Source organism: Campylobacter sp. IFREMER_LSEM_CL1097, assembly GCF_025772225.1.
In the GTDB taxonomy this organism is placed as follows: domain Bacteria; phylum Campylobacterota; class Campylobacteria; order Campylobacterales; family Campylobacteraceae; genus Campylobacter_D; species Campylobacter_D lari_D.
In genome coordinates this window covers 57,672-115,342 of the sequence record NZ_JAKMRT010000006.1, presented here as the reverse complement: position 1 = coordinate 115,342, position 57,671 = coordinate 57,672, and the positions used below count along the sequence as shown (strand labels likewise).

The following is a 57,671-nucleotide window of genomic DNA, read 5'->3' as shown; positions in this document are numbered from 1 at the left end:
AGTATTAATTTTCTTTTGATATTGTTTTTAAAAATATTAAAGGAAGACAATGTCAGTTTATAATAATATCTTAGATTGTATAGGTAATACCCCGATTATTTCTTTAAAAGAATTTGCTCCAAATCTTTATGCTAAATGCGAGTATTTTAATCCAAGTCATTCTATAAAAGATAGAGCGGCTGTGGAGATGATAAAACAAGCTTTAAATGAAGGTAAAATCAATCAAGAAACAACCATTATAGAAGCTACAAGTGGAAATACCGGCATAGCTTTAGCAATGATTTGTGCAAGCTTAAAGCTTAAACTTATCATAGCTATGCCTGAGTCTATGAGTATTGAGCGTAGAAAAATGATGAGTTTTTTTGGTGCAAAGCTAGAACTTACTCAAGCAAGTAAAGGCATGCAAGGAGCGCTTGATAGAGCTAATGAGCTTTTGAGTGAAATTCCAAATTCATTTATGGTAAGTCAATTTGAAAATATCAACAACAAAAACGCACATAAAAAAAATACTGCTTTAGAAATTTTAAAAGCTTTACCTGATCTTGATATTTTTTTAGCAGGTTTTGGTACAGGTGGGACTATTAGCGGGGTAGGAGAAATTTTAAAAGAACACAATCCTAATGTCAAAATCATAGCCTTAGAACCCGCATCTTCGCCACTTTTGAGTCAAAATACTGCTGCAAGCCATAAAATTCAAGGTATAGGTGCAAATTTTATCCCTAAAATTTTAAATCAAAAAATCATAGATGAGATAGTTTGTGTAAGTAATGAAGATGCTATAAATACAGCCTTAGAGCTTGGTAAAAACGGCATAATGGCAGGAATTTCAAGCGGAGCAAATGTATATATGGCTAGAAAAATTGCTTTAGAAAACCCTGATAAAAAAGTCTTGACTATGTTAAATGATACAGCCGAGCGATATTTGTCAACTGATTTATTTGCAAATTTATAATTAGGGGTGTGTATGAGTCAAAATAATGAGCATTTTGATTTAGATCTTGAAAGGGCGATTTTAAGTTCTTGTATATATAGTGAAGATTCTTTTTTTAGTGTTTCTTCGGATATTGAAATTAATGATTTTTCGCTCAAAGCTCATCAAGATATTTATAAAGCTATTTTAGCTTGTGTGAATGCAGGCGAGCCTATAAGTGCAAGTTTTATAAGAAAACATAAAAAAGTAGATGAGCAAATTTTAGCTGAAGTTTTAGCTACTACTTCCATAGCAGATGTGAGTAAATACGCTTATGAATTAAGAGAAAAATCCATTAGACGCCAGCTTTTAAATTTTGCTTATACTATACCTACAAGGGTAAATGAAGATAAAAGCATTTCTCAAATCTCAGATGAAATAGGCAAAGAAATTTTTAATCTTACAAACCGTGTAAATAGTAATAGTATTAAGGATATGACTATGGTGATGTCTGAGCTTATGGATGAGTTTAAAAAGCAAAAAGAAGCTGAAAACAAAGATATTTTAGGACTTGATACAGGCTTTAGTGAGCTTAATAAAATGACAAAAGGCTTTAAACCTGGCGATCTTGTAATCATCGCAGCACGCCCTGGCATGGGAAAAACTACAATTTGTTTAAATTTTATAGAAAAAACACTAAGGCAAAATAAAGGTGTTGTAATGTTTTCACTAGAAATGCCTGCTACGCAAATCATGCAAAGATTAATCAGTGCAAAAACTTCCATTCCTTTGCAAAAAATTCTAATCGCAGATTTAAACGATGATGAGTGGAGTAGGGTAGGTGATGCTTGTAATGAATATGCGCAAAAAAATCTTTATATTTATGATAGTGGTTATGCTAGCATAGCAGACATTCGTTCAATTTTACGCAAAATCAAGGCTCAAGATGAGAGTATTGAGCTTTGCGTAGTTGATTACATCGGTCTTATGATGAGTAACTCAGCTTTTAATGATAGGCATTTGCAGGTGAGTGAAATTTCAAGAGGTTTAAAGCTTTTAGCAAGAGAATTAAATATGCCAGTAGTGGCACTTTCGCAATTAAATCGTTCATTAGAAAGTAGAGCAAATAAACGACCTATGCTTAGTGATTTAAGAGAAAGTGGCGCTATAGAGCAAGATGCAGATACGATTTTATTTGTATATAGAGATGAGGTTTATAGAGAGCAAGAAGAAAAAGAAAGAGAAAATAAAGCTAAAAATGAAGGCAAAACTTATGAGAGAAAATTTATGCCAAATCCTGTGCAAGAAAAAGCTGAGCTTATTATAGGTAAAAATAGAAATGGTCCTGTAGGGCATGTGGATTTGCTTTTCTTAAAAGAAAAATCGTGCTTTATTGAAGCTCCAAAAGAAGATTTTATAGTTACCAATTTTGAAGGTTAATTTAAAGAATAGCGATAATCGTTTTGTATAAAAAGCTCTAAATCTTTAAAATCAATTTTTCCCATCAGCTCTTTTACGAGCTGTTTGTATATTATTTTTTCATCTTTAACTATAAAAGCTGATCTTGCCAATAATCCTGCAAATATGCTATCATGTATTAATACTCCATAATTAGTGCCAAAATCTTTAAAGGCAAAATCACTTGCAACTATGATATTATCAATTCCTTCAGTCGCACAAAAACGATCCATAGCAAAAGGTAAGTCCATGCTAATAACAATCACTTCAATATTTTTTATAGATGCCAATCTTTTGTTAGTTTCTTTAGCTTGTTTGGAACATACTTGAGTGTCTAAGCTAGGAAAAGTTAGTAAAATTTGAGTTTTTCCAGGTGGTGCTATTTCTACTGAGGCAAGATTTTTAGTTTTTAAAGTCACTTTTGGAGCATTATCGCCAATTTGTAGTTGATTTCCTGTGAGTTTTATGTTTTGTTTTTTATATATAATGCTTGACACAATTTTCCTTTTTATAATAAAATCATCTTAGCTAAAAGTAAAAAGCTGAAAAAACCCAAACCATCAGTAATTGCAGTAATCACAACACTTGAACCTACCGCAGGATCAATTTTAAATTTTTTCAAAGTTAATGGCACAAAAGAGCCTACAAAACCGGCTAAGGCTAGATTGATTAGCATTGACAAAGCTATAACAAGTCCTAAAAGGGCTGTTTTAAACCATATAAAAGCTATAATGCTCATAACGCTAGCAAATATAAGCCCATTTAATAAAGAAATTCCACTCTCTCTTAATATAACTTTTTTAGCATCTTTGAATTCTACTTCATTGAGTGAGAGTTTTCTAACTGTTACCGCTAAGGCTTGTGAGCCTGTGTTACCTCCCATGGAAGCTACAATAGGCATAAGTACTGCTAGAGCTACAAGTTGTTCTATTTCACCTGAAAAAAGACTGATGATATTAGCTGAAATTAATGAAGTTGTAAGATTAATCATGAGCCAAAAAGCTCTTGCTTTAGCTGCTTTAAAAGCACTTTCTTCTTCAACATCTGCATCAACTCCGGCTAAATTATAAATTTGCTCTGTTGCATTTTCTTGGATTAAATCATGAATATCATCATAAGTAATTCTACCCAAAAGCACTCCATCGTCATTTATAACAGCCAAAACACTTAAATCATAATCTTCTACTATATCAATAGCCTTTTGTATATCTTCATGATCTTTAATGCTATAACATTTATATTTTTCATTGTTGTTTTTAATAATATCTGCAAAACTTAGTTTAAAATCCCAAAGCAAGAGATCGCTTAGGTTGATAGCATTGCAAAGTTTTCCTTGTTTATCTATGATATAAACTTGAAAAATTTGATCTACTTGTCCTGAATGCTTTAAAATTCTATATCTTTTAATGGCCTTTTCTATACTTTCATTAATAGAGGCTGTGAAAATTTCTGTTTGCATATAAGCACCAGCAGTATTTTCATCATAATTTTTAAGGCGTAAAATTTCTTCTTTGTCTTCTGAACTTAAGCGGTTTAAAATAGCTAAAGTTTTTTGTGGATTTAGCTCTTCAAAACGCTTAATTAAGTCTGTTGCATCATCACTTTCAAGCTCTTCTACTGCTTTTGCAATCTTTATAATGCTTAAGTTTTCTAAAATATCTTCTAAGATATGTTCAGGCGTTATAGTAGCTACATTTGCAAGTGTGTAAGTATCAAAAGATTTAAGAGTTTTTAAATAAAGCTCTTCATCATGCCTTTTGATAGTTTTTAAGGCTTCATTGATTTCATAGGTACTTTGATCTTTGAAAGTATTTTTTAAAAGTTCTTGTGCTTCTAAAAAATCATTCATCATCTCAAAGCTCCATAGAATTTTCTATATTTTGTTCTTTTGGTGGATTTTTATAATTTTCATCAATGCTTTGCAAGCGGTTTTCATACTCTTTTGCCATTTTTAAAAATTCTTCTTTGTTTTTTCCACTTAAGCTTGATTTTGGAATTTTAACTATAGTTTCAGGATTAATTGCTTTATTATTTAGATAAAGTCCAAAATGCAAATGTGGTCCAGTGCTCATACCAGTAGAGCCTACATAAGCAATCACTTGTCCTTGCTTAACTTTTTGTCCGCGTTTGATTTTTGCAAAGCGACTAAGATGAGCATATAAAGTCATATAGCCTGACATGTGTTTTACTTGTACAACCTTACCATAACCACCTTTTGTCCCAACAAAGCTAATCGTTCCATCTCCTGCACTTTTAACTGGAGTACCCGTTGGAGCTGCATAGTCAATACCTAGGTGTGCTCTATAGCGTTTTAATATAGGATGGTATCTTGCTCTAGTAAAACGATCTGAAATCCTTGTATATTTGACAGGTTTAGTTAAAAAGAAATTTTCAAGCTCTTTTCCTTGAGCATTATAATAAGAATCTTTATATAAAAATACAGAATATTCCTTACCTCTAATATTAGCTAAAGCTGCTTGGATATTAATATCGCCAAAAAGTCTTCCTAGTCTTCTTTTTTGCTCATAAATTAATACTACACTATCGCCTTTTCTAACATTTTTAAAATTAACACTATTTTTAAAAGCTCTTACCATAGCTCTTGCTAAGGTTACGCTACCACTTTCATCATAAACATCTTGATAAGCTGAGTTGTTAATAGCTACGCGAATAGTTCTTTTTTCTTTGGTATAAGAAATTGGAGTAAAACTTAATACGAATTTATTTTCAGTGTTTTTGTAAATATGAATTTGTAAATCATCACTGATTGGGATTAAAACCTGTTCTAATTCTCCTTGATCATCTTTTAACATTTGGTATTTAATACCACTTGCAATTTCTGCACTTAGTTCTTTATCTTCAGCATCAAGATTATAGTATAAATTTAAAGGTATGGAGTGATCTTGTAAAAAATCAAGTAAAGTTTTGCCATTCTCCCAAGAAAGTTCTTCAACACTTGAAATAGCAAAAAGTTTTATCGATATAAGTAAAGATATGAAAATTTTTTTCATGGTATTTTAAAGCCTTCTAAAATTTAAACATAAATTTGTATTTTACTTAATTTTTCTTACAATTTTGTAAGGAAAATACAATATAATTTAATTTTTACACTTTTTTAAGGAGTATCAGTTGTCAAGAATTATTTTAATACTTTGTTGTTTTTTAGCATTTTTGCAAGCTAAAAATTTTGATTTAATACAAACAAAACTTGAAAAAGTAGATGATATTTATGGTTATATAAAAGATGATCCTAGAATTTTATTGCACTCAAGTGGTATAGTTGTGCATGAAATTGATACACAAAAATCAATTATTGCAAGAGCTAGTGTGATAGGGCGTGAAAATGGCTTAGTTAAATTACAATTTAAAGTTTTTGATATGCTAGCTCAAGATGCTATGCCTTTACCAAATGTATTGCCACAAGTAGGCGATAAAATAGTTTTAAATTATTTATATGATAGAGCCTTGATTATAGCTCCTGATAAAAATGTGTATGATTTTATAGCTCAAAAATTAAATGGACTTTATTTTTTACACCCTGATTTATTTGGTGCTCATATGATACAAGAATACCGCCAAACTCCAAGAAGATCAGATTTTAGATCTTTTTGTTCAAAAAATGCTGTTGGGCTTTTAGTGGTAGCTTTAGAAAATAAAGCTGAGATAGTTGATTGTCAAGATTTTGGCAAGATAGAAGAATTTAACATACCTCAAGCTCAAAGTTTGCAAATTCCATTTTATTCAAGAATTACAGGTTATAAAAGCGATATTTTTAGCTTAAATGATGAAGCAATTGGAAATTATTATGTATATTATGAAAAATTAATTAGCTTAACTAGAGAAAAATAATGCAAGAAATCCATCAAAAATTTTTTCAAGATCTTTTAGAGGTTGAAAATGCTCATTTTGATCCTATCCACAAAAGAGCGTATAGTTATGATGCTACTAAAAAGCATTATTTACCTGATGGAGTGCTTTTTCCAAGAGATGAAAATGATATTAGTCAAATTTTAAAATATTGTAATGAAAATAAAATCATCGTTATTCCTAGGGGCTCAGGTAGTGGATTTACCGGTGGAAGCTTAGCTATTAATGGTGGAGTAGTGTTAAGCTTTGAAAAACATATGAATAAAATTTTAGAAATTGATCTTGAAAATTTAGTTGCAGTAGTGCAGCCTGGTGTGATAAATATGGCTTTACAAGAAAAAGCAAAAGAATATGGTTTATTTTATCCACCTGATCCTGCTAGTATGGAGTATTCTTCTTTAGGGGGGAATGTAAGCGAAAATGCAGGAGGTATGAGAGCTGCTAAGTATGGTATAACTAAAGATTATGTAATGGCTTTAAGAGCTGTTTTACCTAATGGAGAAATCATTAGAGCAGGTAAAAAAACTATAAAAGATGTAGCGGGTTATAATCTAGCTGGAATTTTAATAGCAAGTGAGGGATCTTTGGCTGTGCTTAGTGAGATTACTTTAAAACTAGTAGCTTTGCCAAAGTTTAAAAAGACAGCTATGGGGATTTTTAACAGCATTGATGAAGCAATGAATGCAGTTTATAAAACTTTAGCTAAAGGTGTGACTCCTGTATCTATGGAATTTTTAGATCAATTAAGTATACAAGCATTAGAACAAAAATTCCAAAAAGGCTTACCTATGGATGCGGGTGCGATTTTAATCGCTGATGTAGATGGCAATATAGAAGAGGCTATTGAAGCAGATTTAAAAATTTTGCAAGAGAGTTTTTATGAATCTGGCGTAAGAGAGTTTAAAATAGCAAAAGATGAGCAAGAAGCAGCCAATATTTGGTTTGCTAGAAGAAACTGCTCTCAAAGTATAGCAATGTATGGAAATTTAAAGCTTAATGAAGATATTACAGTGCCGCGTTCAAAACTGCCTGATCTTTTAAAAGGCATAGCTGAAATTTCTAAAAAATATGGTTTTAAAATCCCTTGTTTTGGTCATACTGGCGATGGTAATGTGCATACTAATGTAATGGTAAGTGATAAAAATAATCCTGAGTTGGTTAAAAAAGGTTATGAAGCTGTGGAAGAGGTGTTTAAGCTTACAGTCTCTTTAGGTGGGACTTTAAGTGGAGAGCATGGTATAGGTATCTCAAAAGCTCCTTTTATGAAGCTTGCTTTTAGCGAAGCTGAAATGGACTTGATGAGAAATATCAAAAAAGCATTTGATCCAAATAATATACTTAATCCTTTTAAAATGGGACTTTGATGAATTTTAAAAACTTCATAAAAATTCTTTTAAGCATAAGAGATAAAGAAATTTTAAATTATGCTGCAGCTTTGAGTTTTTATACTATTTTATCTTTAATACCGCTTTTATTTTTATGTTTTTGGGTTTTTACTCAAATTCCAAGTTTTGAAATGTATCAAGAAAGAATTAAAAATTTAATTTTTACTTTTTTAATCCCAACTCAACAAGAATTAATAACACAATATATTAACACTTTTTTAAAAAATAGTGTCAATCTTGGTTTAATTGGTCTTTTAGCTATGGCTTTGACTTCTTTAGCATTTTTTTCAGGTTATGATTATGTTATTAATAAGCTTTTAGAAGAAGACTCTAAAAGTCTTTGGCATAGTATAAGTTCTTATTGGACTTTGGCAACATTAACTCCACTTGGACTTGGAGTGAGTTTTTACATTTCAGGTTTTATACAAAAAACCTTAGATGATTTTAATATTGCTTTGAATTTTTTTGAGATTTTACCTTATGTGATTATATGGGCTTTGTTTTTTACATCTTATTCAAGTTCAGTGAGTAAAAAAGGTGATTTAAAAACTTTGCTTATTAGTTCTTTTGGTGCTTCTGTGATTTGGTATATTTCTAAGATGATTTTTGTATATTATGCTGTATATAATAAAACTTATTTAAATGTATATGGTTCTTTTTCTGTGATATTGTTTTTCTTTTTGTGGATTTATATTTCTTGGATTATTTATCTTTTGGGTTTAAGAGTTTATTTGATTTTAAATCAAGAAAATAAAGGGAATAAAACCAAGAGAAATTACAAAAAGAGCTAAATAACGATGAAAAATAGCCATGAAGGATAAAAATATATAAATAAGATAAATTTCTAATGGTATGTGTAACAATATACTATTTAATTTAAAATCAAATAATGCTAATAATATTTCATCTAATACATCTCCATAAGATAATAAATGCAGTAATAAACTTATAGGGTAAAATAAAGCAAATAATATGCTTAGAGGTATACCTAAAAATTGTTGAAAACTAATAAGTGGAAAAAAATATAATACAGGAATCATCATTGCTAAAAAAGTCCAAAAATTTATAAAAATAATATGAATATAATTTTTTGAAAAATTATCTTTAAAATGATGTAAATATAAATAAATATAAAATACTCCTAAACTTGAAAACAAAAAGCCAACGCTAAATAATAAATTTGGAAATAAGCTTATACATAAAATTACACTTAAGAATAAAAATTTAAAACTCAAAATTTTAATATTTTTACTAAATAGATAAAAAGCAAAAATACTCATACATAAAGCTCTTATATAAGAAGGGCTAAAGTCTATTAAAAATATATACAAAATTAAAAGCAAGAAAGCAAAAATACTAATATCAAGTTTTAAACTTCTATAAGGAAAATATCGTTTGTGAAAAAAGGTATATAAAGGAGCAAAAATCAAAAAGCAAAAGCTAAATAACAAGCCCAAATGATATCCACTAATAGCAATTAAATGCGCGATATTGTAAAAATTTACATCATTTCTAAGCTCACTTGATACATTTTTTGCAAAAAATAAAGCCCCGTAAAATTCTTTGATTTTTTCATTTTGATGTTGATTTAAAAAATACTCCACTAAGATATTTTCTTTTTGAGTATTGGTTTTATGAAAATCATAACTTGGCACAAAAAAATTTTTACTAAGATAATCTTTAAAGTTAATATTTTTAGTAATAATCCTAAGATTTATAATATCATTTTTACTTAAATTTAGATCTTTAAAACTAGTAGTGTAAAAAACAAAATCAGAATTTTTAATTTTAAAAACTTGGTATTTTTTACCTTTTTTATTAGTTTTTTGATAGCTAGATATAATGATATTATTTTTAAGCAATAAATGTTTTGTGAGTTTAAAATTTTGGTATTTTTTATACTCATAAATGAGATTTAGGCTAAAAATTGCTAAAAAACATAATAATAAAATTAAAAATTCTCTATAAGAATCTTTTATAGAGAATTTTAAATTCATTTTTTCTTAGAAAAGCGTGATAAGTATAACCATATAATAAAAATTAAAGTGATTATAAAGGCAGGTGCTATATAAGGATGATTTGAAAAAATTTCAAAAGCCTCCTTTAAGGTGTTTCCAAAAATAAATCCAGCATAACCAAGTATTATAGCCCAAATTAAACTAGCTAGGGTATTGATGATAAAAAATCTTACAAAGCTAAATTTGCAAAGGCCTGCTGCTATAGGAATGATAGTTTTTACCCCGTAAATAAATTTTTGCACTACTAAAAGTAAATCTCCATATTTTTTGATTTTTATCATAGCAAGCGCGATTTTTCTTCTATGATTTTTAAAATAAGGCATTATGTCTTTTTTATAATATTTTCCTAGAATAAATAATAGGGTTGAACCTATGGTATTAGCCAAAAAGGCTAAAAATATACACAAATGCAAATCAAGTTTAGTTGAACTTGCACAAAGTACCCCGGCAGCAAGTATGGCCACCATTCCTCCACCAAAAGAATAAAAAAATAAAATCAAATAACCATAAGTGCTAAGATTATCAATCATTTCTTGCATGAAAAACCTTATCTTGCAAAATCAACAGCTCTAAGCTCTCTGATGACATTAACTTTTATTTCACCAGGGTATTGAACTTTTTCTTGAATTTCTTCAGCTATTTCTTTAGCTAAAAGCACAGATTCATCATCGTTGACTAATTTTGCATTAACAATAACTCTAATTTCTCTACCAGCATTAATAGCATAAGCTTTTTTAACCCCTTCTTTACTTTTTGCTATATCTTCAAGTTCGCTAACTCGTTTCAAGAAGGCCTCAAGCACCTCACGCCTTGCTCCAGGGCGTGCAGCGCTTAGTGTATCTGCTGTACAAACTGCAGCTGATTCTATACTTGTAGCCTCTTCATGTCCATGGTGCGCATAAATTGCATTAATCACTATAGGATGTTCTTTGTATCTTTTGCAAAGTTCAGCTCCTAAATCTACATGAGAACCTTCAAATTCATGCGTTAAAGCCTTGCCTATATCGTGTAAAATTCCAGCTCTTCTTGCTAGTTTTTCATCGCCACCACACTCAGCTGCTATGATTCCAGCTAAATGCGCTACTTCCAAAGAGTGTGCTAGAGCATTTTGTCCATAACTTGCTCTATATCTTAATTTTCCTATTAATTTAACAATTTCAGGATGGATATTATTAAGTCCTAAATCCATTACTATAGTTTGACCTTCTTCTAAGATATTATCCTCAAATTCTTTGCAAACTTTTTCATGAATTTCTTCTATTTTTGCAGGTTGTATTCTACCGTCTTCAACTAAAAGTTCAATCACCTTTGTAGCAATGGCGCGTCTATAAAGATTAAAACAACTTACTATAATTGCTCCAGGCGTATCATCTATGATAATATCAACACCCAAAACCATTTCTAAGGTTTTAACATTTCTTCCTTCTTTGCCTATAATGCGTCCTTTTAACTCATCATTTTTGATATTTACTACATTGATCAACCTTTCAGCAGCGAATTCTCCTGCAAATCTTGAAGTAGCTTGTGCTAAGATAAAATTAGCCTTTCTTTTGGCTTCATTTCTAGCTTCTTCTTCGTATTTTCTAACAATATGAGCAATTTCAGCTCTTGAGGCTTCTTCTACTTTTTGTAAGACTATACTTTTTGCCTCTTCTTGTGTGAGACCAGCTGAATGTTCAAGAATTTTTAAAACATCATTTAACTTTGTTTCGTAGCTTTGTTTTAAATTTTCATTCTCCTCATGTAAAGCTTTTATAGTTTGCTGCTCTTTTGCTAATTTGTTTTTGTTTTCTTCATGAAGCTTTTCTTGATAATGAAGGTTTTGTTCTTTTTTGTTGAGTTCTTCTAGCTTAATAGAATGCTCTTTTTGTAGTTTTTGAATTTTTTCATCAAATTTTTTCTTTGCTGCAAATTCAGCCTCAGCAACTGAATTTTTAGCATCTTTAAGTGTTAGCTCAGCTTCATATTCAATGGCTTTTGCTTTTGCTTTTGCTTGCTCTAAAAAGATATTGAAATTTGCATCATTAATCTTTTTGGCGACTATATATCCAATCCCTCCGCCTATGAAAACGGCTATTAATGCGACTAATATTTCTATCATTGTTTTTAACTTTCCTAAAATATTTTTTATAAGGGTTTATATAAAAATTTCCTTTTATATCATGGTCTTGACTAAAAATTTGATGAGATTTTGCATCCATCATTTGTGTGAAAATAACTAAAGGTTTTTTATAAGAAATATTTTCAAAAAACCTATCGTAAAATCCTTGGCCATGACCAACTCTTCCTAATTTTGCATCTACTCCTATAACAGGGATGATTGCAACATCTATACGAGTTTGCAAAAAAGAATCTTTTGGTTCATATACCCCAAAACTCTTTTTATCAAGAGTTAACCTTAATTTTACTACCTTTAAACTTTTATCTTGCATAAATGGAACAAAAATTCGGTATTTTTTTGTTAAAAAATGTCTGAATTTATAAAGATTAATTTCATATTTTAAAGGAATATATATAAGGATATTTTTGTAATTTTTACAAGATTTTAAAATTTTATTTACTTCTTGAAAAACTAAAAAATCTCTTTTGTATTGAAATTTTAGTTTTAATTTCATTTTAAATTTCTGTTTTATTCTAAAGTCATTTTTTATCAAAGCTTTCCTTGGTTTTTTAACTTTTTATGTTATACTTTTAAGCTTAAAAAATCATAAGGATATGACTTGAAATTTAAAATTTTTTTAGCAATTTTTGCTATGATTTTTTTTACTTCATGCTCAAGTGATAAAGAAAATTCTAGTAATGAAAATACTGATAATGCAAGTTTAAGTCAAAGTGAAAATACTGATTTTACTTTGAAATTTTTAGATGGTAGAAAAATGTATGTGAAATATCATGAACAAGAATTTAATTTTGATGATACAGCAAAAGCTAAGTTGTTTGTATTTTTTACAAGTTGGTGTGAGCCATGTAAAGCTGAAATTCCACATTTAAATAATTTAAATAAAAAATATCAAGATAGATTTGAAGTCATAGCGCTTTTTTTAGAAGAAGATAAAAAACAAGAATTATTAGAGTTTATACAAAAAGAAAAGATGAATTTTTCTTCGGTTTTAGGAGAGAATAGTTTTATTTTTTCTAAAGTTTTAAATATCAGCTCTATTCCAACAATGGTGTTGTTTAATGCAAAAGGCGAAAAGATTAAAGAGTATTTAGGTTTAATTCCTGAAGAAATGTTAGATATAGATATACAAAAAGCGATAATGTAATGTTTGGATTTTTAAAGAATGGTTTAAAAAAGACTTTAGAAAGCATCCATTTAGTTAAGGCTTCAAATAAAATCATTACTAAAGATTTGCTTGAAGAAATGCTTTTAGAAGCTGATGTGGCATATGAGATAGTTGAAGAGATTATTTATTATCTTCCTCCAAATGATGAGGTTAAAAAGGCTGATTTAGAGCGTGTTATGGGGACTTATTTTATTTATGATAAGCCTGAACTTGCTAATGCTAAGCCTTTTGTGGATTTGATTTTAGGTGTAAATGGGGTAGGTAAGACTACAAGCATTGCTAAAATGGCACATTTGCATAAAGAAAATGGTGAAAAAGTTATACTTGGAGCTTGTGATACTTTTAGAGCAGGAGCTATAGAGCAGTTAAAATTATGGGCACAAAAATTAAATATAGATATCATAGCTACTTCACAAGGACATGATCCTTCGGCAGTTGCTTATGATGCTATTTCTAAAGCTTTGGCAAAAAACTATGATAGGGTTATTTTAGATACAGCAGGACGCTTGCAAAATCAAAAAAATCTTGCAAATGAGCTTGAAAAAATTGTCCGCATAAGTGATAAAGCTATGCAAGGAGCTCCTCATAGAAAAATCCTTGTACTTGATGGCACTCAAGGTGTAGCAGGAATTTTGCAGGCAAAAGCTTTTAATGATTTAGTAAAACTTGATGGAGTGATTATTACAAAACTTGATGGAACTGCCAAAGGTGGAGCTTTATTTAGCATAGCAAGAGAGCTTGAACTTCCTATTTTATATGTAGGAGTAGGGGAAAAAATGCAAGATTTATGTGAATTTAGTATTAAAGACTATTTAGAAGCTATATTGGAACCGATGTATAAATGAGCTTTTTGTTAAAAAATTTATCCGCACTAAATAATCCTTACTTGATGGAAAAATTAAAGCAAAAACACAGTAGCACTTGGGCGATGGATAATAGGGGGGGGGGTAGATCAACTAAATTGGATAAATCAAAATGGAGAATATTTATATAAAAACCCAAAAAAATATTTAGAAGAAACCATTGCTTTATATCAAAATAAATATCTACTATATCCTGTTTTATATTTTTATGGTTTTGGTAGCGGTGTTTTGTATAAATGCCTACTGAATAATCCAAATTTAAAGCATATAGTTGTTTTTGAAGATGATTTAGAATTGTTATATAGTGTGTTTAGTGTTTTAGATTTTTCGAATGAATTAAAAGAGCGAAAAATAATCATTTTAAATAGTGAAATTTCAAATCAAGATTTAGAGTATTTACTTTATATGAAACCTTTTTACAATTTTTTAAGAATATATGATATGCACATACATAATGAATACTATGAAAAATTTGAAAATAACATTCTCAAATTAAACAAAAAAATTTCAGAAATTTTAAAAATTATTATTTTGCATCAAGGTAATGATATTAAAGATTCTTTGCAAGGTTTGGTGCAATATATTTATAATTTACCAAATATGATAAAAAATCCTCCCTTGAAAAATTTATGGCTTATGCGAAATAAAAAAGTTAAATCAGCTATTATAGTTTCTACTGGCCCATCTTTAAACAAGCAACTTCCTTTACTAAAACAATATCAAGATAAATTTAGTATATTTTGTGTTGATAGTTCTTATTCTATTTTGGCAAAAAATAATATTAAACCCGATTTTGTTTTAATGAGTGAAAGAACTCATTTTAGTGCTGATTTGTTAAAGCAAAATTATGAAAATATAGATAATAATATAGTATTTATTTTATTAACCTTAGTACACCCTTTAGTGATTAAATACTTAAAAAACACTAATAGAGACTTTTTACTAATTCCATATCCAACCATATTTTTTAATAAAATTGATTTATTTGGTTTTGGAAAATCTCCATCGGGCGGAACAGTAGCTTATAATGCTTTACAATTAGCGTGTGATTTTAATCATGAAAATATTATTTTTATAGGTCAAGATTTATCATATGGAGAAGATGGAAAAACTCATGCCAGTGGATATTATTATGAAGATGAAGAGTTAAATGATGTTGAGGAAAAAGCTATAGCTTATGGGGGAATTGGCGAAGTTTTTACTCATAGTACTTGGAATACATTCAGATTTACTATACAAAATTATATAGCTAATAAAAAAGGTTTTAAATTTTATAATGCCACAGAAGGTGGAGCTAGGATAGAAGGCACTATAGAAAAACCATTTAAAGAGTGTTGTGAAGAATTTTTAGATGAAAATTTAACAAAGCCTTTTGAAAAACCATCGCCAATAGATAAGAATGCTCAAGATGATTTGTTATTGCAAAGTTATAAAGTAATTAATGATAATTTAGAGTTTTGCGATAGATTTGTTAAAGAATTTGAACTTTATTTTGAAAATTTGATTCAAATAGAAAATAAAATTCAATCTTTGGAGGTATTTGAAGATAAGAAGAGTTTGATTATCCAAAGTATAAAAAATTTAGATTTTTATAAAACTAAGCTTGATGAGTATTGTAAAACTTTTTTATATGAATTTATTAGACCTTTTTTGCAGCAATTTGAATTTAATTTAGCAAGAATTTATGTGATTAATCCAAGGACTAATGAAGAATGGTTTGATAAGAATATAGCTTGGGTAAAAGATCATATATTTTTATTTGAAATTTTAATAGCAAATATAAAAATGGCAAAAGATGAGATAAATAAACATTTAGATCCGTTAAAAGATGAGATTCGAAAAAGACAACTAGATAATATTTAAAAATAAAATATATAATCTTTTTAAAAATTTAGGTAATATTTATGGCTAAAAAACACATTTTATTTGAATGTCAAGCTTGTGGAAATCAACAAAGTAAATGGCTAGGCAAATGTCCTGAATGTGGTTCTTGGGATAGTTTTGTTGAGCTAAAGCAAGAACAAATTAAGGTTTTAAAAGAGTTAAATTCACTCTCAAACACCCCAAGTTCTGCAGTATGTATAAATGATGTTATAGCAGAAAATTTCACACGCATTAGCACTGATGATAATGAGCTTGATTTAGTTTTAGGTGGTGGGCTTGTTGTGGGTTCTTTGGTGTTAATTGGGGGTTCACCTGGGGTTGGAAAATCCACACTTTTATTAAAAATTGCTTCGAATTTGGCTAAAAGTGGTAAAAAAGTACTTTATGTAAGTGGCGAGGAGAGTAAATCTCAAATCAAACTGCGTGCAGATCGTTTAAATGCAAATTGTGAGAATTTATTTTTACTTACTGAGCTTTGCTTGGAAGATATTTTAAGCGAGCTTTCTAAAAAAGATTATGAAATTTTAATTATTGATTCTATTCAAACTTTATATTCTAATAAAATTACTTCAGCAGCAGGTAGTATCACTCAAGTTAGAGAAATTACTTTTGAGTTGATGCGCTATTCTAAAGCCAATAATATTAGCACTTTTATCATAGGACATATCACTAAAGATGGGGCTATAGCTGGACCTAGAATTTTAGAGCATATGGTAGATGTAGTGCTTTATTTTGAAGGCGATGCCAATAAAGAAATAAGAATTTTAAGAGGCTTTAAAAATCGTTTTGGAAATATTTCCGAAGTTGGTATTTTTGAAATGACTTCCAAAGGCTTGATTAGTGCTAAAGATATAGCTAATAGATTTTTTACGCGTGGTAAGGCAGTAAGTGGTAGTGCTTTGAGTGTAGTGATGGAAGGAAGCAGAGCTTTAGTGCTAGAAATTCAAGCCTTAGTTTGTGAGAGTGCTTATCCAAAGCGTAGTGCAACAGGCTATGAAAAAAATCGTTTAGATATGCTCATAGCTTTACTAGAGAGAAAGCTTGAAATTCCCTTGGGGCATTATGATGTTTTTATTAATGTAAGTGGTGGGGTAAAAATTAGTGAAACTGCAGCAGATTTAGCGGTGGTTGCAGCAATTATTTCAAGTTTTAAAAACCGCCCTTTAAGCAAAGATAGTGTTTTTGTGGGTGAGCTTAGTTTAAATGGTGAAATCAAAGAAGTATTTTCACTTGATGTGCGTTTAAAAGAAGCTAAAATGCAAAAATTTAAAAATGCCATAGTACCTGTAAAACCTATGGAGGAACTTGGCTTAAAATGTTTTGTAGCTAAAGAATTGCGTGAGGTTTTAGAATGGATGTAAAATTTGATGTAATCATTATAGGTTCAGGTCTTGGAGGCTTAAGTGCAGGCGCTTTTTTAGCTAAAAATGGAAAAAGGGTTTTAGTTTTAGAACAGCATTCTTTAATTGGTGGTTGTGCTACTTGTTTTAAAAGAAAAGGCGCTTTGATTGATGCGGGACTTCATGAGATGGACCTAGGTGAAGCAAAAACTGATATGAAGCATTTGGTTTTTGATAAGCTTGGTATAAAGAATAAAATTCAAATTTTACCTTTACCAAGTGCATGGAGTATTAAAAGTAAAAATTATAATCTAACTTTACCTCATGGTATAGAAAAAGTAAAAGAAGTTTTGAAAAAAGAATTTCCGCAAGAGTGCAAAGGTATAGATAAATATTTTAAAGCTATAAAAACGCAAGCTTATGCTATTCGAAGATTTCCTTGGGATTTAAAATTAAGTGAGTTATTGTTGTTTCCTTTTGACACTGCTTGGATATTTATTAAAAATAGATTGTTTAATAAAAAAGTTTATGATGTTTTAAATGCTTATATTAAAAATGATAAGCTAAAAAAGATTTTAAATGCAAATATGAGTTATTATCATCATGATAGTAAAGAATTTATTTTCAGTTTTCATGGCATTGCTCAAAAGCATTATTATGATGGTGGAGTGTATATTAAAGGTGGCTCGCAAGCTTTAAGTGATGCTTTGGCTGAGGTTATCAAAGAAAATCAAGGGCAGGTTTTAGCTAAGGCTGAAGTTGTTAAAATACTCACAAAAGAACAAAAAGCTTATGGAGTAGAATACATTCAAAATAATCAAAAACATACCATCCATGCGCAAAATATCATCGCAAATTGCGATCCTTTAATCGTATATAAAGACTTGCTTAAAGAGTTAAATTTAACCCAAGAAATCAAAGCAATAGAATCTAAAAAGCGTGCTTGTTCTTTAGTAAGCGCTTATTTTATTTATGATAAAGATATTTCTAAAATTTATGAAAATATGGATTATTGTAATTTTATATTTGAAGATGATTTTTTAAATAGTTCATATGAAAACACTAATATTTTAAAACTAGATATTAAACAAAGGCCTATGGCTTTTGTGAATTATTCTAAGGTTGATAGTGGCTTAGCTAGTGATAAATACATAGGTGTTGTAGCTTTTAGTTCAAATTATCAAGAGTGGGATTTAAATAAGCAAGATTATAAAGTTAAAAAAGAAGAAGTATTAAAAGCCATAGTGCAAAGACTAGATGAGATTTTTCCAAATTTAAGTTCACACTTAATCCATCAAGAATTAGCCACGCCAAAAACTATACAAAGATATACTAAAGCTTATGAGGGTACAATTTATGGATTTTCTCAAGATCAAGAAGGGGTTAAATATAGATTGCATTATAAAAGTAAAAGTATAGAAAATTTATATTTTGCTAATGCTTTTATATTTCCTGGAGGTGGTTTTACAGGTGCGATTTTGGGTGGATATTTTTGTGCTAATAAAATGAATTTTCATTAAAATATAAGCAATTTTTTTATAATATTAGCTTTGAAATATTTATTCTGCTAAGGATTTTTAATGAAAGATTTATTTTTATTTAGTTCTTTTATAGATTCTAGCCACACTTTTGCATACTTTTTTCATTTGGGTATAGTGGTTGTGATTTCTTTGATTTTAGCAAAACTTGCTACAAGATCTATGCAAATTGTCCCAAGAGGTAGTCAGAATTTGGCTGAAGCTTATATGGAAGGCATTTTAAGCATGGGTAGGGATACTATGGGTAGCGATGAAGCTGCTAGAAAATATTTACCTTTAGTTGCAACTATAGGTTTTATGGTGTTTTTTAGTAATATCATAGGAATCATCCCTGGTTTTGAAGCTCCAACAGCAAGTTTAAATTTTAGTGCTTCTTTGGCTATTATAGTATTTGTGTATTATCATTTTGAAGGTATTAGAACTCAAGGATTTTTTAAGTATTTTGCACATTTCATGGGACCTGTGAAAATTCTAGCACCTTTGATGTTTCCTATAGAAGTGGTTTCTCATTTTTCAAGAGTTATTTCTTTATCTTTCCGTTTATTTGGTAATATCAAGGGAGATGATTTATTCTTAGCAGTTATTTTAGCTCTTGTGCCTTGGGTTGCGCCATTGCCTGCTTATATGCTTTTAACTTTTATGGCATTTTTACAATCTTTTATTTTTATGATTTTAACTTATGTTTATTTAGCAGGTGCAACTGTAGTTGATGAGCATCATTAATTTTTAAAAAGCAAAAAATATTTTTTGCTTTTTTCTTTTTTAATCTTCTTCTTTTATTCTTTTTTAAACTCTTTTTGAAATAAAAAACGCTAGAATAAACAAAAAATTCTAAGGAAAATTTTAATGTTTGAAGTTGTTATAGGACTTGAAGTTCATGCACAATTAAATACAAAAACAAAAATCTTTTGTTCATGTGCGACTTCTTTTGGAGAAAAATCAAATACTAATGTATGCCCAACATGTTTAGCTTTACCAGGTGCTTTACCTGTATTAAATCAAGAAGCGGTAAAAAAAGCTATAGCATTTGGAAAAGCAGTTAATGCAACTATAAATAAAAAAAGTATTTTTAATAGAAAAAATTATTTTTATCCTGATTTACCAAAAGCTTATCAAATTTCGCAATTTGATATTCCTATAGTGGAAAATGGTGAGTTATTTATCAATGTAAATGGAGAAAATAAACGCATAGGTATCACTAGGGCTCATTTAGAAGAAGATGCAGGAAAAAATATACATGAGAGTAATTTTTCAAAAGTAGATTTAAATAGAGCAGGCACGCCTTTGCTTGAAATTGTCAGTGAACCTGAACTTAGAAGTTCCGATGAAGCAGTAGCTTATTTGAAAAAATTACATTCTATTATAAGATTTTTAGACATTTCAGATGCAAATATGCAAGAAGGTAGTTTTAGATGTGATGCTAATGTTAGTATTCGTCCTAAAGGTGATGATAAGCTTTATACTAGAGTGGAGATTAAAAATTTAAATTCATTCCGTTTTATTCAAAAGGCGATTGAGTATGAAGTAAAACGCCAAAGTGAAGCTTGGGAAGATGGAAAATACGATCAAGAAGTTGTGCAAGAAACAAGATTATTTGATACGGTTAATTTAGTTACTAGAAGTATGAGAGGTAAGGAAGATTCTGCTGAATATAGATATTTCCCTGATCCTGATCTTTTACCTGTAATTTTAGATGATGAAATGCTAAATCAAGATATACCTGAACTTCCTGATGAGAAAAAAGCTAGATTTGTGAGTGAATTGGGCATTAAAGAAAGTGATAGTGAAGTGATTGTTTCTTCATTAGAGCTTTGTAGATATTTTGAGTATCTAATTAATCAAAAATTAAATCCAAAACTTTGTGTTACTTGGCTTACGACAGAGTTAATGGGGCTTTTAAAAGGCGAATTGACTATAGAAAACTCACCTATAAAACAAGAAAAATTAGCTGTTTTGATCAAACGTATAGAAGAAGGTGTTATTAGCGCTAAAGCAGGTAAGGATATTTTAGCTTATGTATTTGAAAATACAGAAGTTGAAATTGATGATGCTATTGAAAAACTTGGTTTAAAACAAGTAAGTGATGATGGTGCTATTGAAAAGATTATTGATGAAATTTTAGCAAACAATGAAGATAAAGTAGTTGAATATAAAAGTGGTAAAGATAAACTTTTTGGTTTCTTTGTCGGTCAAGCAATGAAAGCAGGTAAGGGTGCATTTAATCCTGCTAAGGTAAATGAAATTTTAAAAGCGAAACTTGGTTAAATATGAAAATAGCAGTTGTTGGTGCAGGAAAATGGGGAAGTGCTTTATATGATGCATTGAGCGTTAAAAATGAATGCGTAATAACTTCTTTTCACGAAAAAGATCTTTCTTATTTTGTTAGTACCAAAGAAGCTTTAGAATACGAATATTTAGTTTTTGCTTTATATGCTCAAGGAATGCATGAATGGCTTGCAAATAATTTTAAAGATTTAAATCAAAAAATTCTTGTAGCTTCTAAGGGTATTGATTGTAAAAGTTTAAAATTTATGGATGAGGTTTTTAGTGAGTTCATAAGTAGTGATAGACTTTGTTTTTTAAGTGGTCCTTCTTTTGCAAGTGAAGTTTTAGAAAAAAAACCTTGTGCTTTGGTTGTTAGTGGTAAAAATCAAGAGCTTTGTAATCAATTTGCAAGTTTTTTTCCAAATTATATTAAAACCTATACAAGTTCTGATGTTAAAGGCGCTGAAATTTGTGGTGCATATAAGAATGTTTTAGCAATTGCAAGTGGAGTTTGCGATGGTTTAAATTTAGGCAATAATGCAAGAGCTTCTTTAGTTTCAAGAGGTTTAGTGGAAATGCACCGCTTTGGACAATTTTTTAATGCTAAAGAAGAAACATTTTTAGGGCTTAGTGGGGCTGGAGATTTATTTTTAACAGCTTCAAGTAACTTATCAAGAAATTATAGAGTAGGTTTGAGTTTGGCTAGTGACAAAAATATAAAAGATATTTTAATGGAACTTGGCGAGGTAGCTGAAGGAGTGCAAACTGCTTATGCTATACATTCTTTATCGAAACAATTTCAAATTTATACCCCGATTGTTAACGAAGTAGTCTTAATGCTAGAGGGTAAGAATGCTTGGGAATCTTTGAAAGATTTGATGTCATCAAAGGAGGAAATATCATGATCATCAAAAATGCAAAAATTTATGGCGAACAAAAGCTTGATCTTAAAATAGAAGATGGGAAAATTACTCAAATTGCTAATGATTTAATTGATGATGGGTATATTGTTGATATAGAAGGCAAAACTTTACTTCCTTCGTTTATTGATTTAAATGTTAGTTTGCTTGATAATGAATTTAGTATAGATAAATTATATGATCTTGAAAAAGCATGCTTAAAAGGTGGGGTAGGGACTATTGTTTTAAAAGATAGTTTAGAAGCTAATACTCAAGGTTATGCGCTTTATTTTGATAAATTAAAATCTTTAGATATTAATGTTTTACCTACTATTAATGTATTAGATAAAACAGAAAAATTAAAAAATATTGCTACCTTAATTGATATGGGCGCAAAAGGCTTAGAGCTTTCAAGTACTTTAGGAGCAAATTATTTAAGACAATGTATGCAATATGCCAATATGAAATCAACCCCTGTATTTTTAAAGTGTTTTGATGAGAGTTTTGACGATCATGGAGTAATGAATGATGGACAAATAAGCTTTGAATTAGGACTTATAGGAATTAGTGATATAGCTGAAACTAGTGAAGTGGCAAAAATGAAAGAATTAGTGGAATTTTATAAAAACAAAGCTTGTTTTAGCTCTTTAGCAATTGCAAGATCGTTTGAATTATTGCATGATCAATATAGTGAAATTTCAATCCATCATTTAATCAAAGATGAAAGTACTTGTGAAAATTTTAACACTCAAGCAAAAATTTTACCTCCATTAAGAACAAAAGATGAGGCAACAAATCTTAAAAAGTTGCTTCAAGATAAGAAAATTACTTTCTTAAGTTCTTTGCATACTCCTAACACTAAAAAAGATTTGGCTTTTGATGAAGCAGATTTTGGAGTTAATGCCATAGCTATATATATGAGTTTATGTTTTACATATTTAGTAAAAGAAGGTATCTTAACTTGGAAAGAATTATGTGATTTTACAAGCTATAATCAAGCGCAATTTTTAGGATTAAATAAAGGTAAAATAGAACTTGGTTTTGATGCTGATTTAGTTATATTTGATGAAAAACTTTCTTTTAATGGAGAAGGTTTATATGCAAATGATATCTTGCAAGGTAAGGTAGAAAAAAGTTTTATAGCAGGAAAAGTTTTTAGCCTTTAAGCTAAAAACTTTTATTTATCTTGCATAGCTTGAGCTACTTGAGCTGAACTATTTCTAATTTTTTCCATACATTCTCTAGCTTCTTTGGCTAAATCCACGCTTTGATTTACGCCACTTAAGCCATCTTTAATGCTTTGTACAACTTCAGCTGTTACATTTCTGATAGAATTAATGGTAGTAGTGATTTCATTTACTGAATGTCCAGTTCTTTCAGCTAGATTTCTAACTTCATCAGCAACAACAGCAAAACCTCTACCATGCTCACCTGCACGCGCTGCCTCAATAGCCGCATTTAGAGCTAAAAGATTGGTTTGATCGGCTATATCGCTAATGGTTTGAATAATATTTTTAATTTCTTCTGATTGTTCATTTAATGATGATACGAGATTGCTACTATTGTTCATCATATCAGCAATGCCTTGAATATTTTGAACCGTATTTTCTATAACACTATCGCCCTCTTGAGTGAGATTGTCATTTTGTTCAGCTAATTCACTAATGAGCTTTAATTTTTCCTCATCTCTTACAACTTGTTCGGTAATATCTGTTGCAAATTTAATAACTTTGTAAATTTCTCCATCATCATTTTTGATAGGATTATAACTTGCTTCTAAATGGATTAGTTTGTTGTTTTTACCAAAGCGTATGAATTTTCCTGATTGAAATTTACCACTTCTTAGCTCTTCCCAAAAAATTGTATATTCTTTGGAATTCCTAAATTTTTCCTCGCAGAACATACTATGGTGTTTTCCTTTGATTTCACTTAGTGAATAACCCATGGTTTGAGTGAAGTTTTCATTAGCATTTAAAATCTCTCCATAAGGATTAAATTCAATAATAGCCATAGAACGATTAGCAGCATCTATGGTGTTTTTTAGATCAAGCATTTCATAGTTTCTTTGAGTAATGTCATTTGCAAATTTAATAACCTTATACACTTCATTGTTTTGGTTTAAAATAGGAAGATAATTGGCTTCAAGATAAATATCTTTCCCGCCTTTTGCAATGCGTCTAAAAAGTCCATTTCTTGATATACCGCTTTTTAAATCTCTCCAAAAATCAACATAGCGTTGCGACTTTACAACCTCTGGTAAACAAAACATACTATGGTGTTTACCTTTGATTTCATTTAAAGAGTAATTCATAGTTTTTAGAAAATTTTCATTAGCATTAATAATAGTTCCATCTGTTTGAAATTCTATCATGGCCATAGTTTTGCTAATAGCATTAAGTATATCTTGAAAAGTTTGATTAGATTGCTCTAATTGAGTAATTTGTTCATTAATTTTTTTCTTGTTGATAAACATAAAACCCCTTTATAAAATAATTCGGAATTATATAGTGCTTTTTAAAATAAATAATTTGTTTATATTAGCTTTTTGTTAAATTATAAAATTTTTCTTGGAGAGAATTTCTTATTTCATCGTTAATTTTCTCATTGTCATTTAGATATTGTTTGTTAAGTTCTTCAAGCTCTTTTAAAAATCCAAAAAGTGTTTCTTCCCATAAAGCATTATTTCTTTTACTTAAATTCATTGTTTGGATATGATTAAGTTTTCTACTCATATTGCTTAAATTCTCTAAAAATTCATCTTTATAATTTTCATCTTGGAGTGTAAAGGTATTTTGTAAAAGATTATTTTTTATATTTCTTATCTCTTCGTTAATTAGATCACAAAATTCAGGATAAATATCATTTTTAATAGGTTCAAGTAAGGCTTGTTCATCTAGTTTTAGAGTATATTTTTTTATGGCAAAAAAAAGAATTAAAAAAGTTATTGCACTGACTAAAATATAGAAAGTCATTTTGTTTTGATAATCCTTAAAAAATAAAAATGGTGCGGTTAGCGAGATTTGAACTCGCACACGCTGAGCGCACCACCCCCTCAAGATGGCGTGTCTACCAATTCCACCATAACCGCATAAGCCCCACAAGAGGGCTTTGAAAATTTTAAGCTGCTACTAATGCTTGGAATGGATTAGCATAAAGAGCGATAAGAGCAATAACAAGCGCATAAATAACTTGAGCTTCAATCATCGCTAAAGCAATAAACATAGTAGTCATTAATTTACCACCAAGACCAGGGTTTCTAGCAGTACCCGCTATAGTTGCTGCTGCAGTATTACCCATACCGATAGCTCCACCTAAAGCTGCAACACCAAGTCCTAAACCTGCTGCTAAGATAGAAAAAGAAGCTAACCATTGATTCATAGAGCCTTCAGCTGCAAATGCAAAACCGCTTAAAGCTAGCATTAAAAATACGATTTTTTTCATAGTTTTTCCTTGTAAAAATTTAAATCCTTTCGGCTTGCGTATCCCTACTCGTGATTTATGAAAGCGAAATTATATACAAATATAACTTTAAAATTATTGAAATTTAAATTAATATTATATATTTTAAAATAAATTAAAGTTTTTTTTAGCTACATTAAAAATTTTTATAGTTTTATAAATTTAAGGTTATCTTTATGAATGAAAAATTTTCTAAAATAGGCTTTGTATTAGCGGTAGCAGGTTCAGCTGTTGGACTTGGAAATGCTTGGAAATTTCCAACTTTGGTAGGACAAAATGGAGGTTCAGCTTTTGTACTTTTATATTTGCTTTTGACTTTGGGGGTAGGTTTTGTGATATTTTTGGCTGAACTTAGCATAGGAAAACTTAGTGAAAAAGATCCTGTAAATGCTTATTATACTTTAGCTCCAAAACATAAAAGAGCTTGGTCTATAGTTGGTTTTTCTTTAATAGGTGCTATTTTGATTGTTTCTTTTTATAGCGTGATAATAGGATGGATTGTTAAATATGCTTATTTTGGGTTTTTTCCTTTACCAAAAAGCATAGAAGAAAGTGGTGCTATTTTTGGAAATTTACTTTCTAATGATGTTTTATCTCAGTTTATATGTTTTACTTTTGTGTTTATAGTAATTTTTTATGTAGTATCAAAAGGTGTTAAAAGTGGTATAGAAAAACTCAATGTTTGGATGATGCCAAGCTTATTTATACTACTTATTTTAATGCTTGGATATTCTTTTAGTATGGATGGTTTTTCTAAAGCAAGTGAGTTTTTGTTTTCTCCAGACTTTTCTAAGCTTAGTGTAGGAGCATTTTTAAGTGCATTAGGGCTTGCTTGTTTTTCTTTATCTATTGGAGTGGGTTCAATTATAACTTATTCTGCAAGTTTATCTGATAAAACAAATTTTATTACAAGCACTATTAACATTATCATTATTAATATTATTATTGGTATTATGATGGGACTTATTGTATTTACTTTCATATTTGAATTTAATGGAGATCCAGCTCAACAAGGTCCAGGTTTGATTTTTGTATCTTTGATGAGTTTGTTTTCAAATATTGACCCAATTGGCTTTTTACCTTTGGGAAATATTTTAGCTGTGGCTTTTTTTATAGCTTTGTTTTTTGCAGGGATTACTTCAGCAGTTTCCATGATAGAACCTTTAACCTTTTATTTAATCAATTCTTATAATTTTACAAGAAAAAAAGCTTTGATTTTTATAGCTTTCATTGTGTATTTTTTGGGAAGTTTGTGTATTTTATCAGGAATTGAGTGGAGTAAAGATTCTTTAGAATTTTTTGGAAAAAGTTTTTTTGATATATTAGATTTTATTGCTTCAAATTTAATGATGCCTTTAGGTGGATTATTTGGTGCAATCTTTGTAGGTTTTGTGCTTAAAAAAGAAGCTTTACAAACTTTATTTTATCCTTATATGAGGGGTAAATACTTTGAGTGTTGGTATTTTTTTGTAAGATATATCTCGCCTTTAGCTGTGATTTTAATCATGGCAAAACAATTATTTTTTTAAGGTTAAAAGATGAATGAAAAATTTTCTAAAATAGGCTTTGTATTAGCGGTAGCAGGTTCAGCTGTTGGACTTGGAAATGCTTGGAAATTTCCAACTTTAGTGGGTAACAATGGTGGTTCAGCTTTTGTGGTGGTATATTTACTTTTAACCTTGGGTGTGGCTTTTGTGATATTTTTGGCTGAACTTAGCATAGGAAAACTTAGTGAAAAAGATCCTGTAAATGCTTATTATACTTTAGCGCCAAAAAATAAAAAGGCATGGTCATTTGCGGGATTTTTTATGCTTGGTGCTATTATTTTAGTGTCTTTTTATAGTGTTGTTATAGGTTGGATAGCAAAATATGCTTATTTTGGGTTTTTTGAATTACCTAAAGATACAAAAGAAGCAGGCGCTATTTTTGGAAATTTACTTTCTAATGATGTTTTATCTCAATTTATATGTTTTACTTTTGTGTTTATAGTAATTTTTTATGTAGTATCAAAAGGTGTTAAAAGTGGTATAGAAAAACTCAATGTTTGGATGATGCCAAGCTTATTTATACTGCTTATTTTAATGCTTGGATATTCTTTTAGTATGGATGGTTTTTCTAAAGCAAGTGAGTTTTTATTTGTACCTGATTTTTCAAAATTAAGTGTTAATTCTATATTAGATGCACTAGGGCTTGCATTTTTTAGTATGTCTTTGGGTGTATGTGTGATTTTAACTTATGCAGCAAGTTTGCCCGATAAAACAAATTTTATAAGCAGTGCTTTAAATATTATCATTATTAATACTATCATTGGTTTGATGATGGGACTTATTGTATTTACTTTTATATTTGAATTCGGAGCCGATCCTACTCAACAAGGTCCAGGACTTATATTTATATCATTAACTACACTTTTTGCAAAGTTAGGATTTTTGGGAAATGTTTTAGCCATAGCCTTTTTTATAGCTTTATTTTTTGCAGGGATTACTTCGGCTATTTCTATGATAGAACCTTTTACTTTTTATCTTATAAATCGTTATCAAATTTCAAGAAAAAAAGCTTTGGTTTTTGTGGGTATGATTGTTTATTTTCTTGGAAGTTTATCTATACTTTCTTTTTATCATGCAAGCGCACCAAGTTTAAATTTCTTTGGGAAAAGTTTTTTTGATATTTTAGACTTTTTCATACAAAATTTGCTAATGCCAATTTCTGCTTTAATTACAGCATTTTTTGTGGGTTTTGTGCTTAAAAAAGAAGCTTTACAAACTTTATTTTACCCATTTATGCGTGGGATATATTTTGAAATTTGGTATATCTTTTTAAGATACATTTCTCCATTAGCGGTTATTTTAATCATGGCTAGACAGCTTTTTTTCTAAGGTATTAAAATGAATGATAAATTTTCTAAAATAGGTTTTGTATTAGCAGTAGCAGGTGGAGCTATAGGGCTTGGAAATGCTTGGAAATTTCCAACCTTAGTAGGCCAAAATGGTGGTTTTGCTTTTGTGCTTTTGTATTTACTTTTGACTATTAGTATAGGATTTTGTGTATTTTTGGCTGAAATTGCTATGGGAAGATTAAGTCAGAGTGATCCTGTAAATGCTTATAAAAGCTTAGCAACTAAATATGCTCAAAAATGGAAATTTGCTGGATTTTTTATGCTCGGTGGAATTTTTGTATTATCTTTTTATCTTGTTATTATGGGTTGGGTTTTAAAATATATGATAACTTCGATTTATTATCTACCTAGTAATACTCAAGAAGCAGGAGCTTTATTTGGAAATTTAATACAAAATAGTATTTTAGAAAGTAGTTTGTATTTTTTAATTGCTTTTTTTCTTACCTTGTTTGTTGTTTCAAGAGGGGTTAAAAGCGGTATAGAAAAACTTAATGTTTGGATTATGCCAAGTTTGTTTATTATGCTTGTTTTAATGCTAGTATATTGTTTTTTTCAAGATGGTTTTAAGGAAGCTTTTGTTTATTTGTTTTATCCTGATTTTACCAAGCTTAGTTTAAACTCTGTTTTAACAGCTTTAGGTCTTGCTTTTTTTACTTTATGTTTAGGTATAGGTTGTATTACCACTTATGCAGCCTCTTTAAAAGACGATACAAATTTAATTACAAGTTCGGCCATAATTGTGCTTTTAAATATCAGTATAGGTTTGATGATGGGACTTATTGTATTTACTTTTATATTTAAATTTAATGCTAATCCTGCAGAAGGAGCTGGGCTTGTATTTATATCTTTAACAACTTTATTTTCTAATTTAGGTGCTATCTTTGGACATTTTTTAGCTTTTTGTTTTTTCTTAGCTTTATTTTTTGCAGGGATTACTTCAGCAGTTTCTATGATAGAACCTTTTACTTTTTATCTTGTAAATGAATATAAAATTTCAAGAAAAAAAGCTTTGGTTTTTATAGGCTTTGTAGTCTTTCTTTTGGGAATGAGTTGTATTTTATCTTTTAGTGCTAATTATGGGGCTAGCTTTAGTTTTTTTGGTTTAAGTTTTTTTGATATTTTAGATAAATTAACTTCTAATTTTATGCTCCCACTTGGAGCTATTGCAAGTGCTATTTTCGTAGGATTTTTTGTGGAAAAAATAAAAATTTACAATTTATTTTCTAAGTTTATGAGTAGAAGTATTTTTGAAGTATGGTATTTTTTACTTAGATTTGTTGCACCTATTGCGATTATTATCATTATGTTAAATCAAATTTTATAAATTTATTTTTTAAGAAAGTAGAGTTATAATTGCAAAGATGTAAAAATAAGGAAAAATTATGGCTAAAAAGTTAATTGATGTGATGGATACCACATTTAGGGATGGTTTTCAATCTGTTTATGGTGCTAGAGTTTTAATGAATGATTTTTTTCCTGCCCTAGAAGCAGCTAAAGAAGCAGATATTAAGCATTTTGAATTTGGTGGTGGAGCTAGATTCCAAAGTTTATTTTTTTATTTGAACGAAAATGCTTTTGAAATGATGGACAAATTTAGAGCCATCGTTGGAAAAGATGCAAATTTACAAACTCTTGCAAGAGGGGTTAATACCGTAGCACTTGATACAGGTAGTAAAGAAATTATCAATTTGCATGCAAAAATGTTTGCAAAACACGGTGCAACTACAATAAGAAATTTTGATGCATTAAATGATGTAAATAATTTAAAATTTAGTGGAGAATGTATAGTTAAACATGGCTTAAAACATGAAATTACCATTACTTTAATGGATTTACCTCCAAAATGTAAAGGTGCGCATGATGTGCCATTTTATGAAAGAATTTTAAAAGAAATCCTACAAGCTCAAATTCCTTTTGATAGTATTTGTTTTAAAGATGCAAGCGGAACTTCAAATCCAAATAAAATTTATGAAGTTATTAAAATGGCTAGAAAAAACCTGCCTGAAAATATGCATATAAGATTACATACGCATGAAACCGCAGGGGTAAGCATAGCATGCTATTTAGCGGCTTTAGAAGCAGGTGTTGATGGTATAGATTTAGCTGCAGCTCCTGTTAGTGGCGGTACTTCTCAACCTGATATTTTAACAATGCTTCATGCTCTAAAAGGAAGCAATTTTGATCTTGGTTTAGATGAAGAAAAAATTTTAAAATACGAAGAAGTGTTAAAAGATTGTTTAAAAGATTATTTTCTACCACCTGAAGCAACAGCGGTGAATCCTTTAATACCTTTTTCACCTATGCCGGGTGGAGCACTAACTGCTAATACACAAATGATGAGAGATAATAATATTTTAGATAAATTTCCTCAAGTTATAAAAGCTATGCAAGAAGTAGTAGAAAAAGGTGGTTATGGTACTTCTGTTACTCCTGTATCGCAGTTTTATTTCCAGCAAGCTTTTAATAATGTAATGTTTGGTCCTTGGAAAAAAATTGCAGATGGATATGGAAAAATGGTTTTAGGATATTTTGGAAAAACTCCCGTTGCTCCAGATCCTGAAGTAATTAAGCTTGCAAGCGAGCAATTAAAATTAGAACCAACTACAAAATTAGCCACAGATATTGCTGATGCTGATGAGAGCAAAAGTACAGCTTATATTAAAAACTTATTAGAAAAAGAAAATTTAGAAACAAGTGAAGAAAATATTTTTATCGTTGCAGCTTGTAAAGAAAAAGGCATAGCTTTCTTAAAAGGTGAAGCTAAGGTTAATGTTAGAAAAAATAGCAAATTAAAATCAAGTCTTATCGATGAAAATCAATTTACCGTTTCAGTTAATGGTAACAAATACCATGTAGAAGTAAGTGCAGGGTTTGATAGAGATGTTAATGTTAAAAGTGCTGTAAAAGTAAGTGCAGATAATGCAAAAGTTGCAAAAACTCAAGTAAGTGATAATGCTATTGTTGCAAGTATGAATGCAAATGTATTTAAAATTTTAGTTAAAGAAAATGATAGTGTAAAGGCAGGTCAAGTTGTAGCTGTACTTGAAGCTATGAAAATGGAAATTGAGATTAGTGCAAGTAAAGATGGAGAAATTGCAGAACTTTTAATAAATACTGGTGAGAGTGTAAGTGAAGGTCAAGCTTTAATGACTTATAAATAAGGAGGTAAAGATGAAAGGTTTAGAAAATTTAGGCTTAGAAAATATCGGACAAGTTTTTCACAATCTTAGTTATGATGAGCTTTTAAAGCACGAAAAAAACAATAATGAAGGTGTATGTACTAAAAATGGTACCTTTAGTGTAGATACAGGAATTTTTACTGGAAGAAGTCCTAAAGATAAATATTTTGTAAAACAAGATCCTTCGCAAAAATACATTGCTTGGGGTAAGATTAATCAGCCTATTAGTGAGGAATTATTTGAAAAGCTTTTAGCAAAAGCTAAAAAACAACTTAGTAATAGTGATATTTATATCCAAGATGCATATTGTGGAGCTTCGTTAAAAAGTCGTAAAGCTGTGCGTTTTGTAACTCAAATTGCATGGCAAGCACATTTTGTAAAAAATATGTTCATTCGTCCAAAAGAAGAAGAACTTAGTGAGTTTAAACCTGATTTTGTGGTGTATAATGCTTGCAAATGTATTAATGAAGATTATAAAAAAGATGGTTTAAATTCAGAGGTTTTTGTCATTTTTAACATAGAAAAAAATATAGCAGTAATTGGTGGAACTTGGTATGGTGGAGAGATGAAAAAAGGAATTTTTTCTATGATGAATTATTGGCTTCCACTAGAAAATAAACTTTCTATGCATTGTAGTGCTAATGTTGGAGAAAAAGGTGATGTAGCGCTTTTCTTTGGGCTTAGTGGTACGGGTAAAACTACTCTTTCAACTGATCCAAAAAGAAAATTAATAGGCGATGATGAGCATGGTTGGGATGATGAGGGTGTGTTTAATTTTGAAGGAGGTTGTTATGCAAAATGTATTAACCTTGATCCTCAAAGTGAACCAGAAATTTATGGAGCTATAAAGCAAAATGCACTTTTAGAAAATGTAGTTTTAAAAGATGATTTAAGCGTTGATTTCAATGATGGTTCTAAAACTGAAAATACTAGAGTTTCTTATCCGATAGAGCATATTTTAAATCACGAGCCAAGCCTTAGTGCAGGTCATCCTAGTAATATTATTTTCCTTTCAGCGGATGCTTTTGGTGTTTTACCTCCGGTTAGTAAGCTTAGTAAAGAACAAGCAATGTATTATTTTCTAAGTGGTTATACTGCTAAAGTAGCAGGTACTGAAAGAGGCATTACCGAACCTGTTGCGACTTTTTCAGCTTGTTTTGGAGAAGTGTTTTTGCCATTACACCCAACTGTTTATGCAAAACTTTTGGGCGAAAAAATCAGCAAGCATAATGTAAATGTTTATCTGGTAAATACCGGTTGGAGCGGTGGAGCTTATGGTGTAGGCAAAAGAATGAGTATTAAAGCTACTAGAGCTTGTATTAATGCGATTTTAGATGGTAGCATACAAAATTGTGAGTTTGAAAACTATGATTTATTTAATCTTGCAGTTCCAAAAGAATTAGCGGGTGTAGAAAGTAAGTTATTAAACCCTGTTAATACTTGGGAGGATAAAAAAGCTTATGAAGAAACTAAATTAAAGCTTGCAAAAATGTTTATAGAAAATTTCAAACGCTATGAAGATGTAAAAGAAGGAGCAGAATTTAAACTAGCTGGTCCTGCTATCTAAAAAGAGTTAGCTCTTTTTAGAATAAAGATTGAGGATTGATTTGGGTTTCTTTATTTTTTGGAAGCTCAAATCCACCTAACATATGAAAATGTAAATGAAAAACTTCTTGTCCGCTATTTTTTCCACAATTTGTGATTAATCTATATCCACTTTTATCAAGTCCTAAAAGAGTAGCTAGTTCTTGGATAAATTGTGTCATTTCACTCATTAATTCAGGTCTTAATTCTTGAAAGTTTTCAAAATGCTCTTTTGGAATGATTAAAATATGAATAGGTGCTTTAGGATTGATATCATGAAAAGCTAAAAATTTTTCACTTTCTAAAACTTTATTAGCAGGGATTTTTCCTTCTACGATTAGTTCAAATACGGTTTTTTCTCTCATTTAATAGTCCTTTTTTTATTATTTTTGCTAATTTTAAATAATTTTACATTAGAATGTTTAAAAAAAATTTAGTTGGAGCTAAAATTGCAAGATATGATAGAAAAAATTGCTTCTGTAAATACTTTAGCAGAGCTTGAAAATATAAAAGTAAGTGTTTTAGGAAAAAAAGGTATTTTGACTTTAGAATTTGCAAAGTTAAAAGATTTACAAGGTGAAGAAAAAAAAGAATTTGCCAATGGTTTAAATAAAACAAGAGATGAATTTAATGAGGCTTATCAAATAAAATTAAAAGAATTAGAAGAAAAAGCTTTAAATGAAAAAATGAAACAAGATGTGCAAGATTTTAGCTTTTTTGATGAAACTTCAAATGCAGGTGCTTTGCACCCAATCATGCAAACTATGGATAAAATCATAGAATATTTTACAGCTTTAAATTTTAGTATAGAAAAAGGGCCTTTGATTGAGGATGATTTTCATAATTTTGAAGCATTGAATTTACCACAAAATCATCCTGCAAGAGATATGCAAGATACTTTTTATTTTGAAGATAAAACCTTGCTTAGATCTCAAACTTCTCCAGTGCAAATTAGAACTATGCTATCTCAAAAACCACCTATTAGAATGATAGCACCAGGTGCAGTTTTTAGAAGAGATTTTGATATTACACATACGCCTATGTTTCATCAAGTAGAAGGACTTGTGGTAGAAGAAGGCGATAAGGTAAATTTTGCAAATTTAAAAGATATGCTAGAGCATTTTTTAAAACATATGTTTGGCGATGTAAAAGTGCGTTTTAGACCAAGTTTTTTTCCTTTTACAGAGCCATCTGCTGAAGTAGATATTTCTTGTGTGTTTTGTAAAGGTTGTGGATGTAGGGTTTGTAAGCAAACAGGATGGCTTGAAGTTTTAGGATGTGGCGTTGTTGATCCTAATGTTTATAAATTTGTTGGTTATAAAAATGTAAGTGGTTATGCTTTTGGTTTGGGTGTGGAGCGTTTTGCTATGCTTTTACATAAAATTCCTGATTTGCGTTCTATGTTTGAAGGTGATTTAAGATTATTGGAGCAATTTAGATGATTATTAGTAGAAATTGGTTAAATGAATGGATTGATTTAAGTGAAATATCAACACAAACTATAGTAAATACTTTAAATTCCATAGGATTAGAGGTTGATAGTTTCAAAAGTGTTAAAGCTCCCCAAAAAGTTGTAATAGGTAAGGTTTTAGAAAAAGTTAAACATGAAAATTCAGATAAATTGAATATTTGTAAAGTAGATGTTGGGAATGAAATCTTACAAATTGTTTGTGGTGCAAAAAATGTTGATAAAGATCAATTTGTAGCCGTATCTTTAGTAGGTGCAGTGCTTCCTAGTGGACTTGAGATAAAACCTGCCAAACTTAGAGGGGTTGAATCTATGGGTATGATTTGCTCTTCTAGTGAGCTTGGTTTTGGAAAAAGTAATGAAGGCATTATGGTTTTAGATGAAAGTATGGGAGAGTTAGTTTTAGGAAAAGCTCTTAATGAATATAATTTGTTTAATGATGAATTAATTGAAATAGAACTTACTCCAAATCGCGGGGATTGCTTGAGTTTATATGGTGTTGCTAGAGATTTAAGTGCAGCACTTGATTTAAATTTAAAAGAATTAAATCCTTTAAAAGAAGGTGAAAATAGCGTAGGTATAGGAAGAATACTAAGTGTTAAAAATCAAAGTGATGTTGAAGGATTTTTTGCTTATAAGGCACTAGAGATTAAAGAAGAATTTAAGTTAAATATCATGATACAAATTCGCCTTGCTTTGATTGAAGCATATAAAAATAACAACATAGAAAATCTTTTAACTTATGCAACTCATGCAAGTGGAGTGATTTTTTGTGCTTATGATTTTCATAAGCTTTGTCAAGATTGTCAAATTGATGAAAAGATTGTTTTAGAGATTAAAACTCAAGAACATGGAGAATATGGGGTTTATTATAAAGATGAGTTGATTGCTTTAGCAGGTATAGAGCAAGAAGATAAATTTAAAATTAATGATGAGAGTAAAATCATCATTATAGAAGCAAGCTATACTCATCCTCAAACTATAGCAAATGCAATAGCCTTTTATAAAAAGAAAAATGATACTATATATCGTTCTTTAAGAGGCAGTGAGCCTAAGCTTTCTTTGGGAATGGAGTATTTATTTAATGAGTGCTTAAAAATTAGTGCAATGGGTGTTTTTTCAGGAAGCCAACAAGTTTTTAAAGAAAATGAAGCAAATATTATTGGGATTTTTGGTGCAGAGGTTGATAAAATCATTGGTATGCCTATAGATAAAAATAATTTAGTCAAAATTCTTAGAAAACTAGGCTTTGAAATAAGTGTGGTAAATGATGAACAATTTAATATTAAAATTCCACTTCACCGTAGTGATATAGTAAATATAGCTGATATTAGTGAAGAAATAGTAAGAATTATCGGTATTGATAATATCCCATCAAAAGCTTTAGAATTTAGAGAAAAAAATCGCTTAAATCAAGTATATTTTGATTATCAAGAGCTTAAAAATTTAAGATTAAAAGCAAGCAACAATGGATATTTTGAAAGTGTGCATTATGTTTTGGATAATGAAGAAGAATTAAGTCAGCTAGGATTTAAATGTATTAAAAACAAACTCATTAATCCTATTACTAACGAACTTAATACTTTAAGAAGTACTTTGATAAATCATCTTTTAAATGCAGTAAGCTTTAATCTAAGAAATTCAAAAAAGAAAATTAAACTTTTTGAGTGTGGTAGTGTTTTTGATGAGTTTTCAAATGAGCATGCTAAATTTGCAATGATCTTTAGTGGCTATAAAGAAGAAGCTAAAATCACAAATAAGGCCAAGCCTGTTTTAGTGGATTTTTATACCTTTTTAGCAGAATTAAAAAGCATTATAGGTGAGTTTAGTTTACAAAAATCAGAATATGCATTTTTAAGCCCATATGAACAAGCAAATGTATATAAAAATGACAAGCGTATAGGTTTTGTAGGTAGAGTGCATTTAAGTATAGAAAATGAAAGGGATTTGGTTAAAACTTATATTTGTGAGCTTGATTTGGAAGGCTTAAAACAAGACTTTAAAACCGCTAAAGCATATTCTAAATTTCCATCTATGAGCAGGGATTTAAGTATAGTTATACCTAAGGGTTTTGAATATGAAAAAATCAAACACACTATTGCTAAATTAAATATCGAAAGATTAGAAAGCTTTAGAGTGGTAGATTTATATACAGATGAGAATTTAGGCGATTTTTATAGCTTGACTATTAATTTGGTATTTAGAGATTTTGAAAAAACCTTAGAAGATAATATTATCCTTGAATATATTGATAAAATTATCAAAGCTTTAGATGATGAGCATGGTTTAAAACTTCGATGAAGATAAGCCCTATTGATTCTTTTAAAGTAGAGCTTGAAGATATAGCTTCTGATAAGTCTATATCTCATCGCTTTGCTATTTTTTCTTTGCTTACTCAAGGAACTTGTAAGATTAAAAATTATCTAAAAGCACAAGACACTTTACATACTTTAGCAATCATTCAAGCTTTAGGAGCTGAAGTTGAAGAAATTGATGGATTAATTTATATTAAAGCTCCAAAATATATAAAATCTCCAAATTGCGTTTTAGATTGTGGAAATTCAGGTACAGCTATGAGACTTTTAATAGGTTTTTTAAGTGCTATTGAAGATGAATTTTTTGTTCTTAGTGGAGATTGTTATTTAAATGCTAGGCCAATGAAGCGAGTGAGTGGGCCTTTGATGAGTTTAGGAGCTAAGATTTTTGGAAGAGCTAACGCAAATTTAGCGCCTATTTGCATACAAGGGGCTAAGTTAGATGGTTTTGACTTTAGTAGTAATATTGCTTCAGCTCAAGTAAAATCAGCTTTAATTTTAGCAGCTTTATTTGCCAAAAAAGAAAGTTATTTTAAAGAAATTGAGCTTTCAAGGGATCATAGTGAGATTATGCTTAATAAAATGGGAGCTTGCATTGAGTATTTAAATGAGGATAAAACTTTTATCAAAATCAATCCTTTAAAAGAAAAATTAAAAGCATTTGAAGTATGTGTACCAAATGATCCATCATCAGCCTTTTATTTTGCCTTAGCTGCTTGTATTTTACCTTATTCAAAAGTAGTTTTAAAAAATGTTTTGTTAAATAAAACACGCATTGAAGCCTTTAAAATTTTAGAAAAAATGGGTGCAAAGATCACTTATAATATTACTAATGAAGATTTTGAAAGTATTGGAGAAATTTGTGTTGAAAGTGCGCCTCTAAAGGCAGTAAATGTGAGTGAAAATATCGCATGGTTGATTGATGAAATTCCAGCTTTGGCTATAGCTTTTGCTTGTGCAAAAGGAAAAAGCATTATAAAAAATGCTAAAGAATTGCGCGTAAAAGAAAGTGATAGAATCAAATCAATTGTATTAAATTTGCAAAAATGTGGCATAAAAGTAAAAGAATTTGAAGATGGCTTTGAAGTAGAAGGCGGCGAAGTTAAAAATGCTAAAATAGAAAGCTTTGGAGATCATAGAATTGCGATGAGTTTTTTAATTTTAGGTTTAAGATGTGGAATGGAAGTAGATGATAGTGAATGCATCAAAACTTCTTTTCCAAATTTTATTGAGATTTTAAAGCAAATAGGAGCTAAGATTGGAGATTGAATTAGCAAAAAGTTATGGATTTTGTTTTGGAGTAAAAAGAGCTATTAAAAAAGCCGAGCAGATTAAAGATGCAGCTACTATAGGACCTTTAATTCATAATAATGAAGAAATCACAAGACTTTGGAAAAATTATAATGTTAAAACATTAAATGATATCAATGAATTAAACGCAGAAAAAAAAGCCATTATTAGAACCCATGGTATTACAAAGCAAGATTTAGAAAAATTAAAGCAAAAAGATATAGAAATTTTTGATGCTACATGTCCTTTTGTGACTAAACCTCAAAAAATTTGTGAACAAATGAGCAATGAAGGTTATGAAGTTGTTATTTTTGGGGATGAAAATCATCCTGAAGTAAAAGGGGTTAGAAGTTATGTAAGTACTAAAGCTTATGTAGTGCTTGATGAAAAAGAATTGCTTGATATTAAATTGCCTTCTAAAATTGCAGTAGTATCACAAACTACAAAAAAGATAGAAAAATTTATGGAAATTGTAAATTTTTTAATGCTTAGGGTTAAGGAAGTGCGTGTTTTTAATACAATATGTGATGCGACTTTTAAAAATCAAGAAGCAATCAATGAACTTGCTAAAAAAAGTGATGTAATGATAATAGTTGGAGGGAAGAACTCAGCCAATACTAAACAGCTTTTTTTGATAGCAAAAAACTATTGTGAAGATAGTTATTTAATCGAAAATGAAAAAGAAATTCAGAAAGAATGGTTTAGTGGTAAAGAAAAATGTGGCATTAGTGCGGGTGCTTCTACACCTGATTGGGTGATTGATTTGGTTTTGGAAAAAATCAAAGAATACACCAAAATTAACTAAGTTTAAAGAAAACAATACTATAATCAACAATTAAAATTTAAAACAAAGGACCACAATGAGCGAGGTGAACAAAAAAGTTCAAAACAGACTAGAGGATATTATCATAGAAGAAGATTTTGAGCAAATGCTTGAAGAATCTTTTAAGTCTGATGAGGAGGCAACTACACAAGGTATAATTGTCGCGATTAAAGGTGATGAGGTATTTGTAAATGTAGGACAAAAATCAGAAGGTATTTTAGTAGCAGAAGAAATTCAAAACGAAAAAGGCGAATTTATCTTCAAAGAAGGTGATACATTAGAAGTTGCTATAGTAGGTTCTCGCGGTGGCAGATCTTTACTTTCTCATAAAAAAGCTTTAAGAAAACAAAAAGTTAAAGAATTTATTAACAATTATAAAGATGATGAAAGTATATTTGATGTAAAAATCATTGGTAAAAATAGAGGTGGCTTTGTAGCTGTGGATGAAAATGGAGTGGAGTTTTTCCTACCAAAATCACAAAGCAGTTTTAAAGATTCAAATAATATTATCAATAAAACTTTTAAAGTTAAAATTATAAAAATAGATAAAGAAGCTCAGAGTATAGTAGTTTCTAGAAAAAAAATAGTAGATGAGGAAAGAAAAAAACGCAAAGAAATTATTTCAAATGTATTAAATCAAGAAGAAATTATAGAAGGTGTTGTTAAAAAAATCACTACTTACGGTATGTTTGTTGATGTAGGTGGTGTTGATGGTTTAGTTCATTATAGTGAAATTTCTTATAAAGGACCAGTAAATCCTAGTTCGTTGTATAATGAAGGTGATAAAGTTCCTGTAAAAGTGATTAAATATGATAAAGATAAAAAACATCTTTCTTTATCTATAAAACTTGCCATGCCTGATCCTTGGGATGAAATTAAAGATGGTTTAGAAGTTGGTGATACTATTAAAGTTACGGTTTCAAATATAGAACCATATGGTGCTTTTGTAGATTTAGGAAATGATATAGAAGGATTTTTACATATAAGTGAAATTTCTTGGGATAAAAATGCTAAAAATCCAAAAGATTATATTAACGAAGGTCAAGAGCTTGATGTGGAAGTGATTGAAATTAATGCTAAAGAAAGAAGACTTAGAGTTTCTTTAAAAAATTTATTAGCAAAACCTTTTGATGAGTTTTTAAAATCATATAAAGTAGGTGATGTGCTAAAAGGCAGTGTTACTTCCGTGACTAATTTTGGTGCCTTTATAAAAATTGCTAATTTAGAAGGTTTGTTGCATAATGAAGATGCTTCTTGGAATAGAAGTGATAAATGTAAAGATATGTATAAAGTTGGTGATGTTGTAGAAGTTAAAATCATTAAACTAGATAAAGAAAATCAAAAAATTTCTTTAAGTACTAAAGAATTACAAAAAAGTCCTGTTCAAGTTTATGCTCAAAAACACCAAGTAAATGATGTTATTTCTGGTAAAATTAGAGATATTAAAGATTTTGGAGTTTTTGTAGAGCTTGAAGAAGGCGTTGATGCGCTTATTCATAAAGAGGATTTAGGTAATATTGATTTTTCAAGTTTAAAAGTAGGTGATACAATAGAAGCTTTGATTGTTTTCATTGATGAAAAGAAAAATAGAATTCGTTTAAGCGTAAAAAGCCTTGCAAGAATGAAAGAAAGAGAAGCATTAAATGAAATCAATGATAATGACAAAGTAACTTTAGGTGATATTATCAAAGATCAACTTTTATAATAAAAAATGAAAAAATATACCCTTTATGGTATTTTAGGTTTTTTAAGCCTAATTTTATTTATTGCTTTTATTTTTATGGTGAGATATGTAGATATTGGGAATTTACCTATCTCACAAAATGTTAAATATTCTTTTGATGAAATAAAAAAAGAGTTACCACAAACTTGGCAAGATAAACTTTCAAATATTAAAATCAATGATTTTTCTCCAGCAGCAAATGAATTTTATATGAGTTTTAATATGGATGATTCTGTAGTAAAGCCAAAACAAAAATTTTATATGCTCGATGTAAATAAAAATGATGTTTATTCTATGTTTTGTTTAAAGCAAACTCTGCATTCTTTTTTTATCAAATACACTTTAACACAGAGTAAAGATGAAGTGGCAATTTATTTAGATACAAATAATGAAAAAGTATTAAATACACTGATCGACAAATTAAAAATTTATAACATAAATGCAAAATTAAAGGAGGTTTGGTTATGAAAAAAATTATTGTATGTGATGCGATATTAGACAAAGGCGTAGAACTTTTAAGAAAAGCTGATGATGTTGAGCTTATCGAAGCAGCGCATTTGCCTAAAGATAAACTTTTAACAAAATTAAATGATGTAGATGTTGCTATTACTAGAAGTTCAACGGATGTGGATTTGAAATTTATCAATGCATGTTCTAATTTAAAAGCTTTAGTTAGAGCAGGCGTTGGGGTTGATAATGTTGATATAGATGAATGCTCTAAAAAAGGCATTATAGTAATGAATGTACCAACGGCTAATACCATAGCAGCAGTTGAGCTTACTATGAATCATTTATTATGCTCTGCAAGATCTTTTGTAAATGCTCATAATTTTTTAAAAATACAAAGAAAATGGGAAAGAGAAAAGTGGTATGGTGTTGAACTTATGAATAAAACTTTAGGAGTTATAGGTTTTGGTAATATAGGTTCAAGAGTGGCTGTACGTGCAAAAGCTTTTGGTATGAAAGTTATAGCTTATGATCCTTATGTGGTAGCTTCTAAAATGACTGATTTGGGTATAGAGTGTGTGAATTCTTTAGATGTAATCTTAACTCAAAGTGATTTTATTACCATACATACGCCAAAAACAAAAGAAACAACAGATATGATTTCTTTTGAAGAAATTTCTAAAATGAAAGATGGGGTAAGATTGATAAATTGTGCCAGAGGTGGTCTTTATAATGAAGATGCATTGTGTGAAGGTTTAAAAAGTGGTAAAATAGCTTGGCTTGGTATCGATGTGTTTAATAAAGAACCAGCAACTAATCATCCATTTTTAGACTTTGAAAATGTTTCTGTTACTTCTCATCTTGGTGCAAACACTTTAGAAAGTCAAGAAAATATCGCTATCCAAGCATGCGAGCAAGCTTTAAATGCTGCAAGAGGAATTTCTTATCCTAATGCTTTAAATTTACCGATTAAAACTGAAGATTTACCAAGTTTTGTAGCACCTTATATTGAGCTTATTTCCAAAATGGGCTTTTTGGCTGCTCAGCTTGATAAAACTCCTATTAAGGCTATTAAACTTGAGAGCGAAGGACAAATTAGCGAGTATAATGAGTCTTTATTAACTTTTGCAACAGTGAGTGTTTTAAGAGGTATTTTAGGTGAGAATATTAATTATATTAACGCACATTTTGTAGCTAAAGATAAGGGCGTAGAACTTTCTTCTTGTATTCTACCAAGTAGTGGTTATAGTAATAAAATCACTATAAAAGTAATTACAGATAATTCTAACCTTTCTATCTCAGGAACTATTTTTGGTGAAAATGAACAAAGAATAGTAGAATTAAATGGTTTTGATGTAGATTTTAAACCAAAAGGGAAAATGATAATTTTAAATAACAATGACATACCAGGAGTTATTGCTAATGTTAGCGGAATTTTAGCCAAAAATAATGTCAATATAGCCGATTTTAGACTTGGTAGAAATGGCTTTGGAAAAGCTTTGGCTGTAATTTTGCTTGATACAAAAATTTCAAAAGCTTTGCTTGAGGAATTAAGAGCTATTGATGCTTGTATTTTTGCAGAATATGCAGAAATTTAAGGCTTTTTATAAGCCTTAATTGTTACAATTATTTTTTAATTTTAAAATTAAGGAAAATATATGGCTTCTTATGGAATGGGAGATTTAAAAAAAGGTTTAAAAATAGAAATTGATGGTATTCCTTTTAAAATCGTAGAATATCAACACGTAAAACCAGGAAAAGGTCCTGCTTTTGTACGTATTAAAATTAAATCTTTTATCGATGGTAAGGTTTTAGAAAAAACTTTCCATGCAGGAGATAAATGCGAATCTCCAAATTTAGAAGAAAAACAAATGCAATATCTATACGATGATGGTGAAAATTGTCAATTTATGGATACTCAAACTTATGAGCAAGTTGCAATTAGCGATGAAGATGTGGGTGAAGCTAAAAAATGGATGCTTGATGGAACCATGGTAGATGTTTTATTTCACAATGGAAAAGCAATTGGTGTGGAAGTACCTCAAGTAATGGAACTTAAAATTATTGAAACAGCACCAAATTTTAAAGGTGATACTCAAGGCTCAAACAAAAAACCAGCTACTTTAGAAACAGGCGCAGTAGTGCAAATTCCTTTCCATGTATTAGAAGGGGAAGTAATCCGCGTTGATACTGTGCGTGGAGAGTATATAGAAAGAGCAAATAAATAATCCCTTATTTAAGGGATTATAAAGTTCTTAATTTATTAATTTCATCTCTAAGCATTGCCGCTTTCTCAAACTCAAGATTTTTAGCTGCTTCTAGCATTTGTTTTCTTAATTCTTTTACTATTTTAGCGCGTTCTTTCGCAGGCATTTTTTCAAGTTCTTTGCCTTTACGATAAATTTCTCCTTGTTCAAGCTCATGTTTTAAACTTTCTTCTATGTTTCTTTTTACTGAGGTTGGTGTGATGTTGTACTTTTTATTATAAGCTTCTTGTAGGGTTCTTCTTTCATTGGTAGTATCGATAGCTTCTTGCATAGATTTTGTGATTTTTTTAGCAAAAAGTAATACTTTTCCATTGACATTTCTAGCCGCGCGTCCCATCGTTTGAATGAGTGCGGTGGTGCTTCTTAAAAAGCCTTCCTTGTCTGCATCCATAATCGCTATAAGGGAAACTTCAGGTAAATCAAGTCCTTCTCTTAAAAGATTAATCCCGATTAAAATATCAAAAGCGCCACTTCTTAAGCCACGGATGATTTCATTGCGCTCAATTGCATCAATTTCTGAGTGCATGTATTTTACTTTTAAGCCAAGTTCTAAGTAGTATTTACTAAGCTCTTCAGCCATTTTTTTAGTTAAAACGGTTATTAAAACTCTTTCATTACGATCTATAACTTTTTTAGCTTCATCGTATAAAATTTCTACTTGATTTTCACTATCTTTGATTTCTATTTTAGGATCTAAAAGCCCTGTTGGACGCATGATTTGATAAAAAATATTTTCTTTGCTTAATTCTAGTTCTAAAGGTGCAGGTGTGGCTGAAACAAATAAAAATTTACAATTTTTATTAATAAATTCATCAAACATCAAAGGTCTATTATCTAAGGCACTTGGCAAGCGAAAACCATAATCAACCAAAGTTTGCTTTCTGCTTCTATCCCCTGCAAACATTCCGCGAAATTGTGGTAAAGATACATGAGATTCATCTACAATGACTAAAAAATCTTGATTTTTAATGGCAAAATAATCAAAAAGCGTATAAGGTGTATCGCCGCTCTTAAGCCCTGTTAAATGCAAGGCATAATTTTCAACTCCTTTGCACATGCCAGTACTTTGAAGCATTTCAAGGTCAAATTCTACCCTTTGTTTTAGTCTTTGTGCTTCTACGAGTTTATTTTCATTTTCAAAATAAGCAAGGCGTTTATTTAATTCAGCTTTTATACCTTTTATAGCCTCTTTAAGTCTAGCTTCACCTACACTAAATTGACTAGTTGGATAAAGTATAAATTTTTTTAAGTCTTTACCTTTTTTATTTTCTAAAACATTATAATGATACATCGCCTCAAGTTCATCGCCAAAAAATTCAAGTCTAATAGCTTCATCCTCATAATAAGCTGGATATATATCTACTATATCTCCATTGACTCTAAAATCAGCTCTGTCAAAGAAATTATCATTGCGTTTATAACCCATATCTACAAGTTTTTTTAAAAGTTCTTTTTGATTTATTTGCATATTAAGCTCTAAAATCAAAACCATACCCACATACTCACTTGGATTTCCCAAACCATAATTTGCTGAAACACTAGCTATGCAAATAACATCATCATAACTTAAAAGCGAAGCACTTGCGCTTAGTCTTAATCTTTCTAAGTCTTCATTAGTAGAGCTGTCTTTTTCTATAAAAACATCGGTTCTTGGTATATAAGCCTCGGGTTGATAATAATCATAATAGCTTATAAAATACTCCACATGATTATTTGCAAAAAAGCCTTTAAATTCACTATAAAGTTGCGCGCATAAGCTTTTATTGTGGCTCATGATAAGAGTAGGCATGTTTAAGTTTTTAATGATATTTGCCATAGTGAAAGTTTTTCCACTACCTGTAACACCTAGCAAGGTTTGGTATTTATTGCCTGCTTTAATGCTTTTTACTATACCATCAATAGCTTGCTTTTGATCAGGACTTGGCTTAAATTCGCTAGTAAGTTCAAACATAATTTTTCCTAACTTGTATTTTTACTAATTTTACACAAAATTTTTTCTAAAAATTTAAATTTTAAAACAAAAAGCTATGCAAAATTAAATTTTTTTTTGTTACAATATGTGTTTAAAATACTCTAAAATATAAAATCAATAAAGGCAAAAAATTATGTATGATGAAAGAATAATCAACACAATGACAGATAAAGTAAATGAGCTTTTGGCTAAATATAATGAAGTATGTGAAATAAATGAAAATTTAAGAAATGAATTAGTAAGCGTAAAAGCACAAAATGAAGCTAAAAACAATCAAATTGCGCGTTTGGAAGAAGAGCTTAAAAATAAAAATATTGAAAGTGAAGATGTGATCAAAAAAATAGAGGCAGTTCTTGGCAAACAATAATCAAAGAAAAGTTACAATCAATGTCTATGCGAAAGACTTTGTTGTAACATGCAGTAATGAATTTGCAAATCATCTTGAAGATGAGATTGCTTTAATTTCTGGAGGCACAGGTAAGATAGAACTTGCAAATTTCATTAATGCTTTTGTAAAACTTAGCTATGAAAATTATATCTTAAAAAAAGAACTCAACAAACTTATAAACACTATCGATGAAGAAATACAATAAATGCAAGTAAAAAAAGCTTTTACTTTAGTAGAGCTTATTTTTTGTATGATGATTATTGCTATTCTTAGCACAATTGCTTATCCGTATTTTTCTTTTGGAAAAAATGATGCTAAACTTATCCAAGCAAAAAGTGAGGTAGAGCTCATCAATGCTTCTTTGGCTTTACTCAAAAATCAGTTTTTATTTAAAGAAAGTAAGGATTTTCCAGCCATTTTAGATGAAGCTTTGATAAATAGTGAAAATCAAAAATTATTTTTTTGTGATAGTTTGCAAAATTACAAAAAAACAAATCATTGTTCATATAGTGTATTAGATAAGCCAATTGTTTCAAGTAAAAAATCATGGATGAAAATAGCAAGTACCCAATATAGATTTTTTATAAATGCTAAAAATTACATAGATTTTTCTTATAATAGTGAAAAAGTTTTTTTAGAATGTGTGAGTTTAAATTGTAAGGATTATGGGTTTTGAATTTTTATCAACTTGCTATAAAAGGATATTATTTAGATACCTTAATTTATGAAAGTGAAGAAGAAATTGAAATTTTAGATGAAGTGATAGTTGATCTTGCGAGGAAAAAAAATCTCAAAGCTATAATTTTACAAAAATGTTCAAAGCCTGATTTTAAAACCCAAGCTATAAAAGAAAAAATAGGTTTTAAACTAACGCAATACCAATACGAACTTGCTCAATTTATTGCTTATTATTATGCTAGTAAAATAGCTTTTGTTTTGGGTATGTTTGAAAGCATTAAAGAGTATAAAAATGAAAAAATTCATATAGAAAAAGCACCTAGTTTAAGTAAAAACCAGCAAGAGGCTTTGGAATTTATAAAAACTAAACAAACTAGTTTATTATTTGGCGATACAGGAAGTGGTAAAACTGAAATTTATATTAGCTTGATAAAAGAATATCTAGAGCAAGGAAAGCAAGTTTTGCTTTTAATGCCAGAAATCGCTCTAACTCCGCAAATGCAAAAAAGATTAAAAGTGTATTTTGGTGAGCATTTTTTCTTGTGGCATTCTAAAATTACTAAGAAAAAAAAGCAAGAATACTTGCAAGATTTAACAAATTCAAAAGCTCTTTTAGTGGTGGGAGCTAGATCGGCTTTGTTTTTACCTTTTAAGAATTTGGGTTTGATTATTATTGATGAAGAGCATGATAATTCTTATAAAGCTTCTAATAATCCAAAAATCAATGCAAGAGATTTGGCTTTATTTGTAGCAAAAAAAATGCATATAAAAGTTCTTTTAGGTTCGGCTACTCCAAGTGTTGTAAGTTATTATAAACATCCTTGTTTTAGACTTAAAGGAACCTTTTTTGAAAGCAAAAAGCAGTTTTTATATGATGAGAGCGAGCTTAGTGTCTCGTCAAAATTACTTTTAGAATTAAAAATTAGTTTAAGAAATAAAAAGCAAGCTGTGGTATTTTTACCTACAAGGGCAAATTTTAGACAAATTTTATGCAAAGAATGCGCTAATACCATTAAATGTCCTTTTTGTTCTATTGCTTTGAGTTTGCATAAAAATAAAAATGCATTAAAATGTCATTATTGCAATTTTACTAAAGAAATTGATCAAACTTGTCCAACCTGCAATGGAGTTATGCTTGAAGCTAAAAAAATGGGCACAGCAGAGCTTTGTGAGCTTTTAGAAAAAGAATTAGCCGAGTTTAATCCTATCATAAAAAGATTTGATAGTGATGAGATTAGCAGTGTAAAAAAGCTTGATATGATTTTAAAAGATTTTAACCAAGAAAAAATTGATATTTTAGTAGGCACTTCTATGCTTGCTAAAGGACATGATTATCACAATGTGGATTTGAGTGTGATTTTAGGTCTTGATGAGTATTTATTCAGACCTAATTTTAAAGCTTTGGAAGAGACTTTGGCTCTTGCTATGCAAGTAGCAGGTCGTGCAGGTCGAAAGGGTGAGGGTAGGGTACTTTTACAAACTAAAAATAGATCTTTTTTTGAAAAATATATACAAGATTATGATAGTTTTTTAAAAGATGAATTAAATGCCAGAAATGAGCTTTATCCCCCATTTAAAAGACTTTTAAGGCTAATTATTGAAGATGAGGATAAAAACAAAGCTTTAAATTTATGTGAATTTATAGCTAATAAAGTTCAAGAATTAAAACAAGTGCAATTAGTAGGCCATGGTGCTTGTGGTATTGAAATGCTAAATAAAAAATGGCGTTTTTATGTATTATTGCGTGCTAATACTCACCAAGAGCTTGTAAAGTTTGAGCACTTTGCTTTAAATTTTAAAAATATTACTTGCGATATAGATCCGGTTGATTTTAGTTAAAGAATTTTTCAAATTCTTGGTAATATTTCCATGATTTCACAATATCAGGGCGGAAATTTTTAATATGTATCAGTTCTTTATCTAATATATCTTTGAGTTTTAGCCTTGCTGTTTTGTTTTTCTTGAGATAGTCTAATACTTCATCTTCTTTCATAAGATTTGTTTCTGTGTAGTCAACAATTTCTTTGATTGCATCTAAAAAATTGGATAAATATTGTTTGATTCTTGCATAATTTTTATGATTTAAAAATTTAGATATTTTATTTTTATCGATATAAATGCCAATGTTATTTTTAAGATCATTATTGCTAATGTAGGAAAAAATATTTATTTGCTCGTTGCTTATATGATATCTATTAATAATTAATTTTATTTCATAATCTACTTGAAAAATTAAAGGAAGCAAATATCTTATATAACCTCTAAATTCTTTTCTTTTAAAAAGATTTTCATCATTATGGGGGGGGTAAAATCAAATTTATCTGCCAAGTTAATAAAAGTATTATAAGCCTTCTTTTCGTTTAAGTCACACATATCTATATAAGTAATATTGTTTGTGTTAATTTTATTAAGTAGAGTATGCATTATAAAAGTATTTTCTAGTAAATTTTCAAAATCATCTTTCATGTAAGTTTTGTTTGGTTTTAAAAAATTAATATATTCTTGGTAGTTAAAATTTAAGTTAAAATTTTGATTATAGTTTCTTTGAACTTTACTCCAATCTCTTCCATATGAATGTTTTAATAAAGATATGGGATCTCGTGTTTGAATTAGTATAGGTGTATCACAACTAATTAAATTTAAATATTTATCCAAATCTAAAATATTTGTCTCGGATATATTAATAGCTGTTTGAGAGTATTGAAGAAGTGATTTAAAATTTAAATTATATCTGTAATATCCGTTGTTTGGAGATACCCAAGAAGCAGAGCAATAAACATTGCATGCTTCATTGAGTAGTGTTAAAAAAGCAGCAGCGCCAACACCATGAGGGGAAATATAGATAAATTTAGCATTTTCTAGAGGTATGTTTAGTTTCCAAGCAAGTTTTGTGCAATAATCACTAGGTTCTATATCGATATTTTTTGGATTTACTAATGGTGGATAAGTCTTATTTTCATATTGTTTAAAATCGTCACTATTAAGCCAAGCTGTAATATGATTTATATTATCTAGTATAAATTTTTGAAAAAAATAATCTTGATTGGTTTTGAGTGAATTTAATAAAAAATTTGCTTTTTTGCTATCTAAATGAGCTGATAAAAAATTAAGTAAATTTTTCATATTAAATCCTTGATATTTTTAGATTAAATTATTAAAATTATATAAAAATATTTTTAGAGTGATTTTAATGACAAGATATAAAACAAGACAAATAAAAGTAGGCGATGTTTTAATAGGTGGTGATGCACCTATTTCTGTGCAATCCATGCTTTTTACTAAAACAAGAGATATTGAAGGTTGTTTAGAGCAACTTAATAGGCTTTATTTTGCCGGTGCAAATATAGTGCGTTTAGCTTGTTTGGACATGGCAGATGCAAGAGCTTTAAAAGAAATCAAAGCAAAAAGCCCCTTGCCTTTAATAGTGGATATACATTTTAATCATAAGCTAGCAGTTTTTTGTGCTGAATTTATCGATGGGGTGAGAATTAATCCGGGAAATATAGGCTCAAAAGAAAATATAAAAGAAGTGGTGCAAGCTTGTAAACAAAGAAAAATTCCTATTAGAATAGGGGTAAATCATGGCTCTATAGAAAAGCAATTTAGCGATAAATATGGTTATAATATAGAGGCTATGCTTGAGAGCGCTTTATATAATATAAAATTACTAGAAGATTTAGACTTTTTTGACATTAAAATTTCTATGAAAACTTCAGATGTGCAAAATACCATAAAAGCTTATGAAGCTCTAAGACCACTTTGTGATTATCCGTTTCATTTAGGGGTTACTGAAGCAGGAACTAAATTTCATAGTACTGTTAAAAGTTCGATTGCCTTAGGAAATTTGCTTTTAAAAGGTATAGGCGATACAATGAGAGTTTCTATGACAGGGGAACTTGAAGAAGAGATTAAAGTAGCAAGAGCGATTTTGCAAGATAGTGGAGTGCAAAAGAGTGGAGTAAATATCATCTCATGCCCAACTTGTGGAAGAATTCAAAGCGATTTGATTAAAGCGATTAAGATAGTAGAAGAAAAAACTAAACATATAAAAGAACCATTAAATATAAGTGTTATGGGTTGTGTTGTAAATGCCTTGGGTGAGGCTAAGGGTGCTGATGTGGCTATTGCTTTTGGAAAAAATCAAGGTTTAGTTATAAGACATGGTGAAGTGGTGGCAAAATTAAAAGAAGATGAGCTTGTTGATAGATTTTTACTTGAAGTAGAAGATGAAGTAAAACTTAGAGAAAAAGATTAATTTTTTTCTAAGTAAGTTTTTTGCATATTTTGTAATTTTTTAGAAATTTTTACTTTATAAATACTTGGATTTTGAAGTTTTTTTAGTTTAAAATCCAAACTATCAACACTTTTTTTATGATACTCTTGAATATTTTTCAAGTTAGGAAGCCCATAGATTAATTTTCCATCTTTAAAAATAAGCTCATGTAAATTTTTATATGTATGGCCTTGATAATTTTTGATACTCTCATCATGTGTATATAAAATATCAAAACTTGCTTTATTGTTTTTATAATACCTTATAAGTTTTTTAAAATGTGGCAAGGTTGTTTTGCTTGAACTTGCGCTAATTTTTATTTTAGGGATGATTTGATTGTTTTTTTCTAATGCAACAAGCTTATAAACAGCTCCAAAAATAGGCGAGCTTGCTGAAGTAATAAGCTTTTCTCCAATACCAAAAGCATCGATTGGAGCTTTGTTTTTTAGTAATTTTTCTATGATGAACTCATCTAAGGCATTACTAGCTATGATTTTGCATTTTGTTAAGTTAGCAAGATCTAGTTTTTTTCTAATATATTTAGAGATTTTCAGCAAATCTCCTGAATCAATACGGATGGAATAATTTTGCATAGAATCTTGCGCATTTAACTCATTAAAAACTAAAATAGCATTTTCAATACCTTTTTTATAATCATATGTATCAATCAAAAGACTTATATTATCTTTATAAATTTGACAATATGCTCTAAAAGCACTTAGCTCATCATCAAACATTTGTACCCAAGCATGAGACATGGTTCCGCTAATAGGAATATTAAATTTTTTCCCAGCTAAAGTACAAGCACTTGCATGAAAACCACCTATAAAAGCAGCTCTAGCACCATTTAAAGCCGCACTTTCTCCATGGGCTCTGCGAGAGCCAAATTCTAAGAGTAATTTTTCTTTTGCAATTTGAGCAATTCTGCTAGCTTTAGTGGCAATTAGACATTGATGATTTAGGGTTAAAAGTATGAAAGTTTCTAATAATAAAGCTTCTATTATAGGTGCTTTGATGATCATTAAAGGTATATTAGCAAAAATACATTCACCTTCTTTAACACTTAGTATATCTCCACTAAATTTTAAAGTTGAAAGGTAGTTTACAAAATCATCATCAAATTTTTTAGTATTTTTCAAAAAATCTATGTCATCTTTAGAGAAAGAAAAATGATTAATATGATTTATGATTTGTTCTAATCCACAAAAAATAGCATAAGAAGCACTATCAGGAGCTTTTCTAAAAAAAACTTCAAAATAAACAATCTGCTTATGCATATTTTGTTTAAAATAAGCATAAGCCATACTTAGTTCGTAAAAATCACATAATAATGAAGAATTCATATAAGGATTTTTACTTACAAATTAATCCATTTGACGACGCAAGAAAGCAGGAACATCAAGTTGAGAAATCACTTCCTCATCAAACCCACCGCTAGCTTTGCGCAAATTCATATAGCTATTTTTTTTACTTTCTTCTTGTTCTTTAGCACTTTCTATTTCAGCTTTATCTTCAAAACCTGTAGCAATGATAGTTACTTCAACACGATCGCCCATGCTTTCATCAGTAGTTGCACCAAAGATTACTTTTGCATTTTCATCTGCTATATCGCTAATGCTTTGAGTAGCTTGTGAAATTTCTATCAATGAGCATTCAGGTCCAATTTTATAATGGATAATCACGCCCTTAACGCCTTTCATAGTCATACCATCTAATAATGGAGATTCTATAGCACTTGATAATGCGTCCATGATAGCATTTTCACCTTCTCCATGACCCACACCCATTAAAGCTAAACCTCTATGGCTCATAACAGTTCTAACATCTGCAAAGTCAACATTGATATCGCCATCTTCTAAAAGAATAGACACCATACCTCTAACAGCTCTAGCTAAGATATCATCAACTAGTTTGAATGCTTCTTTTATACCTGCTTTTTTTGGAAGTATACTAAGAAGTTTTTCATTTTGGATTACAATGATAGAATCACTTTCTTTTTTTAATTCAGCCAAGCCAGCTTCAGCTAATTTTTTTCTTTGTTTTCCTTCAAAAGCAAAAGGCATAGTTACAACCGAAACAGTTAATGCGCCTACTTCTTTAGCAGCTTGTGCTACAACAGGAGCTGCACCTGTACCAGTTCCACCACCAAGTCCTGCTGAAATGAATACTATATCACTTTGACTTAAAGCTGCTTTTACTTCTTCAAAGCTTTCTCTTGCACTTTCTGCTCCAATTTCTGGTTGCATACCAGCACCTAAACCTTTAGTTTTTTTCTCACCTAGTTGAATTCTAGTTTTTGCTAAAGATTTTGCTATAGCTTGTGCATCAGTATTTGCTGAGATAAGATCAAGATCATGTAAGCCCATATTTACCATATGATCTATCATATTACCGCCACCGCCACCGCAGCCTATGACTTTTATTTTTGCACCTTTTGCGTGTTGCATTTCTTCTACTAGATATTCGCTCATTGTATCTCCTATTAGAACTGGTTTATTAATTTATTCCAAAAATTATGCATAAAACTTGATTTTTTATCTTTTTTGGTTTCAACTTTTGTTAATTCTGTTTTTTCATCTTCAAAATCTCTCTGTTCTTGAAAAATTTCTTCAAAATTTTTATTTTCTTCTTCATGTTCTTCTATGGTGAGATTTTGTTTTATCTGTTTGTTGATAAATTCAGGCTCTCCTTTGTATCTTAGTTTTTCATTAGAATCTAATTCATAAGGAGTAAAATGTCCACCACCATATAAACAAAGACCTATAGCGCAGCTATTTTCTGCATCTTCAAAAATTTCTTTAAAGCCATCCATAGTATCTTTTTTTGCGGTCGCTATTCTAACAGCTTTATTATCAAAATAAGCTGAAGCAAGTTTGTCAAGTCCTGCAAATTTTGTCATTCCACCTGTTAATACTATGCCTGCTCCTGCTTGATTTGCACAAGCATTATCACTTAGCATTTTAGCTAAAATAATAATAGTTTCTTCAATTCTTGCATAAATAACATTAGATATAACTTCTACTGAAACTTCATTTTTTCTTTTTTCATCACCCATATATGGAATTTGTATAATTGAGTTTTCATTTTGTGCTAAAGATGCATAATTTAATTTTAGTTTTTCTGCTTCTTTTGGTGGGGTATGCAAAGCTATGGATAAATCATTAGTGATATTTACTGAACCAATTTGTAAGCATTCATTATATCGTATAGAATTACCCGCATGAATGACCATATCGCAAACTGCTCCACCCATATCGATTAAAATAGCACCTAATTCTTTTTCACTATCATCAAAGCATGCGATAGAAGAAGCATATCCTGAAAGAACGATATTATCTACTCTAAGATCAGCAAGCTCAACTGCTTTTTTTAGATTTTTAATATGCACTTCTTGCGAGATTACAATATGTGTAGAAACTTCAAGACGATTTCCACTCATTCCCAAAGGATCTTCTACATGCTCAAGATCATTTACTTTAAAATTATAAGGCAATACATGAATGATTTCATATCCACTAGGTATATTTGCGGTATGTTTTGCTGTGCTTACTGCTCTGTGAATTTCTTTAATACCTATTTCATGATTTGGTATATTAACTACACCTATACTGTCTACACTTTTTGCATAAGCACCTGAAATAGATACAATTACTTTATCATAATGCACACCTGACATCATTTGTGCATCGGCTACTGCCTCTTCTATAGATTTTGAAGCAAGCTCTATATTGGTAATTGCTCCTTTTTTTATACCATTTGATTTTGATTTTCCAAAACCAATGATTTTAAGTCCTTCTTCGCTTTTTTGTGCCAAAATAGCACAAGTTTGTATTGAGCCTAAATCAATTCCTAAAATATTCAATTTGTATTTCCTTTATAATAGCGTTGGATTGGATATAATTCTATAAGTTTTTTTAATAATTCTTCCTTAAGTAAAGCTTGTTTAGTTTGTTTGGCACTTTGTTCTATGATAAATTTATAAATTTCTTCTTTATCTTTGTTTTTTAGAGTTTGCTTTGTAATTTCATAAACTATTGCTTTATCATCAAATAAAACATAAGATTTAGCTTTATTTGAGTCAAATACATGCATTAAAAACTCACTAAATTCAGCATCATTTATCATTTCACCTACTTTTGCTCCTTTACTTGAGTCGCGACTATAAGTTCCTATATCTATGCCTTGGAAATTATCTAGGGCAAGCTTTGCTTTTTCTTCTAATAAAGTTTTAGTTTTTTCTCTGATGTAAAGTTTGCTCACTTCATTTTTGGCTTGCTCAAAAGTCATAGTCTGTATAGGATTTATTTTTATAAGTTTTGCAATCATATAGCCATTTTCAAATTTAAAAGGTTTGATAAAATCATTTTCTTTAGCTTTTTGTATGTTTTCTAAAGGGTAATAAATATCAGCATCGCTTATTGTGATGTTTTTGTCAAAACTAAGCTCGTTTTTTCTCAAAGCAACATAGCTTTCATTAGCTTTAAGTTTAAGCTTGGAAAGTTTTAAATCTTTTATAACTTTATCTTTGCTTTGTTCTAAGCTTAGAATTTTTCCTGCAAAATCTTTATAGTCATTTTTATTTTCTTCATAGTAAGCTTGAATTTCTTTATCAACAACTGTGATTGTATTAGGATCTAAAAAATAAGTTGCAAGCTCATAGCTTTTTTGTGTTTTATATAGGTTTTTGTTTTTTTTCCAAGTTTGTTTTAGTTCTTTTTCATCAATAGGAATATTTTTATTATCAAGTTTTATTATTTGAATTTTTAAATTATCTTGCATTAAAAAACTTGCACCAAACATATCAAGCTCATTTTGTTTGATTTGTAAATTTAAAATAGCATTGATTTTTTTAAGCAATAATTCATCATGGATAATTTTTTCATAAGCTTTTGGCGTATAGTTGTTTCTTGCAAGTAAATTATAATATAAATCTTTATCAAAAACACCTGAAGCATTATGAAAGATTTTTTGATGCGCTAAATCATAAGCAATTTCTTCTTCGCTTACATTTAAACCTAAAGTTTTAGCATAAGAAAGCAGAAGTTTTTCTTGTATAAGTTCATTGATAGCTTGAGTATCTAAGCCATCTTTTTGTGCTTGTTCTTGTGTATAGTTACCATTATTTAATTGTAAGTAGTAGTTAAATAATTGAGAATATTTTAGATTGAATTCATCATAGCTTATTTTTTCATCGCCTACTTTTGCAACAGAATTTGATCTATCGGTGTTAAAATCATAACTTCCCCAGCCAACAAAACCTGCTCCAACAAAAGCAATAACACTAATCCAAATAGTAATAACTAAATATTTTTTATGATGCTGCATCCAAGTGAGCATTTTTACCCCAATCCATAATTAATTAAATTAAACCATAAATTATAGGTAATTTGTGATTAATAAAAAATTAATTTTATGATTTTATGATAAATTTGTCTCTGCTAAATGGATAATTTTACAAGAATTCTCGATTAAATCTATTATTTTTCCAAGTTCATAGCTTGTTCTTCCATAAGCAAATATTCCATATCCTTTCACAACGACAAAATTTTGTTTTTGTTCTAACATATAACGATAAATTTCAGTTTGCGATCTATCATCCCAATCCTCATAACTTTTAGGATTGTAAACTCGAATTTCTTCTAAAAAAATTTCTCCAAAATAATCTTGAGGTGTTATGAAATCATGATTTAAACTCATGGATAAGGTATAAGCTGGATAAGCAAAACATACGAATTTAGCTTCAGGTATATTTTCATATATGCTTTTATGTATTTCACTATCGCTGCTTGCTTCATCCCAGCTATAATCTTTTGCAAATTTTAAGATACTTAAATTTTTTTCATCTAATTGATTCAAAAAAGCATTGCTTTTATTGATAATAAATGAGCCTTGGGAGAGTTTTGCTGAAACAGAACCATGGCAAATTCCAAAAAAATTTTTTTTAAACATTGATGAGGATAGAATTTGAATTTGGGAAATAATATTTTCTTTATTCATTAAAAACCTTGTTTTAAACTTAGCTAAGGTATTATACTAAAAAATATTAAAAGGTATATTTTGCAAAGTCCACATATTCCTGTTTTATTACAAGAAGTTTTAAATACTTTTGATGATTTTGATAGCGGAGATTTTTTAGATTGTACTTTGGGTTATGGAGGGCATTCTAAAGCATTATTGCAAGCTCATGAAAAATTAAGATTAATTGCTTGCGATAAAGATTTAGAGGCTTTAAGTTTTTCCAAAGAGTTTTTAAAAAATTTTCAAGATAGAATAAGTTTTAATCATATAGGTTTTAAAGATATTTTAACTCAAATTTCAACGCAAAACATAAGAGGAATTTTAGCTGATATTGGTGTATCTTCTTTGCAGCTTGATAAAAATGATAGGGGTTTTTCACTAAATTCTGATTTTTTAGATATGAGAATGGATCAAAATAATCCTTTAAGTGCTAAAGAAGTGGTAAATTCTTACAACAAGGAAGCTTTAGAACGAATTTTTAAAGACTATGGAGATCTGGCGCCAGTTGCTTCAATGCTTGCTCAAAAAATTATCAATGCAAGAAGTCAAAAAGAGATTACAAGTGCAAAAGAATTAAGTCAAATTATAGGAAATGCTAAGTTAAAAGGACGCAATGTATCTTTAGCCTTGCTCGTATTTCAAGCTTTGCGTATAGAAGTAAATAATGAACTTGGTGAGTTAAAATCCTTACTTGAAAATATAGAAAAAGCAAAATTAAAAGATTGTAAATTAGCTATTATTAGCTTTCATTCTTTAGAGGATAGAATAGTAAAAAATACTTTTAAAAGATGGGAAAAAGACTGCATTTGTGATGAAAGAGCTATAAAATGCGAATGCGGTAAAGGATATAGTCTTGGTAAAATTTTAAGTAAAAAGGCTATAAGTGCCTCCAAAGAAGAAATAAGCTATAATAGTAGATCAAGTTGTGCAAAAATGAGAATTTTTTATTTTAGGTAAATAATGATTGAAGATGATTTTTTAAAAGAAAAACAAAATATACGCGAAAAAATGTTGAAATATTCTAGAGCTATTAAAGAAGGTAGACCTTATGAAGAGCATGAGCACAATTTCAATGAAAGCGATCGTATATTAAAAAATAGAATACAGCGTAAAAAAAGACCCAAATTTACAGACTTTGATGAAGAATATAAAGAAAAACCTAAAAAACAATCCGCTA

The 57,671-nt window shown here is 29.5% G+C and carries 53 protein-coding genes and 1 tRNA gene (1 of these 54 only partly in view); 34 read left to right on the top strand and 20 right to left on the bottom strand.

The window, feature by feature from the left end; genetic code table 11:
* Positions 1-49: 49 nt before the first annotated feature.
* Both cysK and L8W64_RS04110 read left to right on the top strand, forming a co-directional pair.
* Positions 50-952, top strand: a complete 903-nt coding sequence (gene cysK / locus L8W64_RS04115) for a cysteine synthase A (RefSeq protein ID WP_263672919.1) — start codon at positions 50-52, stop codon at positions 950-952.
* A 12-nt stretch (positions 953-964) separates the two neighbouring features.
* Positions 965-2,350 (top strand): replicative DNA helicase, encoded by a 1,386-nt coding sequence (locus L8W64_RS04110; protein WP_257938844.1) that lies wholly within the window; start codon positions 965-967, stop codon positions 2,348-2,350.
* Here the strand turns inward: L8W64_RS04110 and tpx are convergent.
* From tpx to L8W64_RS04095, 3 genes are read right to left on the bottom strand one after another with little or no spacing between them, the layout of a single operon-like run.
* Positions 2,347-2,865, bottom strand: a complete 519-nt coding sequence (gene tpx, locus L8W64_RS04105) for a thiol peroxidase (RefSeq protein ID WP_263661219.1) — start codon at positions 2,863-2,865, stop codon at positions 2,347-2,349. The genes L8W64_RS04110 and tpx overlap by 4 nt on opposite strands.
* A gap of 11 nt (positions 2,866-2,876) precedes the next feature.
* Complete coding sequence (mgtE, locus tag L8W64_RS04100; protein ID WP_133319709.1) at positions 2,877-4,220, bottom strand: magnesium transporter; 1,344 nt, start codon at positions 4,218-4,220, stop codon at positions 2,877-2,879.
* 1 nt (position 4,221) lies between these two features.
* Positions 4,222-5,379, bottom strand: a complete 1,158-nt coding sequence (locus L8W64_RS04095) for a M23 family metallopeptidase (RefSeq protein ID WP_133319708.1) — start codon at positions 5,377-5,379, stop codon at positions 4,222-4,224.
* Positions 5,380-5,506: 127 nt separating this feature from the next.
* Between L8W64_RS04095 and L8W64_RS04090 the strand changes: the two genes are divergently transcribed.
* The 3 genes from L8W64_RS04090 to L8W64_RS04080 are packed head-to-tail and all read left to right on the top strand — an operon-like array spanning position 5,507 to position 8,411.
* Positions 5,507-6,217: a plasminogen-binding N-terminal domain-containing protein gene (locus L8W64_RS04090; protein ID WP_375154839.1), complete on the top strand. Its 711-nt coding sequence runs from the start codon at positions 5,507-5,509 to the stop codon at positions 6,215-6,217.
* Positions 6,217-7,599 carry an FAD-linked oxidase C-terminal domain-containing protein gene (locus L8W64_RS04085; protein ID WP_263672917.1) on the top strand — a complete coding sequence of 461 codons (1,383 nt, stop codon included), beginning with the start codon at positions 6,217-6,219 and terminating at the stop codon, positions 7,597-7,599. The genes L8W64_RS04090 and L8W64_RS04085 overlap by 1 nt, the downstream gene beginning before the upstream one ends.
* A complete protein-coding gene (locus L8W64_RS04080; RefSeq protein WP_133319705.1) occupies positions 7,599-8,411 on the top strand; it encodes a YihY/virulence factor BrkB family protein in 813 nt (270 codons plus the stop codon). Before L8W64_RS04085 ends, L8W64_RS04080 begins: the two co-directional genes overlap by 1 nt.
* Here L8W64_RS04080 and L8W64_RS04075 read toward each other — a convergent pair.
* From L8W64_RS04075 to L8W64_RS04060, 4 genes are read right to left on the bottom strand one after another with little or no spacing between them, the layout of a single operon-like run.
* A complete protein-coding gene (locus tag L8W64_RS04075) occupies positions 8,358-9,617 on the bottom strand; it encodes a ComEC/Rec2 family competence protein (protein WP_263672916.1) in 1,260 nt (419 codons plus the stop codon). The two genes, L8W64_RS04080 and L8W64_RS04075, sit on opposite strands and share 54 nt — an antisense overlap.
* Positions 9,614-10,177, bottom strand: coding sequence for a DedA family protein (locus L8W64_RS04070; RefSeq protein ID WP_133319703.1), 564 nt, complete (start codon positions 10,175-10,177; stop codon positions 9,614-9,616). Before L8W64_RS04070 ends, L8W64_RS04075 begins: the two co-directional genes overlap by 4 nt.
* 8 nt (positions 10,178-10,185) lie before the next feature.
* Positions 10,186-11,739 (bottom strand): ribonuclease Y, encoded by a 1,554-nt coding sequence (gene rny / locus L8W64_RS04065; protein ID WP_133319702.1) that lies wholly within the window; start codon positions 11,737-11,739, stop codon positions 10,186-10,188.
* Positions 11,663-12,292 carry a 5-formyltetrahydrofolate cyclo-ligase gene (locus tag L8W64_RS04060; protein WP_263660212.1) on the bottom strand — a complete coding sequence of 210 codons (630 nt, stop codon included), beginning with the start codon at positions 12,290-12,292 and terminating at the stop codon, positions 11,663-11,665. The genes rny and L8W64_RS04060 overlap by 77 nt, the downstream gene beginning before the upstream one ends.
* A 66-nt stretch (positions 12,293-12,358) precedes the next feature.
* On the opposite strand from L8W64_RS04060, the gene L8W64_RS04055 reads away from it, so the two are divergent.
* From L8W64_RS04055 to L8W64_RS04015, 9 genes are all read left to right on the top strand, one after another.
* A complete protein-coding gene (locus L8W64_RS04055) occupies positions 12,359-12,904 on the top strand; it encodes a TlpA family protein disulfide reductase (RefSeq protein ID WP_263672915.1) in 546 nt (181 codons plus the stop codon).
* A complete protein-coding gene (gene ftsY / locus L8W64_RS04050) occupies positions 12,904-13,770 on the top strand; it encodes a signal recognition particle-docking protein FtsY (RefSeq protein ID WP_263672914.1) in 867 nt (288 codons plus the stop codon). Before L8W64_RS04055 ends, ftsY begins: the two co-directional genes overlap by 1 nt.
* Positions 13,771-14,016: 246 nt before the next feature.
* Positions 14,017-15,651: a motility associated factor glycosyltransferase family protein gene (locus L8W64_RS04045; protein WP_263672913.1), complete on the top strand. Its 1,635-nt coding sequence runs from the start codon at positions 14,017-14,019 to the stop codon at positions 15,649-15,651.
* A 41-nt stretch (positions 15,652-15,692) separates the two neighbouring features.
* Complete coding sequence (gene radA, locus L8W64_RS04040) at positions 15,693-17,033, top strand: DNA repair protein RadA (protein ID WP_258108000.1); 1,341 nt, start codon at positions 15,693-15,695, stop codon at positions 17,031-17,033.
* The gene (locus tag L8W64_RS04035; RefSeq protein ID WP_258107999.1) at positions 17,024-18,532 is read left to right on the top strand and encodes a phytoene desaturase family protein; all 1,509 of its coding nucleotides are present in this window, start codon (positions 17,024-17,026) and stop codon (positions 18,530-18,532) included. Before radA ends, L8W64_RS04035 begins: the two co-directional genes overlap by 10 nt.
* A 60-nt stretch (positions 18,533-18,592) precedes the next feature.
* Positions 18,593-19,273 (top strand): F0F1 ATP synthase subunit A, encoded by a 681-nt coding sequence (locus tag L8W64_RS04030; RefSeq protein WP_133319696.1) that lies wholly within the window; start codon positions 18,593-18,595, stop codon positions 19,271-19,273.
* Positions 19,274-19,396: 123 nt separating this feature from the next.
* Positions 19,397-20,815, top strand: coding sequence for an Asp-tRNA(Asn)/Glu-tRNA(Gln) amidotransferase subunit GatB (gene gatB, locus L8W64_RS04025; RefSeq protein WP_263671172.1), 1,419 nt, complete (start codon positions 19,397-19,399; stop codon positions 20,813-20,815).
* A 2-nt stretch (positions 20,816-20,817) separates the two neighbouring features.
* The gene (locus L8W64_RS04020) at positions 20,818-21,720 is read left to right on the top strand and encodes an NAD(P)H-dependent glycerol-3-phosphate dehydrogenase (protein ID WP_133319694.1); all 903 of its coding nucleotides are present in this window, start codon (positions 20,818-20,820) and stop codon (positions 21,718-21,720) included.
* A complete protein-coding gene (locus tag L8W64_RS04015; RefSeq protein ID WP_263661211.1) occupies positions 21,717-22,880 on the top strand; it encodes a metal-dependent hydrolase in 1,164 nt (387 codons plus the stop codon). The genes L8W64_RS04020 and L8W64_RS04015 overlap by 4 nt, the downstream gene beginning before the upstream one ends.
* An 11-nt stretch (positions 22,881-22,891) precedes the next feature.
* Here the strand turns inward: L8W64_RS04015 and L8W64_RS04010 are convergent, their stop codons facing one another.
* The 4 genes from L8W64_RS04010 to L8W64_RS03995 form a co-directional block, all read right to left on the bottom strand.
* Positions 22,892-24,187 carry a methyl-accepting chemotaxis protein gene (locus L8W64_RS04010; RefSeq protein WP_257928992.1) on the bottom strand — a complete coding sequence of 432 codons (1,296 nt, stop codon included), beginning with the start codon at positions 24,185-24,187 and terminating at the stop codon, positions 22,892-22,894.
* A 64-nt stretch (positions 24,188-24,251) separates the two neighbouring features.
* Positions 24,252-24,686, bottom strand: a complete 435-nt coding sequence (locus L8W64_RS04005) for a hypothetical protein (RefSeq protein WP_263662639.1) — start codon at positions 24,684-24,686, stop codon at positions 24,252-24,254.
* A 30-nt stretch (positions 24,687-24,716) separates the two neighbouring features.
* Positions 24,717-24,802, bottom strand: a tRNA-Leu gene (locus tag L8W64_RS04000).
* A gap of 29 nt (positions 24,803-24,831) precedes the next feature.
* Positions 24,832-25,155 (bottom strand): F0F1 ATP synthase subunit C, encoded by a 324-nt coding sequence (locus L8W64_RS03995; protein WP_012661906.1) that lies wholly within the window; start codon positions 25,153-25,155, stop codon positions 24,832-24,834.
* A gap of 194 nt (positions 25,156-25,349) precedes the next feature.
* On the opposite strand from L8W64_RS03995, the gene L8W64_RS03990 reads away from it, so the two are divergent.
* From L8W64_RS03990 to pckA, 5 genes are read left to right on the top strand one after another with little or no spacing between them, the layout of a single operon-like run.
* Complete coding sequence (locus tag L8W64_RS03990; RefSeq protein WP_258108779.1) at positions 25,350-26,702, top strand: sodium-dependent transporter; 1,353 nt, start codon at positions 25,350-25,352, stop codon at positions 26,700-26,702.
* A 9-nt stretch (positions 26,703-26,711) separates the two neighbouring features.
* Positions 26,712-28,049 (top strand): sodium-dependent transporter, encoded by a 1,338-nt coding sequence (locus L8W64_RS03985; protein WP_263672911.1) that lies wholly within the window; start codon positions 26,712-26,714, stop codon positions 28,047-28,049.
* Between the two features lie 9 nt (positions 28,050-28,058).
* Entirely contained in the window at positions 28,059-29,393 is a 1,335-nt protein-coding gene (locus L8W64_RS03980) for a sodium-dependent transporter (protein WP_263672910.1), read from the top strand.
* 58 nt (positions 29,394-29,451) lie between these two features.
* On the top strand, positions 29,452-31,230 hold the full coding sequence (locus L8W64_RS03975; protein WP_263672909.1) for a biotin/lipoyl-containing protein: 1,779 nt from the start codon (positions 29,452-29,454) through the stop codon (positions 31,228-31,230).
* Between the two features lie 10 nt (positions 31,231-31,240).
* Positions 31,241-32,815, top strand: a complete 1,575-nt coding sequence (gene pckA, locus L8W64_RS03970; protein WP_263659753.1) for a phosphoenolpyruvate carboxykinase (ATP) — start codon at positions 31,241-31,243, stop codon at positions 32,813-32,815.
* Between the two features lie 16 nt (positions 32,816-32,831).
* Here the strand turns inward: pckA and L8W64_RS03965 are convergent, their stop codons facing one another.
* Positions 32,832-33,197, bottom strand: coding sequence for a histidine triad nucleotide-binding protein (locus tag L8W64_RS03965; RefSeq protein ID WP_220566684.1), 366 nt, complete (start codon positions 33,195-33,197; stop codon positions 32,832-32,834).
* Positions 33,198-33,281: 84 nt separating this feature from the next.
* Between L8W64_RS03965 and pheS the strand changes: the two genes are divergently transcribed.
* From pheS to efp, 8 genes are read left to right on the top strand one after another with little or no spacing between them, the layout of a single operon-like run.
* On the top strand, positions 33,282-34,274 hold the full coding sequence (gene pheS / locus L8W64_RS03960; RefSeq protein WP_087699975.1) for a phenylalanine--tRNA ligase subunit alpha: 993 nt from the start codon (positions 33,282-33,284) through the stop codon (positions 34,272-34,274).
* The gene (gene pheT / locus L8W64_RS03955; RefSeq protein WP_263672908.1) at positions 34,271-36,601 is read left to right on the top strand and encodes a phenylalanine--tRNA ligase subunit beta; all 2,331 of its coding nucleotides are present in this window, start codon (positions 34,271-34,273) and stop codon (positions 36,599-36,601) included. The genes pheS and pheT overlap by 4 nt, the downstream gene beginning before the upstream one ends.
* Positions 36,598-37,884 carry a 3-phosphoshikimate 1-carboxyvinyltransferase gene (aroA, locus tag L8W64_RS03950; protein WP_263659750.1) on the top strand — a complete coding sequence of 429 codons (1,287 nt, stop codon included), beginning with the start codon at positions 36,598-36,600 and terminating at the stop codon, positions 37,882-37,884. The genes pheT and aroA overlap by 4 nt, the downstream gene beginning before the upstream one ends.
* Entirely contained in the window at positions 37,874-38,710 is an 837-nt protein-coding gene (locus tag L8W64_RS03945; protein ID WP_220566687.1) for a 4-hydroxy-3-methylbut-2-enyl diphosphate reductase, read from the top strand. The genes aroA and L8W64_RS03945 overlap by 11 nt, the downstream gene beginning before the upstream one ends.
* 55 nt (positions 38,711-38,765) lie before the next feature.
* On the top strand, positions 38,766-40,433 hold the full coding sequence (locus L8W64_RS03940) for a 30S ribosomal protein S1 (RefSeq protein WP_220566688.1): 1,668 nt from the start codon (positions 38,766-38,768) through the stop codon (positions 40,431-40,433).
* Between the two features lie 6 nt (positions 40,434-40,439).
* Positions 40,440-40,919 carry a hypothetical protein gene (locus L8W64_RS03935; protein WP_133319893.1) on the top strand — a complete coding sequence of 160 codons (480 nt, stop codon included), beginning with the start codon at positions 40,440-40,442 and terminating at the stop codon, positions 40,917-40,919.
* Positions 40,916-42,496, top strand: a complete 1,581-nt coding sequence (gene serA / locus L8W64_RS03930; protein WP_133319894.1) for a phosphoglycerate dehydrogenase — start codon at positions 40,916-40,918, stop codon at positions 42,494-42,496. Before L8W64_RS03935 ends, serA begins: the two co-directional genes overlap by 4 nt.
* A gap of 60 nt (positions 42,497-42,556) precedes the next feature.
* On the top strand, positions 42,557-43,126 hold the full coding sequence (efp, locus tag L8W64_RS03925; protein ID WP_039618934.1) for an elongation factor P: 570 nt from the start codon (positions 42,557-42,559) through the stop codon (positions 43,124-43,126).
* Between the two features lie 16 nt (positions 43,127-43,142).
* Here efp and uvrB read toward each other — a convergent pair whose 3' ends face one another.
* Positions 43,143-45,116 carry an excinuclease ABC subunit UvrB gene (uvrB, locus tag L8W64_RS03920; RefSeq protein WP_263662646.1) on the bottom strand — a complete coding sequence of 658 codons (1,974 nt, stop codon included), beginning with the start codon at positions 45,114-45,116 and terminating at the stop codon, positions 43,143-43,145.
* Between the two features lie 154 nt (positions 45,117-45,270).
* On the opposite strand from uvrB, the gene L8W64_RS03915 reads away from it, so the two are divergent.
* From L8W64_RS03915 to L8W64_RS03900, 4 genes are read left to right on the top strand one after another with little or no spacing between them, the layout of a single operon-like run.
* A complete protein-coding gene (locus L8W64_RS03915; RefSeq protein ID WP_012661890.1) occupies positions 45,271-45,504 on the top strand; it encodes a hypothetical protein in 234 nt (77 codons plus the stop codon).
* Positions 45,491-45,730 carry a hypothetical protein gene (locus tag L8W64_RS03910; protein WP_133319896.1) on the top strand — a complete coding sequence of 80 codons (240 nt, stop codon included), beginning with the start codon at positions 45,491-45,493 and terminating at the stop codon, positions 45,728-45,730. The genes L8W64_RS03915 and L8W64_RS03910 overlap by 14 nt, the downstream gene beginning before the upstream one ends.
* Positions 45,731-46,201, top strand: a complete 471-nt coding sequence (locus tag L8W64_RS03905; protein ID WP_263666426.1) for a type II secretion system protein — start codon at positions 45,731-45,733, stop codon at positions 46,199-46,201. It abuts the gene before it with no gap.
* On the top strand, positions 46,198-48,042 hold the full coding sequence (locus L8W64_RS03900; protein ID WP_263672907.1) for a primosomal protein N': 1,845 nt from the start codon (positions 46,198-46,200) through the stop codon (positions 48,040-48,042). The genes L8W64_RS03905 and L8W64_RS03900 overlap by 4 nt, the downstream gene beginning before the upstream one ends.
* Here L8W64_RS03900 and L8W64_RS03895 read toward each other — a convergent pair.
* Both L8W64_RS03895 and L8W64_RS03890 read right to left on the bottom strand, forming a co-directional pair.
* Complete coding sequence (locus L8W64_RS03895; RefSeq protein ID WP_263662648.1) at positions 48,035-48,448, bottom strand: DUF2972 domain-containing protein; 414 nt, start codon at positions 48,446-48,448, stop codon at positions 48,035-48,037. The two genes, L8W64_RS03900 and L8W64_RS03895, sit on opposite strands and share 8 nt — an antisense overlap.
* A 5-nt stretch (positions 48,449-48,453) precedes the next feature.
* Positions 48,454-49,326 carry a hypothetical protein gene (locus tag L8W64_RS03890; RefSeq protein WP_263672906.1) on the bottom strand — a complete coding sequence of 291 codons (873 nt, stop codon included), beginning with the start codon at positions 49,324-49,326 and terminating at the stop codon, positions 48,454-48,456.
* Between the two features lie 67 nt (positions 49,327-49,393).
* Here L8W64_RS03890 and ispG point away from each other — a divergent pair, with 67 nt between their 5' ends.
* Positions 49,394-50,458: a flavodoxin-dependent (E)-4-hydroxy-3-methylbut-2-enyl-diphosphate synthase gene (ispG, locus tag L8W64_RS03885; protein ID WP_250322407.1), complete on the top strand. Its 1,065-nt coding sequence runs from the start codon at positions 49,394-49,396 to the stop codon at positions 50,456-50,458.
* Here ispG and L8W64_RS03880 read toward each other — a convergent pair.
* The 5 genes from L8W64_RS03880 to L8W64_RS03860 form a co-directional block, all read right to left on the bottom strand.
* Entirely contained in the window at positions 50,455-51,819 is a 1,365-nt protein-coding gene (locus L8W64_RS03880; RefSeq protein WP_263672905.1) for a nicotinate phosphoribosyltransferase, read from the bottom strand. The two genes, ispG and L8W64_RS03880, sit on opposite strands and share 4 nt — an antisense overlap.
* A 21-nt stretch (positions 51,820-51,840) precedes the next feature.
* On the bottom strand, positions 51,841-52,947 hold the full coding sequence (gene ftsZ, locus L8W64_RS03875) for a cell division protein FtsZ (protein ID WP_039626779.1): 1,107 nt from the start codon (positions 52,945-52,947) through the stop codon (positions 51,841-51,843).
* An 11-nt stretch (positions 52,948-52,958) separates the two neighbouring features.
* Positions 52,959-54,338, bottom strand: a complete 1,380-nt coding sequence (ftsA, locus tag L8W64_RS03870) for a cell division protein FtsA (protein ID WP_220566695.1) — start codon at positions 54,336-54,338, stop codon at positions 52,959-52,961.
* Entirely contained in the window at positions 54,335-55,813 is a 1,479-nt protein-coding gene (locus tag L8W64_RS03865) for a peptidylprolyl isomerase (RefSeq protein ID WP_263672904.1), read from the bottom strand. Before L8W64_RS03865 ends, ftsA begins: the two co-directional genes overlap by 4 nt.
* An 81-nt stretch (positions 55,814-55,894) precedes the next feature.
* Complete coding sequence (locus L8W64_RS03860) at positions 55,895-56,473, bottom strand: class II aldolase and adducin N-terminal domain-containing protein (protein ID WP_263659740.1); 579 nt, start codon at positions 56,471-56,473, stop codon at positions 55,895-55,897.
* A gap of 60 nt (positions 56,474-56,533) precedes the next feature.
* On the opposite strand from L8W64_RS03860, the gene rsmH reads away from it, so the two are divergent.
* The gene (gene rsmH / locus L8W64_RS03855; RefSeq protein ID WP_258107982.1) at positions 56,534-57,451 is read left to right on the top strand and encodes a 16S rRNA (cytosine(1402)-N(4))-methyltransferase RsmH; all 918 of its coding nucleotides are present in this window, start codon (positions 56,534-56,536) and stop codon (positions 57,449-57,451) included.
* Positions 57,452-57,454: 3 nt separating this feature from the next.
* A protein-coding gene (locus L8W64_RS03850) for a hypothetical protein (protein ID WP_263672903.1) crosses the window boundary here: on the top strand, positions 57,455-57,671 show its start. The gene runs 707 nt beyond the window's last position; the window shows 217 of its 924 coding nt (coding positions 1-217); it begins with the start codon at positions 57,455-57,457; the stop codon falls past the right edge of the window.

What these genes read in the sequence shown, in the direction of transcription:
- cysK (WP_263672919.1), top strand. Translation starts at nt 50, where the DNA reads ATGTCAGTTTATAATAATATCTTAGATTGTATAGGTAATACCCCGATT.
- L8W64_RS04110 (WP_257938844.1), top strand. Translation starts at nt 965, where the DNA reads ATGAGTCAAAATAATGAGCATTTTGATTTAGATCTTGAAAGGGCGATT.
- mgtE (WP_133319709.1), bottom strand. Translation starts at nt 4,220, where the DNA reads ATGATGAATGATTTTTTAGAAGCACAAGAACTTTTAAAAAATACTTTC.
- L8W64_RS04095 (WP_133319708.1), bottom strand. Translation starts at nt 5,379, where the DNA reads ATGAAAAAAATTTTCATATCTTTACTTATATCGATAAAACTTTTTGCT.
- L8W64_RS04085 (WP_263672917.1), top strand. Translation starts at nt 6,217, where the DNA reads ATGCAAGAAATCCATCAAAAATTTTTTCAAGATCTTTTAGAGGTTGAA.
- L8W64_RS04080 (WP_133319705.1), top strand. Translation starts at nt 7,599, where the DNA reads ATGAATTTTAAAAACTTCATAAAAATTCTTTTAAGCATAAGAGATAAA.
- L8W64_RS04075 (WP_263672916.1), bottom strand. Translation starts at nt 9,617, where the DNA reads ATGAATTTAAAATTCTCTATAAAAGATTCTTATAGAGAATTTTTAATT.
- L8W64_RS04070 (WP_133319703.1), bottom strand. Translation starts at nt 10,177, where the DNA reads ATGCAAGAAATGATTGATAATCTTAGCACTTATGGTTATTTGATTTTA.
- rny (WP_133319702.1), bottom strand. Translation starts at nt 11,739, where the DNA reads ATGATAGAAATATTAGTCGCATTAATAGCCGTTTTCATAGGCGGAGGG.
- ftsY (WP_263672914.1), top strand. Translation starts at nt 12,904, where the DNA reads ATGTTTGGATTTTTAAAGAATGGTTTAAAAAAGACTTTAGAAAGCATC.
- radA (WP_258108000.1), top strand. Translation starts at nt 15,693, where the DNA reads ATGGCTAAAAAACACATTTTATTTGAATGTCAAGCTTGTGGAAATCAA.
- L8W64_RS04035 (WP_258107999.1), top strand. Translation starts at nt 17,024, where the DNA reads ATGGATGTAAAATTTGATGTAATCATTATAGGTTCAGGTCTTGGAGGC.
- L8W64_RS04030 (WP_133319696.1), top strand. Translation starts at nt 18,593, where the DNA reads ATGAAAGATTTATTTTTATTTAGTTCTTTTATAGATTCTAGCCACACT.
- gatB (WP_263671172.1), top strand. Translation starts at nt 19,397, where the DNA reads ATGTTTGAAGTTGTTATAGGACTTGAAGTTCATGCACAATTAAATACA.
- L8W64_RS04020 (WP_133319694.1), top strand. Translation starts at nt 20,818, where the DNA reads ATGAAAATAGCAGTTGTTGGTGCAGGAAAATGGGGAAGTGCTTTATAT.
- L8W64_RS04015 (WP_263661211.1), top strand. Translation starts at nt 21,717, where the DNA reads ATGATCATCAAAAATGCAAAAATTTATGGCGAACAAAAGCTTGATCTT.
- L8W64_RS04010 (WP_257928992.1), bottom strand. Translation starts at nt 24,187, where the DNA reads ATGTTTATCAACAAGAAAAAAATTAATGAACAAATTACTCAATTAGAG.
- L8W64_RS04005 (WP_263662639.1), bottom strand. Translation starts at nt 24,686, where the DNA reads ATGACTTTCTATATTTTAGTCAGTGCAATAACTTTTTTAATTCTTTTT.
- L8W64_RS03995 (WP_012661906.1), bottom strand. Translation starts at nt 25,155, where the DNA reads ATGAAAAAAATCGTATTTTTAATGCTAGCTTTAAGCGGTTTTGCATTT.
- L8W64_RS03990 (WP_258108779.1), top strand. Translation starts at nt 25,350, where the DNA reads ATGAATGAAAAATTTTCTAAAATAGGCTTTGTATTAGCGGTAGCAGGT.
- L8W64_RS03985 (WP_263672911.1), top strand. Translation starts at nt 26,712, where the DNA reads ATGAATGAAAAATTTTCTAAAATAGGCTTTGTATTAGCGGTAGCAGGT.
- L8W64_RS03980 (WP_263672910.1), top strand. Translation starts at nt 28,059, where the DNA reads ATGAATGATAAATTTTCTAAAATAGGTTTTGTATTAGCAGTAGCAGGT.
- L8W64_RS03975 (WP_263672909.1), top strand. Translation starts at nt 29,452, where the DNA reads ATGGCTAAAAAGTTAATTGATGTGATGGATACCACATTTAGGGATGGT.
- pckA (WP_263659753.1), top strand. Translation starts at nt 31,241, where the DNA reads ATGAAAGGTTTAGAAAATTTAGGCTTAGAAAATATCGGACAAGTTTTT.
- L8W64_RS03965 (WP_220566684.1), bottom strand. Translation starts at nt 33,197, where the DNA reads ATGAGAGAAAAAACCGTATTTGAACTAATCGTAGAAGGAAAAATCCCT.
- pheT (WP_263672908.1), top strand. Translation starts at nt 34,271, where the DNA reads ATGATTATTAGTAGAAATTGGTTAAATGAATGGATTGATTTAAGTGAA.
- aroA (WP_263659750.1), top strand. Translation starts at nt 36,598, where the DNA reads ATGAAGATAAGCCCTATTGATTCTTTTAAAGTAGAGCTTGAAGATATA.
- L8W64_RS03940 (WP_220566688.1), top strand. Translation starts at nt 38,766, where the DNA reads ATGAGCGAGGTGAACAAAAAAGTTCAAAACAGACTAGAGGATATTATC.
- L8W64_RS03935 (WP_133319893.1), top strand. Translation starts at nt 40,440, where the DNA reads ATGAAAAAATATACCCTTTATGGTATTTTAGGTTTTTTAAGCCTAATT.
- serA (WP_133319894.1), top strand. Translation starts at nt 40,916, where the DNA reads ATGAAAAAAATTATTGTATGTGATGCGATATTAGACAAAGGCGTAGAA.
- efp (WP_039618934.1), top strand. Translation starts at nt 42,557, where the DNA reads ATGGCTTCTTATGGAATGGGAGATTTAAAAAAAGGTTTAAAAATAGAA.
- uvrB (WP_263662646.1), bottom strand. Translation starts at nt 45,116, where the DNA reads ATGTTTGAACTTACTAGCGAATTTAAGCCAAGTCCTGATCAAAAGCAA.
- L8W64_RS03915 (WP_012661890.1), top strand. Translation starts at nt 45,271, where the DNA reads ATGTATGATGAAAGAATAATCAACACAATGACAGATAAAGTAAATGAG.
- L8W64_RS03905 (WP_263666426.1), top strand. Translation starts at nt 45,731, where the DNA reads ATGCAAGTAAAAAAAGCTTTTACTTTAGTAGAGCTTATTTTTTGTATG.
- L8W64_RS03890 (WP_263672906.1), bottom strand. Translation starts at nt 49,326, where the DNA reads ATGAAAAATTTACTTAATTTTTTATCAGCTCATTTAGATAGCAAAAAA.
- ispG (WP_250322407.1), top strand. Translation starts at nt 49,394, where the DNA reads ATGACAAGATATAAAACAAGACAAATAAAAGTAGGCGATGTTTTAATA.
- L8W64_RS03880 (WP_263672905.1), bottom strand. Translation starts at nt 51,819, where the DNA reads ATGAATTCTTCATTATTATGTGATTTTTACGAACTAAGTATGGCTTAT.
- ftsZ (WP_039626779.1), bottom strand. Translation starts at nt 52,947, where the DNA reads ATGAGCGAATATCTAGTAGAAGAAATGCAACACGCAAAAGGTGCAAAA.
- L8W64_RS03865 (WP_263672904.1), bottom strand. Translation starts at nt 55,813, where the DNA reads ATGCTCACTTGGATGCAGCATCATAAAAAATATTTAGTTATTACTATT.
- L8W64_RS03860 (WP_263659740.1), bottom strand. Translation starts at nt 56,473, where the DNA reads ATGAATAAAGAAAATATTATTTCCCAAATTCAAATTCTATCCTCATCA.